The organism is Vibrio sp. 070316B (genome assembly GCF_013114115.1).
In the GTDB taxonomy this organism is placed as follows: Bacteria; Pseudomonadota; Gammaproteobacteria; order Enterobacterales; family Vibrionaceae; genus Vibrio; species Vibrio chagasii_B.
Genome location: NZ_VTYC01000017.1, coordinates 57,672 through 105,894, shown reverse-complemented (window position 1 = coordinate 105,894; position 48,223 = coordinate 57,672). Strand labels below are relative to the sequence as shown.

At 43.2% G+C, this 48,223-nt stretch carries 41 protein-coding genes and 1 pseudogene (1 of these 42 running past the window's edge); 24 read left to right on the top strand and 18 right to left on the bottom strand.

Translation table 11 applies throughout. The annotated features are described in order from the left end of the window. The first annotated feature begins 412 nt into the window (after window positions 1-412). Window positions 413-958 (top strand): gamma carbonic anhydrase family protein, encoded by a 546-nt coding sequence (locus F0251_RS14410; RefSeq protein ID WP_008221548.1) that lies wholly within the window; start codon window positions 413-415, stop codon window positions 956-958. Here the strand turns inward: F0251_RS14410 and F0251_RS14405 are convergent. From F0251_RS14405 to F0251_RS14390, 4 genes are all read right to left on the bottom strand, one after another. Further along, the gene (locus F0251_RS14405; protein WP_105057685.1) at window positions 955-1,224 is read right to left on the bottom strand and encodes a DUF1488 domain-containing protein; all 270 of its coding nucleotides are present in this window, start codon (window positions 1,222-1,224) and stop codon (window positions 955-957) included. The two genes, F0251_RS14410 and F0251_RS14405, sit on opposite strands and share 4 nt — an antisense overlap. 17 nt (window positions 1,225-1,241) lie before the next feature. Continuing rightward, on the bottom strand, window positions 1,242-2,072 hold the full coding sequence (gene aroE, locus F0251_RS14400; protein ID WP_171731232.1) for a shikimate dehydrogenase: 831 nt from the start codon (window positions 2,070-2,072) through the stop codon (window positions 1,242-1,244). 77 nt (window positions 2,073-2,149) lie between these two features. Next, window positions 2,150-3,067, bottom strand: a complete 918-nt coding sequence (gene hemF / locus F0251_RS14395) for an oxygen-dependent coproporphyrinogen oxidase (RefSeq protein WP_061033977.1) — start codon at window positions 3,065-3,067, stop codon at window positions 2,150-2,152. A 20-nt stretch (window positions 3,068-3,087) separates the two neighbouring features. Then, window positions 3,088-3,645 (bottom strand): L-threonylcarbamoyladenylate synthase, encoded by a 558-nt coding sequence (locus F0251_RS14390; protein WP_061033976.1) that lies wholly within the window; start codon window positions 3,643-3,645, stop codon window positions 3,088-3,090. Between the two features lie 195 nt (window positions 3,646-3,840). Between F0251_RS14390 and purE the strand changes: the two genes are divergently transcribed. Next, window positions 3,841-4,326: a 5-(carboxyamino)imidazole ribonucleotide mutase gene (gene purE, locus F0251_RS14385; protein ID WP_105057688.1), complete on the top strand. Its 486-nt coding sequence runs from the start codon at window positions 3,841-3,843 to the stop codon at window positions 4,324-4,326. Window positions 4,327-4,331: 5 nt separating this feature from the next. After that, the gene (locus F0251_RS14380; protein ID WP_171731231.1) at window positions 4,332-5,462 is read left to right on the top strand and encodes a 5-(carboxyamino)imidazole ribonucleotide synthase; all 1,131 of its coding nucleotides are present in this window, start codon (window positions 4,332-4,334) and stop codon (window positions 5,460-5,462) included. A 74-nt stretch (window positions 5,463-5,536) separates the two neighbouring features. Here F0251_RS14380 and F0251_RS14375 read toward each other — a convergent pair whose 3' ends face one another. From F0251_RS14375 to F0251_RS14360, 4 genes are read right to left on the bottom strand one after another with little or no spacing between them, the layout of a single operon-like run. Next, on the bottom strand, window positions 5,537-6,106 hold the full coding sequence (locus F0251_RS14375; protein WP_171731230.1) for a type I DNA topoisomerase: 570 nt from the start codon (window positions 6,104-6,106) through the stop codon (window positions 5,537-5,539). A gap of 12 nt (window positions 6,107-6,118) precedes the next feature. Beyond that, on the bottom strand, window positions 6,119-6,595 hold the full coding sequence (locus F0251_RS14370) for a DUF494 family protein (protein ID WP_029235095.1): 477 nt from the start codon (window positions 6,593-6,595) through the stop codon (window positions 6,119-6,121). Window positions 6,596-6,597: 2 nt separating this feature from the next. Next, window positions 6,598-7,710 carry a DNA-processing protein DprA gene (gene dprA / locus F0251_RS14365; protein ID WP_061033973.1) on the bottom strand — a complete coding sequence of 371 codons (1,113 nt, stop codon included), beginning with the start codon at window positions 7,708-7,710 and terminating at the stop codon, window positions 6,598-6,600. Beyond that, the gene (locus tag F0251_RS14360) at window positions 7,707-8,792 is read right to left on the bottom strand and encodes a LysM peptidoglycan-binding domain-containing protein (RefSeq protein ID WP_171731229.1); all 1,086 of its coding nucleotides are present in this window, start codon (window positions 8,790-8,792) and stop codon (window positions 7,707-7,709) included. The genes dprA and F0251_RS14360 overlap by 4 nt, the downstream gene beginning before the upstream one ends. A 140-nt stretch (window positions 8,793-8,932) precedes the next feature. Between F0251_RS14360 and def the strand changes: the two genes are divergently transcribed. The 6 genes from def (at window position 8,933) to F0251_RS14330 (ending at window position 15,382) form a co-directional block, all read left to right on the top strand. After that, window positions 8,933-9,448, top strand: coding sequence for a peptide deformylase (def, locus tag F0251_RS14355; RefSeq protein WP_008221567.1), 516 nt, complete (start codon window positions 8,933-8,935; stop codon window positions 9,446-9,448). Between the two features lie 35 nt (window positions 9,449-9,483). Then, window positions 9,484-10,431: a methionyl-tRNA formyltransferase gene (gene fmt / locus F0251_RS14350; RefSeq protein WP_060983484.1), complete on the top strand. Its 948-nt coding sequence runs from the start codon at window positions 9,484-9,486 to the stop codon at window positions 10,429-10,431. Window positions 10,432-10,520: 89 nt separating this feature from the next. After that, entirely contained in the window at window positions 10,521-11,801 is a 1,281-nt protein-coding gene (gene rsmB, locus F0251_RS14345; protein WP_060983483.1) for a 16S rRNA (cytosine(967)-C(5))-methyltransferase RsmB, read from the top strand. Between the two features lie 110 nt (window positions 11,802-11,911). Further along, window positions 11,912-13,288 carry a Trk system potassium transporter TrkA gene (gene trkA / locus F0251_RS14340; protein ID WP_171731228.1) on the top strand — a complete coding sequence of 459 codons (1,377 nt, stop codon included), beginning with the start codon at window positions 11,912-11,914 and terminating at the stop codon, window positions 13,286-13,288. 46 nt (window positions 13,289-13,334) lie between these two features. Then, the gene (locus tag F0251_RS14335) at window positions 13,335-14,780 is read left to right on the top strand and encodes a TrkH family potassium uptake protein (protein ID WP_061033969.1); all 1,446 of its coding nucleotides are present in this window, start codon (window positions 13,335-13,337) and stop codon (window positions 14,778-14,780) included. Between the two features lie 26 nt (window positions 14,781-14,806). Beyond that, window positions 14,807-15,382: a DUF3157 family protein gene (locus tag F0251_RS14330; protein ID WP_171731227.1), complete on the top strand. Its 576-nt coding sequence runs from the start codon at window positions 14,807-14,809 to the stop codon at window positions 15,380-15,382. On the opposite strand, the gene F0251_RS14325 is transcribed toward F0251_RS14330, so the two are convergent. After that, window positions 15,379-16,032, bottom strand: a complete 654-nt coding sequence (locus tag F0251_RS14325; RefSeq protein WP_171731226.1) for a hemolysin III family protein — start codon at window positions 16,030-16,032, stop codon at window positions 15,379-15,381. The genes F0251_RS14330 and F0251_RS14325 overlap by 4 nt on opposite strands. Window positions 16,033-16,173: 141 nt before the next feature. Then, window positions 16,174-16,965 carry a sporulation protein gene (locus F0251_RS14320; RefSeq protein ID WP_171731225.1) on the bottom strand — a complete coding sequence of 264 codons (792 nt, stop codon included), beginning with the start codon at window positions 16,963-16,965 and terminating at the stop codon, window positions 16,174-16,176. Window positions 16,966-17,248: 283 nt separating this feature from the next. Here F0251_RS14320 and F0251_RS14315 point away from each other — a divergent pair, with 283 nt between their 5' ends. The 6 genes from F0251_RS14315 (at window position 17,249) to F0251_RS14290 (ending at window position 22,451) form a co-directional block, all read left to right on the top strand. Then, window positions 17,249-17,416: a hypothetical protein gene (locus F0251_RS14315; RefSeq protein ID WP_004739323.1), complete on the top strand. Its 168-nt coding sequence runs from the start codon at window positions 17,249-17,251 to the stop codon at window positions 17,414-17,416. Between the two features lie 130 nt (window positions 17,417-17,546). Then, window positions 17,547-17,810 carry a YihD family protein gene (locus F0251_RS14310; RefSeq protein WP_061033966.1) on the top strand — a complete coding sequence of 88 codons (264 nt, stop codon included), beginning with the start codon at window positions 17,547-17,549 and terminating at the stop codon, window positions 17,808-17,810. A 323-nt stretch (window positions 17,811-18,133) separates the two neighbouring features. Further along, a complete protein-coding gene (gene ccoG, locus F0251_RS14305) occupies window positions 18,134-19,552 on the top strand; it encodes a cytochrome c oxidase accessory protein CcoG (protein WP_008221279.1) in 1,419 nt (472 codons plus the stop codon). 71 nt (window positions 19,553-19,623) lie between these two features. Continuing rightward, window positions 19,624-20,610 (top strand): serine/threonine protein kinase, encoded by a 987-nt coding sequence (locus tag F0251_RS14300; RefSeq protein WP_102426381.1) that lies wholly within the window; start codon window positions 19,624-19,626, stop codon window positions 20,608-20,610. A gap of 55 nt (window positions 20,611-20,665) precedes the next feature. Beyond that, window positions 20,666-21,265 (top strand): thiol:disulfide interchange protein DsbA/DsbL, encoded by a 600-nt coding sequence (locus F0251_RS14295; RefSeq protein ID WP_061033963.1) that lies wholly within the window; start codon window positions 20,666-20,668, stop codon window positions 21,263-21,265. Between the two features lie 232 nt (window positions 21,266-21,497). Then, window positions 21,498-22,451: a DUF2860 domain-containing protein gene (locus F0251_RS14290; RefSeq protein ID WP_171731224.1), complete on the top strand. Its 954-nt coding sequence runs from the start codon at window positions 21,498-21,500 to the stop codon at window positions 22,449-22,451. A gap of 66 nt (window positions 22,452-22,517) precedes the next feature. On the opposite strand, the pseudogene F0251_RS14285 reads toward F0251_RS14290, so the two are convergent. Both F0251_RS14285 and F0251_RS14280 read right to left on the bottom strand, forming a co-directional pair. Continuing rightward, a pseudogene (locus tag F0251_RS14285) lies at window positions 22,518-23,432 on the bottom strand (YifB family Mg chelatase-like AAA ATPase); the annotation flags it as partial. A gap of 576 nt (window positions 23,433-24,008) precedes the next feature. Next, a complete protein-coding gene (locus F0251_RS14280) occupies window positions 24,009-24,557 on the bottom strand; it encodes a TIR domain-containing protein (RefSeq protein WP_017098105.1) in 549 nt (182 codons plus the stop codon). A gap of 108 nt (window positions 24,558-24,665) precedes the next feature. On the opposite strand from F0251_RS14280, the gene F0251_RS24570 reads away from it, so the two are divergent. Continuing rightward, on the top strand, window positions 24,666-25,544 hold the full coding sequence (locus F0251_RS24570; RefSeq protein WP_171731223.1) for a DUF4231 domain-containing protein: 879 nt from the start codon (window positions 24,666-24,668) through the stop codon (window positions 25,542-25,544). 43 nt (window positions 25,545-25,587) lie between these two features. On the opposite strand, the gene F0251_RS14270 is transcribed toward F0251_RS24570, so the two are convergent. Beyond that, window positions 25,588-25,995: a TIR domain-containing protein gene (locus tag F0251_RS14270; protein ID WP_171731222.1), complete on the bottom strand. Its 408-nt coding sequence runs from the start codon at window positions 25,993-25,995 to the stop codon at window positions 25,588-25,590. Between the two features lie 118 nt (window positions 25,996-26,113). Between F0251_RS14270 and F0251_RS14265 the strand changes: the two genes are divergently transcribed. The 4 genes from F0251_RS14265 (at window position 26,114) to F0251_RS14250 (ending at window position 31,454) form a co-directional block, all read left to right on the top strand. Beyond that, window positions 26,114-27,340, top strand: coding sequence for a TRAFs-binding domain-containing protein (locus F0251_RS14265; protein WP_171731221.1), 1,227 nt, complete (start codon window positions 26,114-26,116; stop codon window positions 27,338-27,340). A 353-nt stretch (window positions 27,341-27,693) separates the two neighbouring features. After that, window positions 27,694-30,195: an S-type pyocin domain-containing protein gene (locus F0251_RS14260; RefSeq protein ID WP_171731220.1), complete on the top strand. Its 2,502-nt coding sequence runs from the start codon at window positions 27,694-27,696 to the stop codon at window positions 30,193-30,195. A gap of 2 nt (window positions 30,196-30,197) precedes the next feature. Continuing rightward, window positions 30,198-30,452, top strand: coding sequence for a bacteriocin immunity protein (locus F0251_RS14255; RefSeq protein ID WP_017097462.1), 255 nt, complete (start codon window positions 30,198-30,200; stop codon window positions 30,450-30,452). A 627-nt stretch (window positions 30,453-31,079) separates the two neighbouring features. After that, entirely contained in the window at window positions 31,080-31,454 is a 375-nt protein-coding gene (locus F0251_RS14250) for an MbcA/ParS/Xre antitoxin family protein (RefSeq protein WP_171731219.1), read from the top strand. A 224-nt stretch (window positions 31,455-31,678) separates the two neighbouring features. Here the strand turns inward: F0251_RS14250 and F0251_RS14245 are convergent, their stop codons facing one another. Continuing rightward, window positions 31,679-32,104 carry an antitoxin Xre-like helix-turn-helix domain-containing protein gene (locus F0251_RS14245; protein ID WP_171731218.1) on the bottom strand — a complete coding sequence of 142 codons (426 nt, stop codon included), beginning with the start codon at window positions 32,102-32,104 and terminating at the stop codon, window positions 31,679-31,681. A 422-nt stretch (window positions 32,105-32,526) separates the two neighbouring features. Between F0251_RS14245 and F0251_RS14240 the strand changes: the two genes are divergently transcribed. From F0251_RS14240 to F0251_RS14225, 4 genes are all read left to right on the top strand, one after another. Further along, entirely contained in the window at window positions 32,527-33,441 is a 915-nt protein-coding gene (locus tag F0251_RS14240; protein ID WP_171731217.1) for a hypothetical protein, read from the top strand. A 388-nt stretch (window positions 33,442-33,829) separates the two neighbouring features. Then, a complete protein-coding gene (locus tag F0251_RS14235) occupies window positions 33,830-34,000 on the top strand; it encodes a hypothetical protein (protein ID WP_017098531.1) in 171 nt (56 codons plus the stop codon). 698 nt (window positions 34,001-34,698) lie between these two features. Further along, complete coding sequence (locus F0251_RS14230) at window positions 34,699-39,681, top strand: AAA domain-containing protein (RefSeq protein ID WP_171731216.1); 4,983 nt, start codon at window positions 34,699-34,701, stop codon at window positions 39,679-39,681. Beyond that, window positions 39,678-41,114, top strand: coding sequence for a hypothetical protein (locus tag F0251_RS14225; protein ID WP_171731215.1), 1,437 nt, complete (start codon window positions 39,678-39,680; stop codon window positions 41,112-41,114). Before F0251_RS14230 ends, F0251_RS14225 begins: the two co-directional genes overlap by 4 nt. 308 nt (window positions 41,115-41,422) lie before the next feature. Here the strand turns inward: F0251_RS14225 and F0251_RS14220 are convergent, their stop codons facing one another. The 4 genes in view from F0251_RS14220 to F0251_RS14205 are tightly spaced (each overlapping or abutting the next) and all read right to left on the bottom strand, a layout consistent with a single transcriptional unit that may run on beyond the window. Then, a complete protein-coding gene (locus F0251_RS14220) occupies window positions 41,423-41,827 on the bottom strand; it encodes a hypothetical protein (protein ID WP_053309202.1) in 405 nt (134 codons plus the stop codon). After that, a complete protein-coding gene (locus F0251_RS14215; RefSeq protein WP_171731214.1) occupies window positions 41,820-43,877 on the bottom strand; it encodes a hypothetical protein in 2,058 nt (685 codons plus the stop codon). The genes F0251_RS14220 and F0251_RS14215 overlap by 8 nt, the downstream gene beginning before the upstream one ends. Further along, window positions 43,870-46,965, bottom strand: coding sequence for a hypothetical protein (locus F0251_RS14210; RefSeq protein ID WP_171731213.1), 3,096 nt, complete (start codon window positions 46,963-46,965; stop codon window positions 43,870-43,872). The genes F0251_RS14215 and F0251_RS14210 overlap by 8 nt, the downstream gene beginning before the upstream one ends. After that, window positions 46,962-48,223, bottom strand: the 3' portion of a protein-coding gene (locus F0251_RS14205; RefSeq protein ID WP_171731212.1) for a tyrosine-type recombinase/integrase. Its footprint extends 214 nt past the window's final position; the window shows 1,262 of its 1,476 coding nt (coding positions 215-1,476); its start codon lies off the right edge, out of view; the stop codon is at window positions 46,962-46,964. Before F0251_RS14205 ends, F0251_RS14210 begins: the two co-directional genes overlap by 4 nt.

The following is a 48,223-nucleotide window of genomic DNA, read 5'->3' as shown; positions in this document are numbered from 1 at the left end:
GTCACTCAGTTCATTGAAATCAAGTTGAAACCGAAGTTTCATTTTTTGATATTCATCAACGAGTGCCCACACAGATTGATAGGTTTAAATTGTTAAAGAGCTTTTCCTTTTTGAGCTTCGCTCAAATCGGACGGCCATTTTAGCGATTTAAGTTTTAGTGTCAACCACTATTTTCAAAACTTTTTTCAAGCGCTTAGCTTGGCTAACTTGGCTTACTGATTCGTTCTGGTTTCCTAAGAAGCCATCCCGTGTCAGCGAGGTGGCATTATAGAGATTTCGATCACACTGGCAAGCCCTTTTTTAAGTTTTTCTTACTTTTTTGATTGTTCGAGTGTTTTTTGTTCAAAACACGCCATTTTCACTAGTATTCTCCACAAATAAAGGCTTATGGTGCCTATATAAAGGAGGATTTATGAGTTCAATACGTAGTTACAAAGGTATATCACCTCAGATCGGACAAGGTGTCTATATAGATACAAGCTCAGTACTTGTTGGTGATATCAAAATTGGTGATGACTCTAGTGTATGGCCTTTAGTCGCAGCTCGAGGAGATGTGAATCATATCCATATTGGCGATAGAACTAATATCCAGGACGGTAGTGTTCTCCATGTTACCCATAAGAATGCTGAGAACCCTGAAGGTTATCCTCTATTAATCGGCAATGATGTCACTATCGGCCATAAAGTGATGCTACATGGTTGCACGATTAAAGATCGTGTACTCGTGGGTATGGGCGCTATCGTATTAGATGGTGTGGTCGTCGAACAAGACGTGATGATTGGTGCAGGAAGTTTGGTTCCACCTAACAAGGTGCTTGAAAGTGGCTATCTATATGTAGGAAGCCCAGTTAAACAAGCACGCCCACTGAATGATAAGGAACGTGCTTTTTTACAGAAATCAGCTGACAACTATGTTCAGAATAAAAACGACTACCTAGACTCTGTGCTTCCCGTTTAAAGCGCTTTAATCTGAATTCGATTAGAGGAGTCATACTCCTCTTCTTCTATTAACTCTTCCGCTAACTCTTCAATATCAAAACGAAGCTCTGCAAAGATAGCCAAAGCTTGTTCGCCGCCTTCGATTTCTTTGTCTGATAATCGTGACAACTCTTCAATCGACACTTCACACTCAATCAGTGCGCCTGACTGCTGAGCTGGGAAGATAATAGATTGACTCTCTTCATCCCAATTTTGGATATCTGGGAATAGGATTGATTGATTCATTTTTTCTGAATACCTTGTTATATCTCTAGGTTCTTACGTAATTCTCTTAAAATCTGTTTTGTGCCCGGGCGAAGACCACGCCACAACATGAAACTCTCAGCCGCTTGCCCTACTAACATCCCCAAGCCGTCATAAGCAGCATGAACACCATTATCTAATGCCCATTGGTTAAATACCGTATTGCCCGAACCATAAACCATGTCGTAGACGACACTATTATCGTTGAAGATAGCAGGAGAAACTTCTGGTAGTTGACCACTTAGACCTGATGACGTGGAGTTAATAATGACATCAAAGCCTTCGTTCACATCACTTAGCCCCATCCCTTTTATGTTTCCATGCGAAGCAAACATGTCAGCTAACAATTCAGCCTTTGAACTGGTGCGGTTAGCCACCACTAATTGCTGTGGCTTTTGATCAAGCAAAGGTTGAATCACTCCTCTTGCTGCGCCACCAGCACCCAGTAAGAGGACTCGAGCTCCCTCTAATACTACTTGGTGTTGAAGTAAATCTTGAACAAGCCCCTCACCATCAGTGTTATCACCAATGATTTCTCCGTCATCTAGCTTCTTCAATGTATTAACGGCACCAGCTAGTTGAGCTCTTTCAGTCAATCGATTAGCAAACTGATAAGCATCTTCTTTAAATGGTGCTGTGACGTTACACCCTCTTCCACCTTCACTAAAAAAGGCTTTAGCCGAGGTAATGAACTGGCCATGTTCTGGCTGCAGTGCTGCATAGGTAAGCTGCTGGTTAGTTTGGCGAGCAAATAACGTGTGGATGAATGGCGATTTGCTTTGCCCAATAGGGTTACCGAAAACGGCATAACGATCTACTTGCTGTGTCATATCCTTACCTAACAGAAATAATAAAAAGGGTCATCTATATAGATGACCCTATCACTATCCCTATAAGGAAGGAAGAACTACCAAGCTCGAGGTTTTAGGTAGTCACTATAAAGCAACGCTTCTGGTGACCCTGCTTGAGGTTCGTAACGGTACTCCCAGCGAGCCAATGGCGGCATAGACATCAAGATAGATTCTGTGCGTCCGCCACTTTGTAGGCCAAATAAGGTGCCACGGTCATAGACGAGGTTGAATTCAACGTATCGACCACGGCGGTAAAGCTGGAAGTCACGCTCACGTTCACCATAAGCTGTCTCTTTACGACGCTCAACAATAGGTAGGTACGCCGCAGCATAACCTTCACCAACAGCCTGCATGTAAGCAAAACTCTTTTCAAAGCCCCACTCATTTAAGTCATCAAAGAACAGACCACCAACACCACGCGTTTCATCGCGGTGAGGCAGATAGAAGTACTTATCGCACCACTCTTTGTGTTCTTGATACACGTTATCACCAAATGGCGCACACAAGTCTTTAGCGGTTTGATGCCAAGACTGGCAATCTTCATCGAAAGGATAGAATGGCGTTAAATCGAAACCACCACCGAACCACCAAATAGGGTCCTCGCCTTCTTTTTCGGCAATAAAGAATCGAACGTTAGCATGAGAAGTTGGGATATAAGGATTTTTAGGGTGGATAACTAACGATACCCCCATCGCCTCAAACTTACGTCCTGCTAATTCAGGGCGATGAGCGGTTGCTGAAGCGGGCATTGCCTTACCTGCAACGTGAGAAAAGTTTACACCACCTTGTTCAAAGACCGCACCGTCAGTCATAACACGAGTACGGCCACCGCCACCAAGGCGATCGCCAGGTTCGCGTTCCCATGCATCTTCTTTAAACAGTGCGCTACCATCAGCTTGTTCAAGCTGTTGGCAAATCGAATCTTGTAGGCTCAGTAAAAACTGCTTTACTGCTTCTTTATCAATTGCTGACATTTTACTTTCCTTTGCAGGGTTTAACCCTGTCTTAATATTTTCGACGTTTTTGCATCTCTGATTTCGCTTGGCTTGTCACGACCACCCGTTTTCCCTTCAAGAATCGCAACCAAGTGTTGACCAAGTTGCTGTTGTACTTCTTCAGTCGTCATACAAGGCGGTTCGCCCGTCAGGTTAGCACTGGTAGAGGTTAACGGCTTACCGAATTCATTACACATTCTTTGAACCAAAGGGTGATCCGTCACTCGCACAGCGATTGAATCAAACTGACCACTCACCCAATCAGTCACTTTAGCACTGGTTGGCATGATCCAAGTGACCGGCCCCGGCCATGTTGCTTTAACCGTCGCTAGTTGCTCATCGGTCAGTTGGCTTTCATCAATATAAGGAAGCAGCTGCTCGTAACTTGCCGCAATCAAGATCAAGCCCTTTTCAACTGGACGCTGTTTTAACTCGAGTAATTTCTTGATGGCATGTGGATTATCAGGATCACAACCAACCCCAAAAACGCCTTCGGTCGGGTAAGCAATGACTTCGCCCTGTTGTAATGCCTGCAATGTATGTTGAAAGTTATCCACGGGTTGCCTCATTAAGTCAGTTATCGAACTCGCTAAGTGTACAAATTATCACTCACTGTTACTAAAGCTATTTGTTTATAAAATGTATCAATTGGCAATTTAGACTGACGCAAACGTTTTCCTAAAGCAATTTTACCCGTATAATGCGCGCAAAATATCTAATCACTAATTAAATCGTACCTGAAGGAGTTTGAGATGACTGTCGGTATTATCATGGGTTCTAAATCTGATTGGCCAACAATGAAGCTAGCTGCGGACATGTTGGATCAGTTTGGCGTAGCGTACGAAACAAAAGTGGTTTCAGCTCACCGCACACCTCAGTTGCTTGCAGACTACGCAACCAGTGCAAAAGAGCGCGGTATTAAAGTCATTATTGCTGGTGCTGGCGGTGCAGCTCACCTACCAGGCATGGCAGCTGCTTTCACAAGCGTACCTGTACTTGGTGTTCCAGTTCAGTCTAAAGCGCTGAAAGGCATGGATTCTCTGCTTTCTATCGTGCAAATGCCAAAAGGTATTGCTGTAGGTACTCTAGCTATCGGTGAAGCGGGTGCAGCGAACGCTGGCATCCTAGCTGCTCAAATCATTGGTACACACAATGAAGAAATAATGGCAAAAGTAGAAGCATTCCGCTCTGAGCAAACAGAAACGGTACTTGCTAATCCAAACCCTGCAGAGGACTAATTCCCATGCATGTTCTTGTGTTAGGCGCGGGCCAACTTGCTCGCATGATGTCCCTAGCTGGGGCACCACTGAATATTGAAATTTCTGCTTTTGATGTTGGCAGCAAAAATATTGTTCATCCATTAACGCAAGCGATTCTAGGCAACGGCTTAGAAAATGCGATTGAGCGCGCGGACGTGATTACTGCTGAATTCGAACACATCCCTCATGATGTGCTTGAAGTATGTGAGCACAGCGGTAAGTTCTTACCGACCACAGAAGCAATCAAAGCTGGCGGTGACCGTCGCCTCGAAAAAGCGCTATTAGACGAAGCGAACGTAAAGAACGCTAAGTACTATGTGATTAACTCTCGCGAAGACTTTGACGCTGCAATTGTTCATGTTGGCCTACCTATGGTGCTGAAGAGCACACTTGGCGGCTACGATGGCAAAGGCCAGTGGCGTTTAAAGACCTTAGACAACGTTGAAGCAACTTGGACAGAAATGGCCGAGTGCATTACTGCAACCGACAATCAAGCAATCGTGGCAGAAGAGTTTGTTCCATTCGACCGTGAAGTATCACTGGTTGGTGCGCGTGGAACCAATGGAGAGGTTCAAGTTTACCCATTGGCAGAAAATGTTCACACCGATGGCGTATTGAGCTTATCGACCGCAATTGATGATATTGAGCTGCAAGAACAAGCGAAAGCCATGTTTACTGCGGTTGCTGAGCGCTTAGATTATGTTGGCGTGCTAGCACTTGAGTTCTTTGACGTTCAAGGTTCACTGTTGGTTAACGAGATTGCACCACGTGTTCATAACTCAGGTCACTGGACACAGCAAGGTGCCGAGACTTGTCAGTTTGAGAATCACCTTCGTGCGGTCTGTGGAATGCCACTAGGTAGCACCAAGCTGATTCGTCCGACCGCAATGATCAACATCCTTGGTGAAGATACTCTACCTGACGCTATTTTGGCTCAGGGCGGTTGTCATGTGCACTGGTATGGTAAAGAGAAACGAGCAGGCCGTAAGATGGGGCACATTAACGTGAGCGCAGACTACAACGCCGAATTGCAAAGAACATTATGTTCACTAGCAGATATCCTCGACAAAAAAGCTTATCCAGCTATTCATGAGTTCGCTGAGCAGATGAAATAAGCCAGCATGGCTTTGTTAGTTTAGATACAAAAATGGCGCTCAGTGAGCGCCATTTTTATTTCTATAACCTGAGGCTATTCAGATTGAATGTGGTGACATTTGCGGTCGGCACATTGCTTTTTCATCCCTTGAGCTGTTTTCTTCTCAAGTAACAGCGGGAACTGACACGCTTCACAACGACCGATAATAGGCTGCTGGTTTACTGCAAACTTACACTTAGGGTAGTTATCACACGCGTAGAAAGTTTTTCCGTAGCGAGATTTACGCTCGACCAAATGGCCTTTGCCACATTCAGGACAGCCGACCAACGGCTGCTCTTCAGGTTGTTCTTTGGGCTGGTCTAAAGATTCGATGTGATTACACGCAGGGTAGCTGCTACAACCAATAAACATGCCATAGCGACCTTGCCTCAACACCAGCTCGTTTTGGCATTTAGGGCACGGTACACCCAGCTCTTTCACTACATGACCATCGTTTTGGTGCAAAGGCTTGATGTAGTCGCAATCTGGATATTGCTTACAGCCTAAAAACGGGCCGTGCTTACCATGGCGAAGCTGAAGCTCTCCGCCACACTGTGGACACGGTTCATGCTCTAGTGCATGTTCATGTGCTGAAAAAAGCTGATTATCAATCTTACTACTCATGATAAGCCTGTATTAATGCAAGATACCTTGCTCTTTGGTGTACAACAGCTCTTCCATTTGCGTGTAAGCACTTTCATTACCCGGTACATTGAACAGTACCATTAAGATAATCCACTTCAGATCATCCAACTCAAATTCATTGGTCTCTAACCCCATCACACGATCAATCACCATTTCACGAATCTCTGTCGTGAGAACGTTGATCTGCTCAAGGAACAACAAGAAACCACGACACTCCATATTAATACGTGATATCTCTTTACTTGTGTAAACACGCATCGAGGTATTAGAGCACATAGTAATCGCCGCTTGGTTATCGGTATCTTGCAGTGCAGCAAGGTCTTCTAACCAATGGAGAGCCTTATAAATATCATCTTGGTGAAACCCCGCTCGAAGAAGTTCATCTTCAAGTTCGTCTTGATCCACCTGCAATTCAGAATCGCTATGGATGTAGGTTTCAAACAAGTACATCAGTATGTCCATCATCATAGCTAGCCTCTCCCCTTTCGAATATAGCCACCGGAAACTGCAACAACATGCCCTGAGAGCTCAAGCTCTAAAAGCTGCATCATGACTTCATGCACAGGTATATGGGTTCTCTGTGCCAAAATATCAACGGGTGTCGCCTCTAATCCTACGTTAGCTAACAGATGTGGAAATGGCAATTGTTCATTTTCTTCCAAGCTTGGCGCAGGTTCGAATAAATTAGGCTGTTGATCTATAGACCAGTCTAACAGACTCTTTATTTCAACCAATACATCTTGAGCACTCTGTACCAAGCAAGCGCCGGCTTTGATTAAGCTATTGCCTCCACGGCTCGTCGGGCTATGAATAGAACCTGGAAGCGCAAAGACTTCACGTCCTTGCTCCAAAGCATAGCGAGCGGTAATGAGTGAACCACTTTTCTCTGCAGCCTCGATCACCAAGGTTCCTAACGATAAGCCACTAATAATACGATTGCGACGCGGGAAATGTTCAGGTCGCGGTTTGGCACTTGGACGAAACTCTGAAATTAGCGCCCCACTTTCACATATCCTAGCCGCGAGGTTTCTGTGTCTTGCAGGATAAATAGAATCCAAGCCTGAGCCCAATACAGCAAAGGTTTCGCCTCCTTTATCTAGTGCGCCATCATGGGCATAACCATCAATACCAAGCGCTAAGCCGCTGGTGACAATCAAACCATTTTGTACAAACTCTTTAGCGAATGATTTCGCCGTCTGTAGCCCTTCGATGCTGGCATTACGGCTGCCAACCATCGCGATTTGAGGTTCAATCAGCTTTTCAACGTTACCTCTAACGAAAAGCACAGTAGGCGCCGAGGCAATCTCACTCAGCAATTTAGGATAATGTGGGCAACTCGGAGTCAGGATGTGATGGTTGGATTGTTTAGCTCGCCAAGCGAGACAAGCCTCTACCTCTCTTGGGGCTTGTTCTCGTAGATAGGAGATTTGTTTGGTTGATAAACCTAGTGCTTGTAGCTGTTGCCCTGAGTAACCAACAATGTTTAAAGGAGAATCAACACTCAGTAGGCGAGCAAGACGCTTTCCACCCAGTTGCGGAATAAAGCTTAACGTTAACCAAGCAATCAGTTGCTGTTCATTCACTCGCTTCCCTCTTCCGTCACTGCAAGGTCCAAAGGCGATACCGCCACAATGTCGTTACTCACTGGCTTTGAACTTTGAGTGATCAAGGCGAGGCTGAAATACTCATAAGGACGAATGACCATCAAGCTACCGAGCGAGGTACTTGGTAGCTGCACTTTATTACTCGCTGCAGACTCTTTGTAACTGTATTCACCTTGTTTGCCGAACACGACTGCACCACTTTCACTTAGGGTAAACATGGAGCCTTGACGAAGATTGTCCTGTGAGCCTTTATTGATTACCACCACCTGATTTTTAGCGCTGTACTGATTACCCTCGAGAGAACCTAAAACATTGGCGAACTGACCCGCCGCACTAGGGGTAGGATAAAACGTAGTAGAAAGATTCACTTGGTCGACACCCAGTTCGGGTAGTACTAGGTCATTAAGTAGAACTTCTTGCAGCTGAGTGTCTATCTGTAAGCTACTGAACTCATCGTCCACTTCTTTTAAGCGCGCAGTGGCAACCAAGCGCAAAGAAGTGATACTCGCTTGAGGCTGCTGCCTTTGATAAGTTTCAACGGCGCGGTAGATACCCCACTTAGGATGCTGCTGGTTTCCCGAGATAAACAACCGATCTGCACCAGACAAGAAGCGTTTTCCATCGCTTGTTCCCAACACTCGTTGCGCCGAGTCAATATCTTGCTGCTCAACCAAGCGATCAGACTGCAAATAAGGCAAAACCAACCCCTCGTTGACGGTAGGTACTGCTTTCTTCTCCGAGACACGAATCTTAGGGCTGAGTTTGATAACAGGCTTGAGGCTCAAGACAGGTTCACCATTAATCCAAACCAACGACAGTTTGTCTCCGGGATAAATAAGGTGAGGATTTTCTATCTCTGGATTCACCTGCCATAACCTTGGCCACAACCAAGGACTATCGATATACATCGCAGAGATATCCCACAAGGTGTCGCCCTTAACCACCACATAAGCCTCTGGCGCACCTCGCTTAATGGTTAAAGGTTGTTCACTATTCTCTGCCACCACGGCAAAAGAAATTGAGGAAAAAACAAGCGATAAAGTGGAGTAAATATGACGCATGACCTAGCTTCCTTGGTCTGTATATATGACATCGGATTGGAGAATTACCATCAGGATGCTGTCATTTGACCTCTAAAATGTCTAGAATTGAGCCAACAAGGTTAAAGCTGTTTCGGCACAGTTCAATATTTCGAGTGTATATGTCTGTATTACAAGTATTAACATTACCAGATGATCGTCTACGTACCGTGGCGAAACCGGTAAAAGAAGTTACCCCAGAGATTCAAAAGTTCGTTGATGACATGATTGAAACCATGTACGACGAAGAAGGTATCGGCCTTGCGGCGACGCAGGTAGATTTCCACCAGCGTATCGTAGTAATTGATATTTCAGAAACGCGTGATGAACCAATGGTTCTTATCAACCCTGAAATTATCGAGAAACGCGGCGAAGATGGTATCGAAGAAGGTTGTCTATCTGTACCTGGCGCTCGAGCTCTAGTACCTCGCGCTGCAGAAGTAACGGTTAAAGCACTAGACCGTGACGGCAACGAATTCACCTTCGACGCTGATGACCTTCTGGCTATCTGTGTTCAGCACGAGCTTGATCACCTAGAAGGCAAGTTATTTGTTGATTACCTATCGCCACTTAAGCGTAAACGTATTCAAGATAAGCTAGCGAAAATCAAACGCTTCAATGAGAAGCAAGGCAATTAATCGCAGCTATTACTAAATTAAGAAGGAAGCCTACCTTGAGTCAGTCTTTAAGAATTGTCTTCGCAGGTACTCCGGATTTCGCCGCCCGTCACTTGGCGGCGTTGTTGTCTTCGGAGCATGAAGTTATTGCTGTTTATACACAGCCAGATCGTCCAGCAGGCCGCGGTAAGAAACTGACTGCGAGCCCAGTAAAAAACATCGCTCTTGAAAATAACATTCCGGTTTACCAACCAGAAAACTTTAAGTCAGATGAAGCTAAGCAAGAGCTAGCGGATTTGAATGCGGACATCATGGTTGTTGTAGCGTACGGCTTATTGCTCCCACAAGTGGTTCTAGATACGCCTCGCTTAGGTTGTATCAATGTGCATGGTTCTATTCTACCGCGCTGGCGTGGTGCTGCTCCAATTCAACGCTCTATCTGGGCGGGTGATAAAGAGACTGGCGTTACGATCATGCAGATGGATATCGGCCTAGACACAGGTGACATGCTAAGCATCGCTACGTTACCAATCGAAGCGACAGATACTAGTGCATCGATGTACGAGAAGTTAGCAGGCCTTGGCCCTGACGCTCTAGTTGAGTGTTTAGCTGACATCGCTTCAGGCAAGGCAGTAGCTGAAAAGCAAGATGATGAGCTTGCGAACTACGCGAAGAAGCTAAGCAAAGAAGAAGCACGTATCAACTGGAGTGATGACGCGGCTCATATTGAGCGCTGCGTTCGCGCTTTTAACCCATGGCCAATGAGCCACTTTGAAGCTGCAGAAAACAGCATCAAGGTATGGCAAAGCCGTGTGGCAGAGCAAACCTCTGATAAGCCTGCAGGTACGATTCTGCAAGCCGATAAAACTGGTATCTATGTAGCAACAGGGCAAGGTGTACTTGTTCTTGAGCAGCTACAAGTTCCAGGTAAGAAAGCCATGTCAGTTCAGGATATCTTGAACTCTCGTGCAAGCTGGTTTGAAGTTGGAACTCAACTTTCTTAACCGCTTTAAAGCTGCCATCACGCAGTTTAGAAAACCTTTACGAGGGCAGAGATGCCCTCATGTATTTAAATAAATATTCGGTACCCCTCATGAATGTTCGCGCTGCTGCTGCAAATGTCCTATTTCAAGTTGTCGATAAAGGCCACTCTCTTTCACACGCTCTCCCTGCGGCTCAAAAAACGATCCGCCCGCGAGACCATGCTCTACTGCAAGAGATTTGCTACGGCGCACTTCGTTACCTACCTCGCCTAGAGTCAATCGCTAACGAACTGATGGAAAACCCGCTTAAAGGTAAAAAGCGCGTATTCCACCACCTAATTTTGGTGGGCATTTACCAACTGAGCTTCATGCGTATTCCTTCGCATGCAGCTGTTGCGGAAACGGTTGAGGGCACCAAAACACTGCGCGGTCCAAGCCTAAGTGGTTTGATCAATGCAGTATTACGTAGCTACCTACGTGACCAAGAAGAGCTGGATGAAAAAGCCGTTAGCCACAACGCGGGCAAATACGGCCACCCAAGCTGGATTCTAAAAATGCTTCAAGAGAGCTACCCAGAACAATGGGAGCAACTGATTGAAGCCAACAACAGCAAGGCACCGATGTGGCTGCGCGTAAACCGCCAACACCACACTCGTGACGAGTATGTTGAACTGCTTAAAAACGAAAACATTGAATACACCCTGCACTCAGAAGCAGCAGATGCAATAAAATTGGCTTCACCTTGTGATGTAACTTTATTGCCAGGCTTCGACAAAGGTTGGGTTTCAGTACAGGACGCAGCGGCTCAGCTTTCTGTAGATTACCTAACACCAAAAGATGGTGAGCTAATCCTAGACTGTTGTGCAGCCCCTGGCGGTAAAACCGCACACATTCTTGAGCACACCAACGACACTGAAGTGGTTGCGATTGACTGTGATATTAAACGCCTAGACCGTGTTTACGATAACCTTGAACGTCTACAACTGCGTGCCGACGTAATTTGTGGCGATGCTCGCTACCCTGAAGAGTGGTGGATGGGCGACAAATTTGACCGTATCCTGCTTGATGCTCCTTGTTCTGCGACTGGCGTAATCCGTCGTCACCCAGACATCAAATGGCTACGTCGAGCATCTGATATTGAAGCGCTTGCTGAACTGCAAAGTGAGATCATGGATGCAATGTGGCGCCAGCTGAAAGAAGGCGGCACCATGGTTTACGCGACATGCTCTATCACACCGCAAGAGAACGTTCTGCAGGTGAAAGCATTCCTAGAGCGCACTGAGAACGCAACGCTAGTTGGGTCTGATATCGAAAATCCGGGTCGTCAAATACTGCCTGGTGAAGAAGATATGGATGGCTTCTACTACGCAGTTCTAGTAAAACAGGCATAACAATTAACAGCGGCTAAGAATTTTATTTCTTAGCCGCTGTTTCTTTCTAGTGCATTATCAAAGCAAAATGAGAACACTAGAATTACAACGGCAAAAATAAGAGAAAGGCTATGAAGATCATTATCCTAGGTGCTGGACAAGTAGGCGGTACCCTTGCTGAAAACCTAGTGGGTGAAAACAATGACATCACGATCGTCGACTGTAACGCCGACCGACTGCGTGAACTTCAAGATAAATATGACCTTAGGGTTGTAAATGGCTATGCCAGCCACCCAAACACATTACGTGAAGCGGGTGCGCAAGATGCCGACATGTTGGTTGCAGTAACCAACATGGATGAAACCAACATGGCCGCATGTCAGGTTGCCTTCTCTCTTTTTAATACACCAAACCGAATTGCACGTATTCGTTCTCCAGAATATCTGGAAGAGAAAGAAGCGCTGTTCAAATCAGGCGCTATTCCTGTCGATCACCTGATCGCACCGGAAGAGCTGGTGACCAGCTACATTGAACGTTTGATCCAATACCCAGGCGCACTACAAGTGGTGAGCTTTGCAGAACAGAAAGTCAGCCTAGTGGCGGTAAAAGCTTACTACGGTGGTCCACTGGTTGGTAATGCCCTGTCTGCTTTGCGTGAGCACATGCCGCACATCGATACGCGTGTGGCGGCTATCTTCCGTCAAGGTCGCCCTATTCGACCGCAAGGCACCACCATCATTGAAGCCGATGATGAAGTGTTCTTTGTAGCGGCAAGTAACCACATCCGCTCAGTCATGAGTGAGCTACAACGCCTAGAAAAACCGTACCGCCGTATCATGATTGTCGGTGGTGGTAACATCGGTGCAAGCCTAGCGAAACGCCTTGAGCAGAGCTACAGCATCAAGCTTATCGAGCGCAGCTACACGCGTGCAGAGAAGCTGTCTGAAGAATTAGAAAACACCATCGTATTCTGTGGTGACGCCGCAGACCAAGAGCTGCTAACCGAAGAGAATATCGATCAAGTTGATGTATTCATTGCCCTAACCAATGAAGATGAAACCAACATCATGTCAGCAATGCTGGCTAAGCGCATGGGTGCCAAGAAAGTAATGGTACTGATTCAGCGCGGTGCTTATGTCGACCTTGTACAAGGCGGTGTAATTGACATTGCAATCTCTCCACAACAGGCGACCATTTCTGCGCTACTTACTCACGTTCGTCGTGCTGATATTGTTAACGTATCCTCTCTACGTCGCGGCGCTGCTGAGGCGATCGAAGCCATTGCCCACGGTGACGAAACCACATCGAAAGTGGTTGGCCGAGCGATTGGCGATATCAAACTACCACCGGGTACCACTATTGGTGCCATTGTTCGCGGAGAAGAGGTGCTTATTGCGCACGATAGAACCGTGATCGAGCAAGATGACCACGTAGTAATGTTCCTAGTAGACAAGAAGTACGTGCCTGATGTTGAGTCTCTTTTCCAACCGAGTCCGTTCTTCTTGTAGCCTTTTTTCATAAGTCTTCACGTAGAACGCGCTCAGGCATTAAGCTATGGTCAATTTTCGTCCTATATTATTAGTGATAGGGTTAGTGTTATCAAAACTGGCCCTTTTCATGTACATCCCAACACTAGTAGCCTTCTTTACCGGTACCGGTGGCTTTCTCGAATTCGGTCAATCCGTAGTGATCACGCACATCGTAGCGTTCATCTGCTTGAGCTTGGGCCGCTCTGCTAAGTTCCGACTCGGGGTGCGGGATATGTTCCTGATCACCTCTCTGGTATGGACAATAGCCAGTGCCTTCGCCGCACTGCCGTTTGTGTTCATCAATCACATCAGCTTTACCGATGCCTACTTTGAAACTATGTCCGGTATTACCACAACAGGTTCAACGGTATTGAGTGGCTTAGACGGCATGGCACCAAGCATCCTACTGTGGCGCTCGATATTGCAATGGCTTGGCGGCATTGGCTTCATCGTAATGGCGGTGGCAGTACTGCCGATGCTCAACGTCGGTGGTATGCGCCTGTTCCAAACGGAATCTTCCGATTGGTCCGATAAAAGCAGCCCGAGAGCAAAAACCGTCGCCAAGAACATCGTAGCGGTTTATCTGGTATTAACTGGCTTGTGCTTAGTGAGCTACCTGTTTGCAGGCATGAGCGTGTTTGACGCCATCAACCACTCGTTTACCACGCTATCAACTGGCGGTTACTCGACCTCTGATGGCTCGATGAACCACTTCTCAAATAGCGCTCACTGGGTGGGCACAGTGTTCATGTTCCTTGGTGGCTTACCATTCCTGCTATTCGTTAGCGCATTACGCGGTAGAAAACTGTCTATCCTCTACAAAGATGCTCAGGTGAAAGGCTTCACCTACCTGTTTTTGTTCACCAGTGCGGTCATTTCAGCATGGTTAGTGGTGAGAGATGGCTACACCGTTTTGGATGCACTGCGTGTTTCTATGTTCAACATTGTTTCTGTGGTCACCACTACCGGCTTTGGCTTGGAAGACTTCACAGCATGGGGCGCACTACCAACCACCTTGTTTGCCTTCTTGATGATGGCGGGTGCATGTTCAGGCTCAACCTCGGGTGGTATCAAGATCTTCCGCTTCCAAATAGCGATGACGATGCTTCACAAACAAATGATGAAGTTGATTCACCCATCAGGCGTATTTGTTCAACGATACAATCAACGTCCTGTGAGCGACGATATCGTGCGCTCATTGGTAGCATTTGGTTTGATGTTCTTTATTACGATTATCTTAATCGCTGGCGGTTTGAGTGCGATGGGATTGGACCCAATCACCAGTATCTCTGGTGCCATTACAGCGGTGGCTAACGTTGGCCCGGGTATGGGTAGCGTAATCGGTCCAACAGGTAACTTTGCTCCGCTGCCAGACGCCGCTAAGTGGTTATTAAGCTTTGGTATGTTGATGGGTAGGCTGGAGATACTGACGCTGATCGTTCTATTCTTCCCAGCCTTCTGGCGACGCTAGTTGCACTAATATTTAAGGAAACAGAGATGAAATCATACCTACTTATCGCAAGCGCACTGCTGAGCAGTTCAGCTTTCGCCGAGCAGATGCTCACTCTACAAGATGGCAAGCAGATACTGCTGAAAGATGACTTTACTTGGCAGTACGTGGCACACAAGCAGCAAACAAAAGAAGCAGTAACGTCAGAGAGCACGGTGCCTGTTGCTGCCGCACCTGTTGTCGCCGTTCCGATTGCAACGAATGTACAAGGTACGACAATTGTTGTTGATAGCAAGAAGCCAAGCCTACAGCTGTCACAATCAGGGGTTGATGTGGTACTCGGTGCTAGCCACTATCAAGATGGTGAGCTGATTATTCCAACCGCGATTACCAACCAAAGCACACAAGCTGTGATCTTGGTGTCGGTAAAACTCGATCTGTATTCAGCAAGCGGTGAATTATTAGAAGAGAAAACCGTCGCCGTTTGGAAATCAATTAAGCGCATGGCAGATACCTACCTTCGACCAAAAACAGATGCCGAAGGTACTTCTATCAAGCTAGCTGTTGAACAGCACCCTGAGTACCAAGTTAAAGCTGAAATCATTGAAGTACTGACTCGCTAAACCGGAGTCACGTACAGATAGATAGCGAAGAAGTGGCAAGCGCAGCCCGCCAACACAAACAAGTGCCAGATGGCATGGTTGTAAGGGATGCGTTTTGCCACATAGAAAATCACACCCAATGAGTAAATCACACCACCAAGTGCTAATAGCACCAAACCGCCCATCTCGATATTCATCGCCAATTGATACACCACGATCAATGACAACCAGCCCATCGCTAAGTAAGTCACTAATGACAAGCGCTTAAATCGATAGACAAAGGCTATCTTCATAATAATGCCGACCAGTGCAATCCCCCAAATCACTGCCATCAGCCCCATCGCTAATGGCGTTCTTAAACTGACCAGTAAGAATGGTGTGTAACTGCCCGCGATCAGTAAGTAAATAGCGCAGTGATCGAGAGTTTTCAGCAGCCGTTTGGTTTTCTCTGTGGTGATAGAGTGGTAAAGCGTAGAAGCAAGAAATAGCAGGATAATACTGCTGCCATACACCGCCATACTGGTAATCGTCAGCATGTCGGCTTGATGGTCAAACGCACGGCTCAGTAGCAGGATTAAACCAACTACGCCAAGCACAACACCCAAGCCATGGGTTATCGCATTGGCGCGTTCTTCAATGTCACTGTATTCGCTCGCCGATGATGCAGACATAATTATCCTACTAGAGTAAATGTTCGATAATGCTAGTATTACACATTAAGCGTACACGTGTAAGCTTAAATTTTTATGACATGTAAAGCTCTGAGAGATCGAAGACAGTGATCCCTTAGACATCATTTATTCAGAAGAATATTAAGACGCGTTTTCTAGGTACTCAATGACCATCTTACCCGCCTCTTCTGGGGAGGCATCAAGTGGCACACTCAGCTGTCGATGTAATTGACCAATACCCAACAAGCTTGCCAACATACCTTTTGCACCATCGCGATTGCGGTCTATTTCAAACCATAGCTTAAGTTCTTTGTCATCTCGATGAGCAACCACTTCCAGCTCGCGCCAGCGGCCATGGTAAGGCCCAGTGGTTGGAACAAACTCAAACTCTTGAACAAACGGCAGTTCAAAGCCATCAACTGCTTCACACTCTACCTGGCGAATGCGTAGCCCTTGAGCCTCCAGCTCATTGAAAATGCCATCAAGGAGTGCATCAGGACGAACCGTTAAGATATCTTTATCCGAAGGGTCAATCGCCATCGCTATGTCTAACCCTGTTTCCAGCCACACCTTTGAATCGCCAATCGTCACCGGTGTGTTCAATGGAACATCAAACTCACACTCAAAGTCGCGAGTTTCACCCGGCTGAATCACAAACGCGTATGGCAGGCTCCATTTTGCTAGTGAGTATGTCTGCTGCATGCGGCGTGTTTGGCCGCCCTCTTGCCTTTGCGAGTTCATGGTGACTTCTTTTACGTAACGACAGCACAGATTAAGATCGATGTTGTCGATCTCCTGCGGCTGAGCGCCACCATACACATGCACAATAATGCTCGCCTTCTGCCCTGGATACAGCACTTCCTGTTGCAATACCGAATCGACCTTAGCCGACCCAATACCAAAACTTGCTAACGTTTTCTTTAAGAACGACATATGCACCTCCTTTAAAGCATCATCTTAAGCCTGAAAGAGGTTCAAACTCAAATATACTGCTCACACAATTTTAGCTCTAATATCGTCTATTTATCACTCAAGCGTCGATCGATAACTGAGATAGTGATAACCTAATACTCGATATGCATGCATATCATTATCCTGATTTATTATTCGGATTGGCGAAAGCCAGACGAGTGACTCTTCAAGCAATTGAAGCGGATCTCATAGTGAATCAGGCCATTAGATTGGCAATGGATATGCCTGACCGTTAGGTAAATTAATGCGCCCAACAGCTGTCAGGTTCTCGCACACCAACCGTAGTGCGATGCGTCGTCGTAGTGGCTTTGTTGCTGCTCCAACGGCAAAGAAATTGGCTCCTACAATGACTTTAGTTGAGAAGACTGCTTTATTAGCACCGACTACAACAAAAGTAATTAAAGCCGCTTAACAAAAAGCGCAGTTTTTACTGCGCTTTTTTCTTGCCTGGTATTCTCTTGAAATGCGTTTACACATTGGTATTCCTTAACCGATTTGATACCTTAGCCACAAATCATTATAAAATTTGTGGAGAATAAAGTATGAAGTGTCACCGCATAGAAGAACTTCTTGAACTGATGGAGCCAGAGTGGCAGAAAGATCAGGAGCTTAACTTATTAGAGTTCATCATTAAGCTGTCAAAAGAGGCAGGCTACGAGGGCAAGCTTGAAGACCTGACAGACGATGTGCTTATCTACCATCTAAAAATGCGCAACAGCGAGAAAGATGAAATGATTCCAGGTCTGAAAAAGGACCAAGAGAATGATTTCAAAACCGCAATCCTAAAAGCGCGCGGCCTACTTTAATCACTTCAATGTGTTAAAGCATCATTGCCTTATAGATAAATAGCTCAATTCTAAAAAGCGACCTCTGGGTCGCTTTTTTGTTTCTGTTCGCTATTTTTTCGTCACAACTGTTATGACTTTTGTTGTTAAAGGTTGATAGCGTTAAAGAAATGAGAACAAGATTGTCGCTATAATCGCCACCCATAAGGATCTTCTAAAATAATAAGAGTGAGTGCTCTTTCAGCCTAGGCACCAAACTTAAAGCTTAGATCCTCTAACATCATATTTTAAAGCAATGTCGTCAATACTCTCGAAGAAGGGTATAGCCACCAAAAGGATAATCCATGAGTCAGGATAAAATCGATATCAAAGATGTGACTCCTAAAACCTTTAATCCAAAGACACATAAAGGTAATGGAGATCGATTTAACCCAAGTAACCGAATCTATGTTCGAGAAAGCAAAGGTAAATTCCAACAATTACGCCGCTACGGTGGTTGGTTCTTACTTTTACTTTTTGCGCTGATCCCATGGATTCCATTTGGTGAGCGACAAGCAATCTTGCTCGATATCGGTAGCCAGCAGTTCAACTTCTTTGGCACCACTCTATACCCGCAAGATCTAACCCTACTTGCGATCTTATTCATGATTGCCGCCTTTGGCCTGTTCTTTATCACCACCTTTTTGGGCCGCGTGTGGTGTGGCTACCTGTGCCCACAAACCGTGTGGACCTTCATGTACATCTGGTTCGAAGAGAAACTGGAAGGTGCTGCCAACAAGCGAAGAAAACAAGATTCTGGCAAGTTAACCACCAACCTGATGATCAGAAAAACCATCAAGCACATTGCATGGTGGGCGATTGCGATTGCGACCGGTTTAACCTTTGTCGGTTACTTCATTCCAATCAAAGAGCTAGTGGTTGGTTTCTTTACCTTTAACTCTTCGTTCTGGCCTGTGTTCTGGGTACTGTTCTTCGCTGGTTGTACTTATGCCAACGCTGGTTGGATGCGTTCGATTGTTTGTCTGCATATGTGTCCTTATGCTCGCTTCCAATCTGCGATGTTTGATAAAGATACCTTCATCGTAGGCTACGACACTGAGCGTGGTGAGAGCCGCGGTCCTCGTTCTCGCAAGGCCGATCCTAAAGCGCTTGGTCTTGGTGACTGTATTGACTGTAACCTGTGTGTGCAAGTGTGTCCGACGGGCATTGATATCCGTGACGGCCTGCAATACGAATGTATTAACTGTGGTGCGTGTATTGATGCCTGTGACAAGACCATGGAGCGCATGGGCTATGAGAAAGGTCTGATTAACTACACCACGGAGCATAGGCTTGAAGGTCACTCAACTAAGGTGATGCGTCCTAAATTATTGGGCTACGGTGCAATACTTGTTCTGATGCTTGGCTTGTTCTTCGTACAAATCGCCAGTGTCGACCCTGCAGGCTTGAGCGTTCTGCGTGATAGAAACCAACTGTTCAGAGTCAATACTCAGGGGCTGGTTGAAAACACCTATACCCTCAAGGTGATCAACAAGACTCAACAAGAACAAGAGTACAAACTCGATGTCAGTGGGTTACCAGGTTCAATTTGGTACGGCAAACAGACAGTAACCGTTGCTCCAGGCGAGGTTTTGAACCTACCTATCAGTTTAGGTGCCGATCCTGAAAAACTGAGCTCACCAGTTTCGACAATTCAGTTTATACTCTCGGATAATGAAGAGTTTACGATGGAAGTAGAAAGCCGCTTTATCAAGAAACTCTAATACTAATCACACACGATTGGTACAACACCCAATAAATGGAAAAAGGCTCAGTAATGAGCCTTTTTTATTATATGACGATGCAAGCCTTTAACTTTGATAACCTGACCCCCGACTTCATGTGGTACGCACTGGAAAGCATTGGGGTTCGTGCTGAATCTGGGCTTCTTGCTCTTAACAGCTACGAAAACCGGGTATATCAATTTACCGATGAAGACCGTAAACGCTACGTCGTTAAGTTTTATCGTCCTCAGCGCTGGAACAAAGCGCAAATCCAAGAAGAACATGACTTCGCATTAGAATTGATTGACCAAGAAATTCCCGTTGCTCCACCAATGCGGATTAACGGCGCTACCCTACATGAATACCAAGGCTATCTATTCGCGCTATTTGAGAGCGTTGGTGGCAGACAGTATGAAGTAGATAACCTAGATCAATTAGAAGGCGTTGGCCGCTTCCTTGGCAGAATTCATAAGGCGAGTGCAGCGAAAACCTTTCAACATCGTCCAACCATCAGCCTAGATGAATACCTGCATCAACCACGTAAGATCCTAGAAAACTCTCAATTTATTCCAATGCACTTAGAGAACGCTTTCTTTAATGATATCGATCTACTGATCAAAGAATTAGAGAATCAATGGCCAAGCAATATTGAGAACATCCGCCTGCATGGTGATTGCCACCCAGGTAATATCTTGTGGCGCGATGGGCCAATGTTCGTCGATCTCGATGACGCACGTAACGGTCCGGCAGTACAAGACTTGTGGATGCTGCTCAATGGTGAGCGCCAAGATAAGCTGATGCAACTCGATATTCTGCTAGAGAATTACCAAGAGTTTTGTGATTTTAATAGCTCACAACTGAAACTAATTGAGCCTCTACGCGGTCTACGTATGGTGCATTACATGGCATGGCTAGCTAAGCGATGGGACGATCCGGCGTTTCCTCTGGCCTTCCCATGGTTCAATGACCCGAAATATTGGGAGCAACAAGTACTTGCTTGTAAAGAGCAAATTGCTACCCTGCAAGAGCCACCACTTTCGTTAATGCCTCAGTGGTAACCGCAATCGCAACATACAACTAGATAAAAATTCAAACATAATGGAGATTGAATAAATGAAAAAGCTATTCGCATTTTTCTCATTGATCATGTTGAGCCTTACCGCTCACGCTGCGAAATTTAACGAAGGTGAGCACTACAAAGTTCTTGATCTAGAAGCATCAAAGAAACCTGTAGTAACTGAATTCTTCTCTTTCTACTGCCCACACTGTAATAGCTTTGAGCCAATCATCCAGCAGCTAAAACAGCAGTTACCGAAAGACGCTAAGCTACAGAAAAACCATGTTTCATTCATGGGTGGCAACATGGGTCTGCCAATGAGCAAAGCTTACGCGACCATGATTGCACTGAAAGTGGAAGACAAAATGGTGCCAGTGATGTTTAACCGCATTCACAACATGAACAAGCCACCACGCGATGAAGCAGAACTACGTCAAATCTTCCTAGACGAAGGTGTTGATGCTAAGAAATTTGATGCGGCATACAACGGCTTTGCGGTAGATTCAATGGTTCGTCGCTTCGATAAAGCATTCAAAGACAGCGGCCTGTCTGGTGTACCAGCAGTTGTTGTTAACAATCGTTACCTAGTAGAAGCTCAAGGTATCAGCAGCCTAGATGAGTACTTTGAATTGGTTAACTTCTTACTGAAAAAGTAAAAAAACAATCAAAAATACAAAATAAGGGAGCTTCGGCTTCCTTTTTTGTGCCTGACACTTTTTAATGACTTCTTGCAAGAGACACTATCTTTGGATGCGGTTCGGTTTCCCATTTATCCAATTTACCTTTATAAGGTGTGCGATAAAGTGAACCTTTAGATTCCGTTGTTTTCTACAACCTTTTATTAACAGCTATTTATTACTGCCAATCACTGGGGCAAGGAGCCTCTGAATGAAAATCAAATATACGTTATTGGCGTTAAGCGTTGCTGCTGCGCCCGCGTTTGCCAAGCTTGCTGATGAGCCAGGTTTCAGTGGTGAAATCTCTATCAACACTGGTGTCACTTCTTCGACCTCAAATTTTAATATCGACGCTGACAGTAAGCTCTCCTCAACCAATCAAAAAGCTTCGTCTGAGAGCTCATTTCTTGTCGCACCGCTAGGTAGTATCGCTTACACCTTTGGTGAAAAGCTGAACCATCAGGTTTACACAGGTACAGCTCGTGATGATGTTGCTACGGGTACCGTAGTGCTTGAGGTTGGTTACAAATACCAACTTGAATCAGGCATGGTTATCGATGCTTCACTACTGCCAACCATTATGTCTGGTGAAACTTGGGCTGATCCATACAACACGAGCTCAGCTCGCAGTAAAACCGATGAAACCGGAAATGCGTTCCGCCTAAAACTAGAGAGTATTGCTGGCTCTGCGTTCTCATTGGATATGGCTTATGCGACCAAAGATGTGAAAAGCGATTTAGTTGAAGACGCGCTAAAACGCGACGCCGATACCTTGTACCTGAAAGGTCAGTACCGCCAACCGATTAGTCGCACCATGATGCTAGTACCGTCTTTAATTTATCAATCCAGTGATGCAGACGGCGATGCGGCATCGTTCGAGCAATTCGGTGGTGAGGTCAGCTTATTTGGTGGTATGGGACGTCATCAATACGCACTAACAGCGGGCTACAACCAACGCTCTTACGATGCAAGCAGCATCACTTTCCAAAAGAAGCGCAGCGATGACAACATCAATCTATTCGCCGCGTATGAGTATGATCAGTTCATGGATTGGGAAAACTGGTCGTTCGTCTCCCTTGCTGGCTACGGCACAAGCGACTCGAACATTACCTTCTATGATGAGTCTCAATACATTGTTTCAGTTGGCTTGAACTACAAGTTCTAATCCAACCAACACAGATAAACTATCAAACCAAAGCCTGCATCTATGCAGGCTTTTTTCTGCTTTTCACTACACAGCTTGTGCCGTAAGTTGCTTCAATAATCTATCCATCGCGCGGTAACCAAGTGCTTCGGATAAGTGTTTCTTTTCTATCTGCTCGTTACCATCCAGATCAGCAATAGTTCGTGCGACCTTGATGATTCGGTGATAGGCACGAATCGACAAACCCAAACGATGCAGTGCTGTCTCGAGAAACTCCGCATCTTCACGTCGCAGTGGGCAGTACTTTTCAATTTCTCGACTACCGAGCAGTGCATTCGATTTATGGTTCCTAGACAACATGGTTTGACGAGCCTGTTTAACCCTTTGCTTCACGACTTGGGTGGTTTCGCCGCGATCACCACCTTCAGCGAGCGTTCCTTTAGGCAGAAGTGGGATCTCTAGAGACATATCAAACCGATCAAGCAACGGACCTGATAGCCGATTGAGGTAGCGCAATATAATCTGCGGGTTAGCGCGTGCTTGATTACCCTCATAGTAACCAGTCGGGCTAGGGTTCAATGCTCCGATTAATTGGAAGCGCGCAGGAAAGCGAGTTTTGCCTGCCACCCGAGAGATAATGATTTCACCCGACTCCAGTGGTTCGCGCAATGAATCGAGAACCTTACGCTCAAACTCGGGCATCTCATCAAGAAACAGTAGGCCATTGTGCGCCAAAGAGATCTCGCCGGGCCGAGGTACAGAGCCACCACCTACCAGTGCCGCCATTGAACTCGAATGATGTGGAGCACGAAAAGGACGTTGCTTCCAGTTGTACTGATTAATCTCTTGTTGAGTCAAAGAAGCGACCGATGCCGTTTCCATCGCTTCGTCATCACTCATGTCAGGTAACAAATCACGCAGACGAGACGCCAACATGGTCTTGCCCGTTCCGGGAGGCCCGAGAAAAAGTAAGTTATGGTTACCCGCCGCTGCTATCTCCACACGTCTAGCGTCACCTGTTTTTTTACTAAAAGTATTACAAACGTTGCCACACAGAGGCTACAAAGAGATAACACAAAAAAGTGTTACTTATGCATACTTTATCTGTACTGATTTGAGGTTTTATGGGGAATCGTTACCTAAACCGAAGGATTTGAACGACCCCACGTCAGAAAAAACTATTGAGTATCACACATTATATGGATCACACAATCCAGTCAGGTTGCTCTATGTTGGCAATCCTTATAGCAACTTTCCATACCAAAACTTCTTCGAGGCTAGAAGACTATGAACGTAAACATCACTCATCCGCATAAGTTCATAATCTAGCTGCTAACCTATTAATTAGAAATTGAAGAGGCGAATATTGGTCGCCTAAGTCGTGTGAGGAAAACAAGAAAGCTTGAACGACGACTGCTTATATGGAGAGGCTACAGCTTGTGAAACAGGTGCATTAACAAAATGGCTGAAGATAAAAAACCAGATGTTAAAGTAATAACTCCCAACGAGACAAGTAAGGTAGCATATAATCCTGCTCACACAAAAACTAGTGAACTGAGCCTCTGGTGATACTGACTGCTAATGTGTGTAGCCACAATGTTTACACTTACGATTATATTTCCACATCGTTTGCGAGTTATTGATTAGATAGGCTTTTTTAGTTCGAGATTCGAATGCTTCCTCGATCCATCGCCCTAACTGCTCCTCTGATGTAGGTGCCCAATGATATTGAGCATAGCAATCTTCTGTTTTGCTAAAGTTAGCTGCGAATCTCTCTGGAATATGCGGAGCCTCTTTTACGTTTGGTAATACAATTCCAATCAACCCGTTTGGGGTGTAGCTTCCTTGCCTTAGCGAAGACTTGATTTCCCAGTCTATATATCGACGACTATGGGTACAGGTTCCCATTAAGACGATAGTTATAGTTGAATCACTTAGATAGTCTTGACGAATTCGAGTCATAACATAATCACTATCATTACTGTCGATGAAGTCGGCTTCATCATAAACACCAATTTCTTTCGCTATAAACACGCTACTCCATTTATCGATAAAACTCCGTACAGCATCTCTGTCCACACCATAATGCGAGATAAATACTTTTCTTCTTACGCCACTATAAGCCATAACTAACTACCTCAAAGCATACTATTACGTTAAAACACAACCTTATGACACTAATGGCATTTATAGTGTACGATGTTGACTTAAAAGTAAAAATTCTAGGATATTCGTGTGAAGAACATATCATTAAAATACCCTGCTCTATTTAAATCAGCAGATAATACCTCAGCGACATCCCAAAAACGTTTCTTAGGATTAACGGTTTTCCATGCTCTTGTGTTATTGGTTGGCACCCTCTTATCAATTAATGTTCTACCAACAAAAGAATACAGCATGATCGTCGCTGTATTTTACATTCTAGCCTTAGTTTTATCCTATAACCTTGGAAAGAATCGTTATGAAAAAAGCTGGTATAACGGACGTGCCATCGCTGAATCTATAAAAACGTCTACGTGGAAATACTGTATGAGGGCAACCCCATATGTTGACGATATTTCAATACAGATACCAAACGCAAACTTCCGTAATATGTTGACTCAGATTATTAGAAGTAATAATGAGTTAGGAGAAATCGTCCAAGCTCATCAAAGTACAGATGAACAAATAACGACAACAATGCAAGACATCAGGAAAATGAACCTTGAAGACAGAAAAGCCTACTACTTAACTCACCGTATAGACGAACAAAGACAATGGTATGCAACAAAAGCTTCATATAACAATAAAATGCACAACCGATGGTTTATAGGTCTCATGCTCACGCAAGGTTGCGCATTGCTGTGCGTATTGTTAAGGATTGCTTACCCTGAATGGCAATACTGGCCTACAGATGTATTCGCGCTAGGAGCTGCATTCATTATAGGTTGGACACAGATCAAGAAACACAATGAGCTTTCATCTTCATATTCCCTTACAGCTCAAGAAATAGGAATAATTAGAGGAGGTATTGAAGAGGTAGTAACTGAAGAGCAGTTTTCCGAATATGTTAGTGGGGCCGAAATGGCATTTTCTAGGGAGCACACTCAGTGGATAGCTCGACAAAACTACTAGATGACTCATTTGTGGCTAATACATATTAGCCACAAAACAATATTTAAGCTCTAGAATAATCTCGAACTGCTGAAACAATACTTTCAGTATTCCACCTTACATCAATCCTAGATCTGTTTGTTACGGTAGTCGAACTACGAACCTGTCCTCGTGGGATAACGCCTATGATAGGAACACCATTAGACACAGCGGTATCAAGCTCCCATTCCATCCAATCACTGTGACTAGCGTACATACCTGCTAAGCCAATGACGATATCTGAACTAAGGATTTTCTCCTTCAAGCGAGCTTTGACATAGCTAGCATTGGTAGAGTTTATCGGCTCAAACCTCGAAACCTCTTTAAATTCGACATTGAAGTAGCCACGTTCATTAAGTAAACGTCTTAAGCCTTCTAGGTCCGTAGAATGATCCCATGAGTGGCTTATAAATACTCGATGGTTTTTTGCCATTTATTAGTCTCCTTTATACCCATAAAGTTGTATATTGGGGTCAAGTTCCAAATGTTCAAGCTATACCTGCCTTTTATTAACCTTATCAATAAAAGCTATCGCTAAATCGGGAGTTATCATGCATTCAGGTCAAAAAATATGCTTTGTAATCATGGGCTTTGGGAAAAAGACTGACTATTCAACAGGAAAGACTTTTGACTTAGACAAAACATATAAGAACATCATACAGCCCGCAGTAGAAAGTACTGGATACCAGTGTGTTAGAGCAGATGAAATACAAGACCCTGGTCTTATAGACAAAAGCATGTATGCACTACTAATGCACGCAGATCTAGTTGTTGCGGATATTTCAACCTTTAACCCTAATGCGATATATGAATTAGGAATCCGACATGCAGTAAAACCAAGTACAACTATCATACTCAAAGAAGAAGGTGGAAAAATCAACTTTGACCTGGACCACACTAGGATTTTCCACTACAAGCATTTAGGTGAAGATATTGGGGCAGATGAAGCGAACAGGTGCCAAGTAGAGCTAGCATCTTTAATCCAAAATGCTACAAAAAACGCCTTTGTTGATAGCCCCCTTTACGATTTTATCAACAACATCCAACCCCCGAAGTTACCCGCGAAAGAGTATGCTAGGATCATCGGAGATCTAGCAGAAAAAGATAATCATATTTTTGCAATTACCGAAAAAGCGCGTTCTCTAATGGCTGAGAATGAGTTTACCCAAGCAGCAAAACTATGGAAACGAGCATCAGAAATGGCTCCAACTGAAGATTATTTTGTACAACAGCAAACTTTAGCGACATATAAATCTAAACAGCCATCTGAAGCAACAGCTTTATCAGATGCTCTTCGTATCATTGAAAAACTAAGCAATAACGGAGAGTCAAATGATCCAGAAACCTTGGGATTGGTTGGAGCAATCTATAAACGTATGTGGCTCATCAACTGTGATAGAGAGTGTCTGCGTCGAGCTAAAAACTACTATGAGAAAGGCTTTCAAATTAGCTCAGATTATTACACTGGGGAGAACTTTGCATTATGTTTAGATTTACTCGCTTCTACAGAAACCGATGACGATGAAAAAACATATTTCAAGATTGCAGCAAAGAAAACCAGAAAGCGAATTATAGAAATCTTACAGGATGTAGCGATGGAAGAGCCTAATAGCAAGTATAAATGGGCTTATGCGACTTTATCCAATTGTTACTATGCGCTAGGGCTAGACAGCGAAGGGGATAGATATGAGAAGTTCTTTAAGAGTATAACTGATGTACAGTGGGAGCTAGAGTCATTTGAAGAAGGCAAAAAAAGAATGTTAGAACTTACAAGCTAATACCTCGTAACAATGAGTTGTATTTAGGAGTGGTGCGGTCTAACCACTCCCCAATCTACTCTATACTTTATTCGTATAATTAGTGGCTCACTGAGTAGTCACCAATTTGATAAGCAACTTTTAGTCCACTTTTCTATACTAAAAGTTATTTGAAGAAGAGCTTTACTGCAATTGCTTGAGACAATAGTAAATTGTTGTACGGTGAACGCTTTCAACTAATGACAAAGCAGTTGTCAATGAATGTTATTTGGTGAACTAAAATCACACTAAATGCAATTTGTAGCCCTAACCCATGGTTATAAATCCTTCAATACCAATTAAATGGGTAGAATGTGCCACATTGAAAGCTGTTGGTGGGTTTTACTATGGGTTATAAGGTTGTACGGCTAACCGAACTGATGACGTATGAGTTCGGGCAAGTCGAAGGGGATATAAAAAAGCTGAGCGAAAGAGGCTTAGGCTCAGCACTTCCTCAGGGGATGAGCTTCTCTCGTTTTATGGATAAGCTCAAAAGTGGTGAGTTGGTCCTGTTGACGGACACCCCATCTAGACCTGTGATGCTCCGTGATGGGATAAGTAAATCGTGGAGCTTGTCTGCTGAAGGACAAGAAGCATTATCACCAGAGGCAAAAAACGCATTTCTCTCTAGAGCGAAGATGTCTTGTGGAGCGGTAAGTAGAGCCGCGTCAAATCAAAGTCGTGCTGCATACGCTCCAAGCATCGAAGAGACCTATGTCCCTGAGCCCATCAAACCTGATACTTCTGATGCTCCACCCCAGCTCAATTATGAATATTGCTTTGAAATTGCGTGCTCTGAGGACACATTCAAAAAAAGCGTGGGCTGTGCGTTTCAACTGGGCAAGACCAAACAAGAAGCCATGATTGGTCGCTGGCAAACAGAGCCCACTGAACACGGTACTAAATACATCGCTCATACTGCCTTTGATGAGCCGAAAAAATTGTTTGCGAAAGTGGCAGACAGCTCTATGGGCATCAGCATTCCAGAGAGTGTGCAGGTCAAGCCAATAGGTTCTGGTGTCGTACGAGAAGCTTTTATTCCAGTCATCCCATCAGTACAGCTAGGTGAGCGTTTAGGGCTGCCAACGGAAGGTTATTATTACCACTTTCATAATGACCGTTTAGTTCAAGAGTATAAGCTGCTTGGTGAGGGTAAGTGGGCGTTTTATGCCACGCGATCCACTCATGAGCGATTGAATGATGAACAGGGCTACAACGTCTACCAAAGTGCCATTCTGGTTTACTGGAAGCTCGAAGGTAAAGAGATTGAAAACCAACATCTGATTTACCTTGCACAGCAAATTACGCGAGAAAGGCTTGATAACCTTAATGATGATTGGTTAGCTCAGCATGGTATCAAGCTCGATACCAACGAACTGCTCGCAGCACCTAAACAGCCTGTCGCGGAAAGACAAACCACTCAACCACTGGAAACAGGTAAAGCAGAGGGCAAACCAGAGACGCATATCGTTGCTACAGACTCAAACATCCATCAACGTGAGTCGTGGGGTGCGATTGCGGAGCAGTATGGTTTGTCGGCTAAACAACTACTTGATTTGAATCCTCAGTACAATACTGACCCGATGACATTGAAGGTTGGGGATTCACTTATTGTTCAACGAACTGAGCAAAGACAGAGTTCTCCAGAAAAAGAAACGCTGTTACCTCCACTTTCCCCTTGTACTTATAGTTGCGTGGCGAATACCCATTATGCTTACTCGGAGTCGCTTTTAGCAGGAACGTCATTTAAGGCAATAAACAGTGAAAATTTATTCGCGAAAGAATTGCCCATTACGAACTTAACTACCATAACAACCGATTCTAAAGCTACGGATTTTGGTAAAGCAGCACTACTTGCGATTCCAGCGCACACAGCGACGACGAACCTTGGTATTCTCAGTTCTAGTACGACTAATACTATCGGAACGTGGTCGATTTCAGGAGAAGCGTTAGCTGGCTTTGCTCGAATGGGCGGCTTTCTAGTTGCGGCCTTATGGCCTTCTCAGCTTGGGGATGGAACCTTAGAAGGTAATTCTGACGTCTCGACTAATGACACTACAACAATGCGCGTCCGTTTCAATATGTACACGGACGAAAATGGCAAACAGCAAGTGGTTGGTATCAAAACGGGCGAAGGTAGTACCTATGGTGATCGCATCGCGAAACGTGAGGCGCTGCAACAAGGACACAACTTTGTTGCGGAGCTAGACAGCGGCATTAGCATTACGTGGACGCCCGATGGCTCAACGGATGTGCTAACACCCGATACAGTGTTGCCTGAAAACGATCAGCTTGATGTTCACAATATTTGGGTGCGCCCAATTGAAGAACACGAACAAGAGATAGGCACGGTTCTCTACCCTGAGGAAGAACTTGCAGAGTACATCGTAACCTTCCCTGCAGATACAGGGCTCCCTCCACTCTACCTAGTCTTCCGGAAGACTGCACGTGATGAATCTGGGGTGGTAACGGGGAATGGTGAAGATATAACAGGGGTTTGGCTAGAGAGAGCCAGTGAGGGGTTAGGATCGCCAGTTCCATCACAAATTGCTGACAAGCTGAGAGATAAGGAGTTCAGTAGTTTTGATGGCTTTAGGAAGGCTTTTTGGATAGAAGTATCTGAAGACCCAATATTAGCGAACCAATTTGTTCCTTCGAATAAAAAACGAATGAAAGATGGTAAGGCTCCTCGAGCAAGATTCAGCGATACAGTTGGTGGCCGTCGTTCATTTGAATTGCACCATCTCAAAGAAATTCAACATGGTGGGGATGTTTACAATGTTGATAACTTAAGAGTTAATACACCTAAAAACCATATAAATATTCATAAGGGATAGCGATGAGATTACATGATAGATTAGAAGACTATACCGAGTTAGAGTTTTTGGAGTTACTGAACACTATTATCAGTGCAGAAGGCTCTGATGAATATCAAGATGAATTACTAGAAAACTTTATCGCTACAACAGAGCACCCAGAAGGTTCAGACCTGATTTATTACCCTGAGAATCCTGAAGATGGGAAATCCGAAAGCATTGTAAGAATAGTCAAAGAATGGCGTCTGTCTCAGGGGTTGCCTGGTTTCAAGAGCTAACTATCTTTTGGCCTGCTTGTGCATTCAGTGGGGAGCGTGATTACTCCCTATTGTTGTTTGAATGCTTTGTAAACAGCTACAGAAGGTTTGTCATTCAAATCGAAGAGGGAACACATTTTGTGTGCAGCGTCGGGTGTTTTATCACCAAAGTATATAGAAAGGAAAGCACCTAGACCTATCGTATATCCTCGGTGGTCTGCTTTGCAATTAAGCCAAGTTCAATTCGATACAATTACTTCTGGCCAGACAGTAAATAGTAACTCCAAGAAAAAGCAGGGATACCCGAGGCTTTAAAAGTTAGTTTAAAGCTAAGAAGCGTATGTGGCAAGCTTACTTCTGCCGCTAGCTGACTTAGTCGTCATAATTTACGGCTCAGTATTTGACCTACTCTTTCTTATCAGTTTGGTGCGAGCTTAATGTACTGAGGGCTTATCACTTTTCAATTAGTGGCAACCTGGTTTTGCTACAACACTAGAGCTAATCCAAGCACCGTATTGTCGTATATACTATAAACGAAAAATGGTTCATGGAAGCCAACTACAACTGATAAATTGATAGCGGGTACGCTAGTACTAACATAAGCGTACCATTCCCCCATTACTTGAATAGAATAAGGTTCTAGCAGCAATGAAAGTCAAAATTGAGAAGACCAGTGATGGTGAAGCTTTCTTCAACATTCCAGAAATACTGCAAAAAGAATTGCAATGGAATGAAGGCGATCAAATCGAATGGTTGGACAATAAAGATGGTTCATGGACTTTACGTAAAGTCGAATTTGAGGGCAGTATCCAGTCAAAGTCTATAGAGTATATTCTTTCACAACATCCTAATTTAAAAGATCAAGTAGAGGGTGTGTTTGACAACTCTGACTTGAGAACAGAATGGTTAACTTCTGCAATTCCAGCGCTGTCTGGTTTGACTCCGCTAGAAGTAGTGCTTAAAGGTGACTTAAAACGCGTTTTAGATGCATTAAATCGTATCAAGTATGGTGATATTTCTTGAGATGATTTTATCTCAAAGAATTCAGGTCGATATGTCGAGCCATAGCCTATATCTATCCTGATGTAACCTACAGCGCAAGGCAGAGATACGCCAGCATAAAAGCTGTAGCAAAAACTCTAACAACCAATCATAACGTCTCTAAGGACCTAACTCACAAAACCAAACAGACTGGCTTTCCCAGCCATGTCAGCAACATTGCTGTGTGACAATAGGTAAACTTCCATTTAAGCCGTATATCCGTATTTCAACTTATTGATCTCTTCCGTCACCAGAATGATACCGGTTATTGTGTCACAGAATGAAAGTGGTGTTTCGTTTTCAAACACCAAGCTAGGCTTATTTAACCAGCGAAGTGTCGTATCACAATCACCAAAATACTCATCTGCTTTAATGACCATATCAGCAAGCATAAGAGCATGTTCACTGGCAGTTGGGCTTAGCGTTGCGTTCGGTTCTTTCATTTTTCGCTGGAGAGTACGAAGATTAACACCAATAATTTTCGCGTAATCTGTCTTAGTCAGACCAAGAGTTAACATTCCTCTATCCAACGCTCCAACAGGAAGCCCTTGACGAATAATTTTTAGACAATCAATTACGCTCTGAGCTTTGCACTTTTCACCTCCAAGCATTTCATAAGCAGCACTGAACATTAAAGTACCTCCGACTATAACTACACTTACACAATAGTGTATGAGAGGAATAAAGTCTCATACTCACTACTACAAGCCTTAATCCATCCTATCAATTTACCAAGTTCAGAAAGAACAGTTTCATACTGAAATGTTCTTTTCTCGGTCTATTCTATCGAAATTGAGTAATAATGATTCATACTGAAAGCCATATCCTGACATGGTCAGCTGATCGCATCATTTTATTCGTTTTGTCAAAATAACTCTAATCTGGTATCTTAAATTTCGGAGCTGATTGCCAAGGCTGTAAGTGACCTAAAAGACAGCAAATCGAACTACCTGCCAATTGTAGTTGATCTTTATTAACCCTGCTGGCAAGCGTAGTGACTTAAACACTTACCACTACCTTTAAAGTCCGGCATTGTTAAAAGAGGATCACTCCCATGAGTATTGATCTATCAAAACTGTGTGCAGATTTTCTGCGTCAAAATCATGCTTCCCAATCAACTGAGAAACTAAAAGCTTCACATGCCAGAGAGCTGGTTGCAGCATTTTTTGGCTATAAGAGCCATGCGGCACTTATGGCCGAGAAGAATTACCCGATAGCTCAGCTCGAAGAAGCATATATCTTCATTCCTGATATATCGTTGATGAATGACAGACGCCCGAAACTCACCAGTTTACCAAATGACCTTAACCAATCAATTGACCTCGCCAAGCTTCTTTCAGACATGCTTTCCGAGGAAGGGTTATACGGTGGAGATGTCTGGCTCTATGACACACTGGAAACCTATATTGTCGAAGTCTTACTACCCGATTGCCAATCTCTTATAGATGATCAGCTTTCCGGAGCGATGGCTGAAACCAATGCGGGATTTTTCGATGCGCCTTATTATGACGACGTAAAAATAGAAGATCGTGGTGACGAACTGGTAGCTATTGCCAAAGCTCAGTACAAGGGCGAATCTCTGAACGATAAACCGTTCTGTGGTGACACACTTAATATGGTTGTAAAGGTGACTTTGCCCCGCATGGCAGGCAAGCGAGGTTTTTACGATTTCGAGCTTGAAGCTGGAGGTAGCGTCAATGACGACTGGGTTGATCCGGAACTGCGATATGGCGAACGCCCTCAGAGTAGATTGGCAGAGGAGCTTGGCATAACAGACGAAGAACTTGAATCACTGGAATGGGACACTCTGGAAAACAGCAGTGATGATGGTTTGATCTATGACTTTGTGTTGACCTTTGACGAAAGTTGTCCTTCTGAGATTTTGGAGAAGATCGAAGGATTATCAGATGATTTGACGATCCGTGTGTCTGCAAACGCTTTTGACAATCCTTATCCAGAAGAGGCCTGAAGCCCAATAGAACGAAAACGTACGCTAAGCTAATCGGGGTTGCCTTAGAAGTTCCGAATTCTGAGGCGACCCTACATTGATGCAGGAAGATGGTCGAAACGGTCAAGCTAGCAGCATGCCGCCAATATGAATCTTTTTTACTCTCTTACAAATAGGCGCAATTTGATTACTTTGACACGGAAATGTGTCGAGGCTTGCTAGTCGCCTACATACTTTTTCCCATTAGTGGCAAGCTTGTTTTGCTACACTGGAACTAATCCAAGCATCGTATTACGGTATATGTTACAGGCGAGAAATGGTTCATGGAAAACAGCTACAACTGATGAACTGATAGGGTTATTCGCTAGTACTGACTAGCACGTCTACATAAATCATGAGGGGGACTAGGATGTTGTTTATCAAAATAATATTTGCATTGAGTTTGGCTATTGGTGTTTTTGCTCTCTATGCGCAAAAAGTTCACATTTGGCTCTCGAAACATATGGATGAATACGAAAATAAGCTAGAGAAAAGCAATCCAGAAGAGCTAAAAAAGCTGAAGAAAAAATACCAACGTTAACAGCAAAACACCTGATTCAACCGTAAATGAAGTTAAATTTACGGTTACTAATCTTACCGACTGAATCAAACCGTTGGAAGATACAAAACTCGGTCAAGGTTTAGTGATTAGCTAAATGTGCTTCTGATACTTATTTGGGTGCGAATTACTTGGTAATTTAGAGAAACAGAACTCTATATATTAATGAATATATAGAGTTTTTTATTAGTTTAGTTGAGTGCGAAAATTAACGAATTTTGACTGAGAAAGTGTACATCTAAAAGGGCTAACTATTGCGGTTAGTCTTAGATTTCTTATAACTTATCGCCCTTTTATTTAGACAATAAATATTTTGCTAATATGGTAAACGATTTAGATTCCTTTTTACTGTGGGAACTTGACCGAAACAAATTTGCACCATTGTGTGCTGGAGTGGATATTTGGTCACAATCTCTCAATACAACTTTGGCTTACTATTATCTCTCCTAAATAGCCTGCCTGCACACCAACTAAAGCAATTGACTGGATGTAGTCTATCAAGACATTGGCTATTTACGCATACAGATGCCCATTTAATATGAGTCAAGTTTTTTATCATCCTATGTGATACATTCCTTCTCTTAGTCATGAAAATGACTCAATGTCATAGAAGTGGCTGCGAGGGTGCCTTATCAGACAACCAAAAAAGAACAACAAGCCAAATAGAGAGAGGAATTCAGTTGGAGATAGAAATCTGGGATGGTGGCTTACAAGAGCAAGAAGTAGCTGCTATCGAAAAAATTAAGGCTGCATTTTCGGATAAGGTTTCTACACCTAAGAAGCCTGCACGCGGTGGCTCACTTGGAGAACAGTTGCAAAGCTATGGCTATGGTAGTGGCAACAACGGGATGTTTCCATGGAAAGGCTATGCCGGTTTTCGTTTTGTTGAGTCAAAAAAAGAAGGTGAGTTCGACTTAGTCATTGTAACACACTGCAACGTTATCATCGTTGAGTTGAAAGATTGGAACCATCAGTCTGTTACAGCACGCGGTGACTCTTGGTATAAGGGCGACCAGAGCATGGGACGCTCGCCGGTCAGCGTAACTCGTGGCAAAAAGTTCACACTAGACAACAAGCTAAAGCGCCTGGCTCAACGTTTTACGAACAAAAACTATGCCCCTTTTGTTCATTTCTTCGTTGTCATGACTGGAAATGCAGACTTCAGTCAGTTGCCTGAAGATCAGCTTCACCATACGATTTCATTAACGGATTTTCTTAAATTTGCTGATCGAAATACCTTTAATAAACACTTCAGGCCACACCCCAATGCACAGGTTCTGAATCAAGATTTTCCTATTTTTGATAACTTATTCTTAGGGCCTCAGACTGCGCCAAAAGCTCTAAGGGTCGATGGTTACGAAGCCAAGGATAAAATCTTCGAGCACCCGAAGAAAGTGTATCGGGAGTACCTTGCAAAGTCTGAGATCTCGTCTAGTACCGAAGCATTGCTCCGCGTATGGAGCTTCAAAAATGTTCAGGGAAGCAAGGCATACACTCCTGAAGGAAGAGCAGAGATTGTTTCCCGTGAACGTGAAGTGTTACAGCACATAAACCACCAGAACCGGGACTTATATAACCACTGCTTGCGGTCGTTGACGAGTTTCCAAAAAGACGAGGTGACAGCAGAGTATAGTGAGGTATACGAGCTTCCCCCTGGTCATGTTCGCTTTAATGAGTTTATAGGAAAATATGGCAAGGCTTTTTCAGTATTAGACCGCTTGAATGTTACTAAGCTGCTAATTGCTAAGTTTGGCAATCTGCACGAGATGAAAATTGCTCACAGGGACATTGCTGATCATAGTCTTTGGATTTCACCATCAAAAGAGGTCGCGCTTTCAAACTTTATCTCTGCTTATCATCAACCTATTGGTACGGTTGGAGATTATCGCAAGAGTCTGTCTGTGGGTGCTGTTGAAGCACAAGACATGCTAGATGGGGGCGATTTGACACCTTTTCAGCAGGATGTTCACGCCTTGGGGCTTGTTGCCTGGCACTTGCTTAGCGGGAAGCGTATGTCCCCTAAGAGCCTGGAAACAGTTCAGGATGACATGCTAAACAGTGAGCAATGGTATTCAGGAGTATTGTTGGATGCTGTTGCTGCAAAGTTCGCTTCTGCTACAGAGTTCTTTGATGCATTGAAGCAAGCCGAGCCTGCTGGCGAGGCTATTCCAACATTTGATGATGCTGAGCTTGATCCTTACCGACATGCTATCAACCACTCGCGCCAGTATCGGGAAGACGATGACTTTCTGGTTGAGACTGCTGAAAAAGAAGTCTATGTCTCAGGCGGAAGACTCATAAAAGCTTGGTTGAATGCCGGTGGACAAGGAGATGATTCTGCAACAAACTTCCAGGTTCTTAAGTTTCTGAAATTACTAGATAAGCTTTCTTCAGTCAAACCGACTTACCTACCGGAAATCCGTGAGTTTGGCATTGCTTCGAAGTCATCGAGTCTGTATATGGTTACAGACCAAGTGCAAGGAGCTACTTGGGATAAGGCGCTGATTGCAGACGATGAGAAAATTGAGCTAGTTGGTAAGTTCGTTGCCGCTGTGGAGCACCTACACGACCTTGGTGTTGCTCACGGCGATATCCATCCTGGCAATGTGATGTTGGAGACTGAAAGTCGCTCTCTTTACTTAATCGATATCCCAGACTTTTCACCGTCCGGGGAAGAGTCAAAGAACCACTGCTACAGTCCTGAATATATCGATGGCTGTACCTCTTTTGAGCGTGATAACTTTGCAGTGATGAAGATGTCATGCGAATTGCTTGGCTTACCTTGGGGGCATGAGTCTGAAACTTACCCAGCCTTGGCAAATGCGATCCGGGCTGAGTTAGAAGATCCTCAATTTGGGTTTAAGGATTTAGGTCGTTTTAAGAAGGCTATAGACAGTGATGACGCATCGTCAGAGCAAAGCCTGATTGAGATTACAGCAGGTAACGCCGATGAAGCTATCACTATCCTGCCCGATAACGGTCATCTGTATGTCAAAGTTGAGCCGAACCATAAGGAGCCAACTGAAGTCAAAGTAACCTTCACTGGGATTGGCGGCAGTTTTTCTGCAATGTTCTGCAAACAGCAGAAAGCCCTGCTTGTTGGCTTCAAGCCATGGCCGCGGTCATCAATTCGCAAGCAGGATATTGACGATAGCCAGTTTGAAATTGGTACTGGCATACGGATTATCCCTGGTCGGCCACAAGAAATGTCTGCTTTGACTGATCTGCTCAATGAAGATGAGTCTTTTGCACGTGCGATAGATCTGGCTACAGCATCTGAAGAAAAGCAAGAGCAAGAAGAAGGTACAGGTACGCTAACTCTTCAGTTGAAGGAAGCCTTCTCAAAGCTAGACAAGCAGGCTGTGGAGCCAGCTTCGACAAAGACGCTGGAAATACCGACCGTGAAACTGTGGCGGGCGATTCTGGATACGGAGACCGAGTCGTACCCAAATATTGAAGTCAGTGGTGAAATTATTCCTGTAGCAGACGCTCATGGAGAACTTCTGATCCCTTACTCTGCTGATGTAGATCCTCTAGGTGGATTCAGCAGTAGTGATGAAGTCGAAGCATTATTGGTTGATCAGGAAGGTGTCGAGCGGTTTATTGGCGAGGTGTCACTTAAGAAGTCAGCACTTAAAGAGATCCGGCTGGTCAAAACCCGTGCGGCAGCATATAAGTTGACCGACTCCGATATTGTATTCTTCCGTACCAAGCAGGATCGTGCTTCATATCGCAAGCGTAAACGAGCTTTGGAGCGACTACTTGATCGAGAAGGCGTAATGCCCGACTTGATGGATCTCTTCGACCCATCTTGCGAGAAACCTGCTCTAAACTACGGCATTTCGTTAAGTGATGCTGACTTCACTAGATATGACCGTGAAGACCAGCACGGAAACCAGATCAGCCTGAATGAGCAGCAAAGAGAGGCGTTTACCAAGTTGGTTAACAATGGTCCTCTTTCCTTACTACAGGGACCGCCAGGGACGGGTAAAACCGAGTTTATTGCGGCCTTTGTGCATTATTTGGTTGAGAAGCAGAACACCAAACGCATCTTGCTAGTTAGCCAGTCACATGAGGCGGTAAATACAGCAGCTGAGCGGATCAGGAAGCACTGTGCTCGTCTGAATACAGATCTGGAAGTTGTTAGGTTTAGTAACCGTGAAGGGGCTGTTTCTCCAGGGCTCAAAGATGTTTATTCGAACGCAATCACAACTGAGAAGCGTGAACTGTTCAACGCAGAGAGTAAGTACCGTGTTGAAGCCTTGAGTGAAGCTATTGGTTTGGAGCCTGAGTTCATTTCCAGTGTTGTGCTAGCAGAGCTTAAGCTGTTCAAGCAAATTGACCACCTTGAGACATTACTTTATCAAGTCAATGATTTGAGTGATGAAAAAGACATAAAGGAGCTGAAAGAGATTTCAGTAGAGCTCGACCTTTCAATCCGCTCCAAGCTGAGCACAGAGTACGGTATTAGCTTGGATGCAGAAGCAAAGGTCTCTGAAGCAAAAGAAATTCTAGTTTCCAAGCTGTGTAGGGAATATGGTGTCAGACCTGATGAGGCACGCAGAGTCAAAGCGTTAGCTAAGATATCGCGAGATATGCAGGATGCTTTATCGGGAGAGCGGGTTAACGTTGACGAGTTCTATGCGCGCTCGAGACAGTTGGTGGCAGGTACATGTGTCGGTATTGGACAAGGCCACATTGGCATTCAGGATAATATCTACGATTGGGTGATCATCGACGAGGCTGCTCGCTCAATTGCGAGTGAACTAGCCATCGCAATGCAGTCAGCTAGACGCGTCTTGCTAGTAGGAGACCACTTACAGCTTCCTCCATTGTACTCCGACGCTCATAAGGCTGCTTTGGCAAGAAAATTGGGTATTAACAGTTCGCGCACTGAGATCGATGAAGTGTTGCGAAGTGACTTTGCCCGCGCATTCAACTCTAGCTATGGTGAGCAAGCTAGCGCAGCACTGCTGACGCAATATCGTATGGCTCCGCCTATTGGTGATTTGGTATCGCAGACCTTCTATGACGGTAAACTTCGAAATGGCGAGCGAGCAATTCCAGATGTCTATCAGCATGCGCCACGAGCCTTGCGCAGTATGGTGACCTGGCTGGATACCTCTAACTTGGGCCAACGGGCGCATCATTTGGAAGATCGTGGGACAAGTATCTACAACCGCTGCGAAGCCGATCAGATTATTTCTGTGCTCAAACAGGTGTCAGAGAATGCTGAATTCGTAGCGGAGCTATCGAAGCTCACTAGCAAAGATGAAGCTGCTCTCGGTGTGATTTGTATGTATGCCGAGCAAAAGAGATTACTGCGTCAGAAATTCAATCAAGAAATCTGGAGTGACGGCTTCAAGGACCTAGTCAAAATTGACACGGTAGATAGCTATCAAGGTAAGGAAAACAGGATCATCATTCTGTCCTTAACGCGTTCGGATAAGCGGCATAGCCCAGGGTTCTTACGAGCACCTAATCGGATCAACGTGGCGATGTCTCGTGCAATGGATCGTTTGTTGATTGTTGGCAATGCGGATATTTGGAAGGGGAACAACAAAGAGCTGCCATTAGGCTCCGTTGTTCGTTATATGACTGAGCGTGGTCAGGATGCAGGGTACACATTCCTTTCAGCTAAGCAGGGTGGGAAACAGAAATGATGTCTGATAACAAAGTAACTTATCACGAGGTTGACTTCCTGCTGCCCGCGCAGAGGTTCAACATTCAGTTTTCATACGTCTCTCAGAAAGGGCTGCCATTTGTCAGAGAGTTTGTGCTCCGGCTTGTGCATGTCTCCCCAATGAGTAAAGCACAAATTTCGACCTATTTTGGCTTTAGCCGCCATGAAACAGAGGAAGCGATTTCAGATCTGGTTCAGCGAGGTGAACTGACTCTGTCACCAGATTGCCGTCTGGTCTTGACCGAAAAATCACAAGGTTACTTTTCTGAAATTGGCGAGATCCCACAGCTTTCAACAGTGCAAGATAGTGGGGCTACACTGTCATTTGATCTGGCTACTTTTAGTTGCTTTAGCAACAAAAATGTCCAAGACAAGTGGAAAGCTGGTATATCTCTCAAGATTGATAATAGTAACGCTTCTCAAAGCGAAAAGTTGGTAGAGAAGCACTTTCAACACCAGTTCAATCAGATCCTAGATAAGGGCTATCTATCTCATTTGCAGACTCAGGACGGAAAAGAACAACCCTCTGTCTACACAGTGAATTCTGTCAACAAACTGCGACAACTGCCGTTGCGTTTGACTACAGAGTTCCAAATGGATATCGATGGCAAATCTGTCGAACGTGAAGACTATGAAGAGCTAATTAGCTCGGAGTGTGTTCATGAACTAATGGCAATAGAGCTCGCTCGGGTATCAACGCTTAATAACACCATGAGCATCTTTAAATCCATGGTGTCGCTAAGTGATGAAGAGACACTAAAGCTGTTCGATTCTAAGACAAATTTGATCAATCCGAACTATGTCGAGGAGATGCAGGCTTTGGAAAAGCATACTGCTTCAGGCAGAGCGACTTTCCTGGGGCCAATCTACTCTAAAGGCAACTGGCAAAAACTGCAGAAAGCTCTGGCTCCAATGCTCGCTAAGCGCATCGAGAGCAAAGCAGATAAGGGCAGTAGTCGCTTTACTTGGATTGCGCCTTCAGATCCATTCTGGGCAAAGAGTGACCGCTTTATTTCTAGCTTGAGCGACTTCATTCACAAGTCGAGTACGAAAGAGAAGCAGCTTTACAAACCTGTACTGTACGTACCAGTTTCCGATGACAAGGACTCTAGGATAGCCAAACAATGGAAGAATGAACTTGGACCGTTCCACAAAGATGTTAAAGGGCTTGCTGAAGGTTTCTTGGATGGTAATGTTGAAATCCTTCACCTTGAAGGTGAACTAGCTGCTGTTATTTATCATTTCGCTCAACCAGAAACTTTGCCAGTGACTATGCCTTTGGGCTTTATTTCAACGAACAAGGCTACAGTATCGAAAATCGGAAAACTAGTAATTGACTATGTGGCGGGCAGTTCTTCATTTGATAAACCAAATGATTGTGGCTCTATATCATCAATAGCTAAAAGTAGTTAATCGATTGGGGGAAAACCACTAATGGATAGGCAGAGTTTAATTTTCGACTGAGCTCTGCTTATCTGAATTTACCGAGATAGTGTATTAGTGCTAAATCGATTATGTCCAGAGGCGTGTTACAGCGAGTTATCATCTATCCTGTGACATATCCACATTTGAGTAAGCCCAGAGGCACAGCCGTGTCTCTGGACGACTAATCTACTGCAATCTAAGTACAATACAAGCCATATTTGGATATACATCATAACGACTGCAAGTATACGTAGCCTTTGCTTAAAGCAGTCAGATCGTGTATGAGTCAATACACATTAAAGCTTCCCATACTTTTCTTTATATTCTAGTAGTAACTCAGATGCATTCTCGTACCTGACTCTCATATCATCATACATGCTGTACAAGGCGTTGATGTGTGATAGTAAGGCAGATACGTCATCACCTTTAGCCGACTTACTCAACTGTGATATAGCCTTCTGTTGCTTCTTATTCTGCTCTGTTAGCTTCTTATTTTTATAGGATAAATCTCTATTATCCCATTGTTTTTTTTGAACTTGCCTCGCAGTGTCAATTTTTGCCAATAGTTTAGGATAGTTATTGGCAATGTTAGAGCGTTGGCAGCCTAGATATCTCGCGATGGCATTAGCATTTATTTTTCGATCTTCACTGATAAAAAGGGCTAAAGCCTGCTCGATTTTTTCCTCTGATACTTTACCCATTATAAACCTCTTTTGTTCCATTACCTTCTATATCAGATATAGCCTTATCAGCTGATGCTAGCGTCCTTTTCAAGACACTTAAGAAGGCTTGGTATCTTTCAGCTAAGCCAGCATCCATGATTCGGCTAATGCCTCGCTCGGCGCTGTTTTTGGTTGCCGTCCAAAATGGTAAGTGCCTTCTAGTCGCAAAATATGTATAACAATAAATACAGCTATCAGGAACGGCCACATTGTGCATTTTACAGCTAGAACCTGCTGCACAATAACCATGAGGTAAACCAAGGATTCCATCACTGTTTTTTGTCGCCAAGGCAATTAGCTCTTGAATACTCTCTATATGTTCGTGATGGTCTGTCGAGAATATAATTCCTGATTGTCCTTTGTTTAATTTATTGACGATGTTTTTCAGCCGTTTGCCACCGCCGCCACCTATTTCACCTTTTATAGCGCTTTCAACAATATCGGTAATTACTTCCTCTGTTAAAAGAGCATCAAATCCCTCGATAATATTTTTTAAATCATCAATCGCCTCAAAACCACGTTGAGCATAAACAAATGTGACCATCTCGCTCATATGCTTAAACTGTTGGGATATATGATGGATATCGCCTAATTTATTGGCAATAATGAACCACGCAAAACTATGCCTCAACATATGAGGCGTAACTCTGAAAATATCTCCTACTTTATATTCAACTCCTCTCATGCCAGAGTTTGCACTTACTGATTTATAGTTGCATTTGTATTTTTTTAAAAACTCAATATCAGACTCTGTTACTTCAACTTCAATTAAATCTAACGCTACAGCAGTCGAGCCTTGCCCAGAAGTATCAGTTTTAATTGGTTTGGTTGGTTTAGGAAACCAGAGGTTTCCTTTTTGTGATGCGTAGTTAAATGCGAAGAGATAATTATTTTCAAGAGCTTCTTCAAATAGCTCCCCGTTCCTTTCACTAATTTTTGAAGGGTAGTATTTTAGAATTAGCTTAATTCTATCATAATAGACAGTATTAACGTCACTTAGTAATTTCATAGCGTCATACACTTGTTTACAGGATACCCAATCAAGAACAACATCCTCATTGGTATATTTCCTCAATGTTGACTCAATGAAATATTTCACCTTCCCATTTTCTCTTTTACACTTATGAGCGTTGTTTTTTGTTGCTTTGCCTTCCGATACCCTAAACCCTGTAAGAGCTAGCAACATAGTAAATGCATAAGGAGTTATTCTTCTTATCTTATCCCTTAGCCCCCTATATTCAACAACTTCATCTTTACTCAACATTCTAGGTAATATACTTAAAACATTCTGGTTCACATTTGGGTTTCTTAGTGCATAAGCTTCAAAATTGACATTAACTTTTTTCCCTAGGGCGATAAACCGCTTTATATCCTTTTTATTTTCAAATAATTTACTACATTCAGAAATTATTTTTTTCTGAATCATCGGTGGAACTAATGGGTGTTTCAGTCGGTTGACAGTATCAGCTTTAGTTCGTTTGGCTTTAGTGTTAGCCTCAATAACTTCCTTTGAAAACTCTTGATTTATGAAGTTCAGATCAAGCAATACGGTCAAGGAGTCCTTAACCACACCAACTGTTGACGGACCACCCTCCTGCCGATAGTTAATATAAGATGAAACAACATCATTAAACTTCAACTTTGGTAATTCACCTAATTCATGAAATGATTCATAACCTCTGGAGTTAAGATACTTTGAGAGCCTTATCAATTCTTTTATTATTCTTGAAGATGTACTGAACCTTTTTGTGGCACCTCCTAGTTTAGTACCACGCTTAGCTATTAAGATAAAAATCGTTTTTACTTCAAACTCGAATATAGGAAGCGTCTCTATTACGAGTCTTTTTTCAGTTTTATTTGGTCTAAATTTATTACCTTTAAAATTGTAAGCTTCGCCGTTCAACTGTGATTCGTAGACAGTAAAATCAGGTATTTGATTGACTTCTTCCAATGTTAGTCTATTAATTTTATAGCTTCCATCTAGCTCTTGAGACACTAGCTGATCAAACACTTCATCCAATTTATTCATGGCTATTACCTACAATATTAGATAATGGAAATGCAAACTCCCAATCAGGGTGCTGCCCCTTTGTCTCAATTAAAGATCTCGCTTTATTAACAATGTCTGGCTTAGATGCTTCTATGAAAGATATAATGTCATCAACTCTCTTTGACAATATGTCAACGAACTCCCTCTGATTTTCAGGATCTTCATTATTGACTATAGCTCGCTCCATTGATGATATGACATATTCTTTATATGACAATAATTTCCACATATGGTCTGCGTCTTTCACTACTTTAAAATACTTACACCAAATACAAGCAAGAAAATCGCCGCAATACTTATTGTCTTTATCAACAATTTTAGCATTTAATTTATTAAATCGTTTCACTTCATCGCTATCTAGTTCTGATGAGCAAACTCCTACTGGTGTTTCTTGAGCATTATCAAGTTCATTAATATCATCGATAGCATTTAACTCTTGGCTTATTTCTTTCCCTGAGAAATAGTTAGCCATTATATCGATTCCCCTTGAAAGTGTTTCCTCGCCCTCAGATTTTGATATCGTTTTGTAGCTTTTCAGGAAAGTTTGAAAGTTATGAGCAGCCAATTCCTCATATTCTCTCACACTCTTGGCTATATTTTTGTAAATAAAATTTACGCCACCTTTTCTAATTTTTCTTGGGTTATAGTGTATCTTACACCCTAAGTCTGATATTAATTTAGGTATCCTTCTTAAATTACCGGCATCTATCCTTTTTACACCATTCACTTCACATGGCTCTATAAATAAATGATTTTCGACACTGTGTTTTTTCCTGAGTTCAGAAGTTAGGTTATCTCTGACAAATATAATATCTCTTACAACCGACCTTAAGTCTCGGTCTGCAACTGAACTGCTATCAAAGTCATACTGACTTGGCTTATATGAACGCCTATTTTTAATCAAAACCAAGTCATAGTTTTCTTGATTAGTTATAGGGTTAACTCTTTTGGTTAATCTATTTAATGATAAGTCCAATAATGGCTGTTGATTCCAACCTGTCTTTATTTGTATCTTTGCATAATAGAAATATATTTTATCACGTAAAGAAGTATTTTTACATCTTAGTGCTTTCTCTATGTAGAAAGCCAATTCTCTAACTTCTTCCACTGTATAGTGTTTATTACTATTACCAGAAATCTTTTTAATTTTCTCATCTTTAGAGTTTGATATAACATACACATCAGGAACCTCTCCAGCAAACTCGCCAATAATACTCCTAAATGAATTTCTATAGTGCATAATTGTTGTGGAATTTTCGCTTTTATCTTTTACAAGAGATTGAAATATCTCTAAGCAAGTAACACCTACATTGTATTTTCTATCAACAAAGGCTAATAATCCATTATCTTTTATTGCCTCTAATTGTTTACTGGATAACCTTGGCAAGACTTTTTTTAAACCAGCTATAAAATTCTGAAGTTTTGAGTGATAGGTTATTTCAGACATATCAAGATGGTCTAGATTTCGCATATATTCTTCATGTTTTACTTTGAAGTCATAGAAAGCCTTTTCTGATAAATATCCTAAGACATCTAGGCTCATAGGTTTAATTTCATTATTTCTTGATATACCGCTAAAATATAACGTATATGGAGAGTCTTTTATAACAAATACATCTTTATTGAAATGATGTTTTAGTATTGACAATCCAAGACGATATAATGACTTTGCTCCAATTAATCTGGCGCGTTCATTGATCCTATCATTGATATCTTCTTTATCTAAATAATTAAGACCTAATCTACATAACTCATTAAATTCATTATCAGGTAGTATCTCTTTTAGCAATGGAAGGCCGATAGAGTCAAAGTCTGAAAAGTAATGCATGACAGTAGTTCTACTTACTCCCTTAAATTCATGTTTTGTAGCTATATCCGCTAATTCATTGAATATTACCCTTGAGTATTTGTAGGTATTTTTTAAAAATACATCTCCTCCTTGTAACTTTAGTGGCACTCTATAATTTGGGTAATCAATACCTAGCGGAGTCAAGACTTCAATCATAGTTTTATGATTAAAATGAACTACATTTCCCTTTAAATCTTCTGACAAATCTATATTTTCATTGAATATCAACAGATTTACATCAGTGAATATTTCTTTATACTTATCACTACTTTTTATGTATTCAATTGCTTCTAATGCACCAATTATACTCAACCTGACAGTCCATTCTTTAACATCATTACTTAGTTTCTTAACTTTCCAATCAACAAGTGCATCAAAGAATTCAATCGACACATGGTAAGCACTGTATAACACTGGGGTATCAACCCCTTCATGTTTAGTTGTTGTAATTAAATCAGCCTGCTTATAAACACCATTAGAGTAATTTATTAAGTTAGTTAGTTGTTTTATTCGTAGCAAAGCTGATTTTTCGTCACTTACATTATATATGGTATACTCAAGATCGATCCAATCCACCTTATTGATTATAAGTGGATGCAAACCTTTTTCTTTTAACTTCTTGATTTGCTGATTATTCAAAAGAGGTAAGATGTCAAAAAAACCTTTGATAGAGCCAGCAAGCGTTACTGATAATCCACCATGTTTGTAAACAGAGGAAGTTAAGTCTCTTAGATCTTGAAAAAGCTTTGTTCCAAAAAGTCCATGATTAAAAATGAGGTCACTGTGTAATTGAAGTCTGTACTCATTACCTACCAGAGTTTCTGTAGTAACTATTTTAGATGTTGCATAAATACCATGAGAGTAATTTATGATATTTGCTAAAGCCTTTCTTAATCCTACTGCTTTTTTGGGGTTAGAAGCGTGAGCAGCATGAATAAGATATTCTAGCTCAACCCATACATCTGTTTCTTCTAACAAGAAGCTTACGCCAGAACCTCTCAATACCTTAAGGTTTTCATCGGATAAACAGTCCAAGAGTTCAAAGAAATAATTTATTGTTTGGCGCTTTGTGTCCCTTGATGCTCCCGCAGGTAAAGGAGTTATGATTATGCTATCTAATTGCTTCAGTAGCCTAGAATCTTGCAAATGATGCCTTTCAATGATGGCTCCATTCTTCTCGTGAAACTTTTTAACCATGTTTGCTTCACTTATTGTCATCCCTGCTCCTCACTTCCTAGTTCTCTTACTGAAGCTTCCACTTCTTGACTTAGCTCCTGTTTTTCCCGAGTTAAACGTTCTTCAACATCCTTGTAAATTTCACTAACCCACAGGTCTAACTTCTCATCATATGTAATGCCTCTAGCCACATTAACGTAATGCTGTAATGTGGTATCCCAGCTATTGTGACCTAGCAGCTCCATAACCTTCCATTTGATGAAACCTAATGGCATCCCCATAGCGAACATAGCTTTAATTAACCTTGTAGCATATGTGGCTCTAGAGCCATGAAAGTGCGGCTCATCAAGGATTAAGTTGCCTTTTTTTCTGAGTTCTGGTCTCGATTTGGAAACAATATTAATAACAGAGCGCCCAGAGATTCTGACCCCACGTTGGTTTATAAATAATGGCTTGCCGTGTGTTTGTTCGTAGGCTAATGCATCGGAGTGCTCAGGAAGGCTTTCTAAGTAGGATTTGTACTTAGGCATATGCTTGAGTCGTTTTGCAGAATTCTTATGAGCAAAAAGACGTGACATCAGTTTCTTGGGAACTAATACGGTTCTTCGCTTGTCATTTTTGCCAATTATCTCAACATCGAATACTGATTTATCAGATAGTTCAGGATCTACAATTTGTTCATCAGGTAAGCGGGTTATTTCTTTAGCCCTGAGACCCACCTGAAAACCTAAATCAGCCCAGAGACGTCTTGTCTCAAACTGCATATATTGAGTTCCGAAAAAAGCCGTCATTTCAGCTAGTGACCAAGGCTGATTGTCTCGTTTCACCTTATCCGATTTGTGTTTCTTTGGTACCCTTAGGTCAGTTGTTTGTACTAGGAGTGGTTTCTTATATGCAGAAATAACAGCATCAGGAGCAAAGAGAAAGTCCAACTCATCATCGTCTTTATCCTTGCCCTTGGATACTGAAACGTACTTGTAATCAAAAGGGATCTTATCAATTCGACCAGTCTTATACATCCATTCGTAAAACTGTTTAACATGCAAGAGTAAAAGGTTCCCAGTGCTGAACTCTATCTCTCTAGATTTCACTCTATCAATGACATGACTTTTAAATCGGTATGGCGGCAGCCATAGTTTCTGGTCAGCAGAGAAAGTGTTTAGTAGGCCATCGTAAATATCTAAGCTCTCTTCTTCGCAGAAAGTAAAGTATGCTTTGAGTGAAGCTGCTATCTTATCAAGTGTGACCACCTGAACTGTCTCACCATCGCTATCTCTATTCTTGTCCTCTATATCCTTGT

Bases quoted from the DNA above. Each gene is read 5' to 3' on its own strand.
- rsmB (WP_060983483.1), top strand. From the start codon at position 10,521: ATGAATGTTCGCGCTGCTGCTGCAAATGTCCTATTTCAAGTTGTCGAT.
- F0251_RS14310 (WP_061033966.1), top strand. From the start codon at position 17,547: ATGAAGTGTCACCGCATAGAAGAACTTCTTGAACTGATGGAGCCAGAG.
- F0251_RS14215 (WP_171731214.1), bottom strand. From the start codon at position 43,877: ATGAATAAATTGGATGAAGTGTTTGATCAGCTAGTGTCTCAAGAGCTA.
- F0251_RS14380 (WP_171731231.1), top strand. From the start codon at position 4,332: ATGCATGTTCTTGTGTTAGGCGCGGGCCAACTTGCTCGCATGATGTCC.
- F0251_RS14335 (WP_061033969.1), top strand. From the start codon at position 13,335: ATGGTCAATTTTCGTCCTATATTATTAGTGATAGGGTTAGTGTTATCA.
- F0251_RS14300 (WP_102426381.1), top strand. From the start codon at position 19,624: ATGACGATGCAAGCCTTTAACTTTGATAACCTGACCCCCGACTTCATG.
- F0251_RS14320 (WP_171731225.1), bottom strand. From the start codon at position 16,965: ATGTCGTTCTTAAAGAAAACGTTAGCAAGTTTTGGTATTGGGTCGGCT.
- purE (WP_105057688.1), top strand. From the start codon at position 3,841: ATGACTGTCGGTATTATCATGGGTTCTAAATCTGATTGGCCAACAATG.
- F0251_RS14270 (WP_171731222.1), bottom strand. From the start codon at position 25,995: ATGGCAAAAAACCATCGAGTATTTATAAGCCACTCATGGGATCATTCT.
- F0251_RS14325 (WP_171731226.1), bottom strand. From the start codon at position 16,032: ATGTCTGCATCATCGGCGAGCGAATACAGTGACATTGAAGAACGCGCC.
- F0251_RS14360 (WP_171731229.1), bottom strand. From the start codon at position 8,792: ATGCGTCATATTTACTCCACTTTATCGCTTGTTTTTTCCTCAATTTCT.
- aroE (WP_171731232.1), bottom strand. From the start codon at position 2,072: ATGACACAGCAAGTAGATCGTTATGCCGTTTTCGGTAACCCTATTGGG.
- F0251_RS14375 (WP_171731230.1), bottom strand. From the start codon at position 6,106: ATGAGTAGTAAGATTGATAATCAGCTTTTTTCAGCACATGAACATGCA.
- hemF (WP_061033977.1), bottom strand. From the start codon at position 3,067: ATGTCAGCAATTGATAAAGAAGCAGTAAAGCAGTTTTTACTGAGCCTA.
- trkA (WP_171731228.1), top strand. From the start codon at position 11,912: ATGAAGATCATTATCCTAGGTGCTGGACAAGTAGGCGGTACCCTTGCT.
- F0251_RS14255 (WP_017097462.1), top strand. From the start codon at position 30,198: ATGAGATTACATGATAGATTAGAAGACTATACCGAGTTAGAGTTTTTG.
- ccoG (WP_008221279.1), top strand. From the start codon at position 18,134: ATGAGTCAGGATAAAATCGATATCAAAGATGTGACTCCTAAAACCTTT.
- F0251_RS14220 (WP_053309202.1), bottom strand. From the start codon at position 41,827: ATGGGTAAAGTATCAGAGGAAAAAATCGAGCAGGCTTTAGCCCTTTTT.
- F0251_RS14370 (WP_029235095.1), bottom strand. From the start codon at position 6,595: ATGATGATGGACATACTGATGTACTTGTTTGAAACCTACATCCATAGC.
- F0251_RS14280 (WP_017098105.1), bottom strand. From the start codon at position 24,557: ATGGCTTATAGTGGCGTAAGAAGAAAAGTATTTATCTCGCATTATGGT.
- F0251_RS14235 (WP_017098531.1), top strand. From the start codon at position 33,830: ATGTTGTTTATCAAAATAATATTTGCATTGAGTTTGGCTATTGGTGTT.
- def (WP_008221567.1), top strand. From the start codon at position 8,933: ATGTCTGTATTACAAGTATTAACATTACCAGATGATCGTCTACGTACC.
- F0251_RS14295 (WP_061033963.1), top strand. From the start codon at position 20,666: ATGAAAAAGCTATTCGCATTTTTCTCATTGATCATGTTGAGCCTTACC.
- F0251_RS14330 (WP_171731227.1), top strand. From the start codon at position 14,807: ATGAAATCATACCTACTTATCGCAAGCGCACTGCTGAGCAGTTCAGCT.
- F0251_RS14265 (WP_171731221.1), top strand. From the start codon at position 26,114: ATGCATTCAGGTCAAAAAATATGCTTTGTAATCATGGGCTTTGGGAAA.
- F0251_RS14245 (WP_171731218.1), bottom strand. From the start codon at position 32,104: ATGTTCAGTGCTGCTTATGAAATGCTTGGAGGTGAAAAGTGCAAAGCT.
- F0251_RS14290 (WP_171731224.1), top strand. From the start codon at position 21,498: ATGAAAATCAAATATACGTTATTGGCGTTAAGCGTTGCTGCTGCGCCC.
- F0251_RS14405 (WP_105057685.1), bottom strand. From the start codon at position 1,224: ATGAATCAATCAATCCTATTCCCAGATATCCAAAATTGGGATGAAGAG.
- F0251_RS14240 (WP_171731217.1), top strand. From the start codon at position 32,527: ATGAGTATTGATCTATCAAAACTGTGTGCAGATTTTCTGCGTCAAAAT.
- F0251_RS14250 (WP_171731219.1), top strand. From the start codon at position 31,080: ATGAAAGTCAAAATTGAGAAGACCAGTGATGGTGAAGCTTTCTTCAAC.
- F0251_RS14225 (WP_171731215.1), top strand. From the start codon at position 39,678: ATGATGTCTGATAACAAAGTAACTTATCACGAGGTTGACTTCCTGCTG.
- F0251_RS14410 (WP_008221548.1), top strand. From the start codon at position 413: ATGAGTTCAATACGTAGTTACAAAGGTATATCACCTCAGATCGGACAA.
- F0251_RS14315 (WP_004739323.1), top strand. From the start codon at position 17,249: ATGCGCCCAACAGCTGTCAGGTTCTCGCACACCAACCGTAGTGCGATG.
- F0251_RS14210 (WP_171731213.1), bottom strand. From the start codon at position 46,965: ATGACAATAAGTGAAGCAAACATGGTTAAAAAGTTTCACGAGAAGAAT.